Here is a 57,671-nt window from a genome sequence, read left to right as displayed (position 1 = left end):
CGATTTCATGGTAATACGTTTCCTCTAGAAAAGACTCGTAGGGCAAATTATCCTCATCATGCTTGTGGGGCGGATAACTGGACCAATTGCCGCTTTCTGTAAACACTTCGACGACTAGCAAACTGTTTGCAGTCTTGTCTGAATCAGGCAATATATTATGGACTAAGCGCTTGTTCTGTAATTGGCCCCTGTTTTCAATGCCGACGTCACTCGCTTTAATAAGTTTTGTCGGCAATTGTTTGTTTGAAGGCGCATAGCAAAGAGCGATGCACGCCTCACTTGTTCCAGTTACCGTAAATGAACGGCCATTCGAGAGATAGACACTGTCTGTCGGTTTCCGTTCAAATACGCTACTCCGTGTGCCAATATTGGAAAACACATGCTCTCCGTCCGTTACCGTGACTGTTCCCCTTACAACAACAATGCAACATTCATAGGAACCGAGCGTTTCTTCGTATATAGCGTTTGCCTGGATATCGACGAGCTTAAACGATACATACTTAAGGGGCGCCTTTTCTGCCTCCGTGTCATGAACAAGTGTAACCCCTTGTTTAAGCACCTTTGTTTTCGGTTTTTTTAGTAACTGTCCCACCGGCATGCCTCCCCCTTTACAAATTAGTCAAATGACGGCTTCGGATAACGGGCGGTCACGACTTTTTTGCGCGTATAAAAGTCTACGCTATCTTTTCCGTTTGCATGAAGCGTCCCATAAAACGACGATTTCCATCCTGAAAAAGGAAAAAATGCCATAGGTGCAGGAACACCAAGGTTAATGCCAAGCATTCCAGCATCAATGTTTTCACGAAAATAGCGAACGGCCGCAGCATTCGTTGTAAATAGGCAAGCTCCGTTTGCAAATTCAGAACGATTGGCTATTTGAATCCCCTCATCTAAATTTTTCACACGGATAATCGAAAGCACAGGGGCGAAAATTTCATCTTTCCAAATTGTCATATCCGTTGTCACATTTTCAAAAATCGTCGGCCCAATAAAATAACCATCGGCAGATACTCGGCTTCGGCCGTCGCATACAAGGGTCGCCCCTTCCTCCACTCCTTTTTCAATATAAGCAATGGTTCGGTTTTTGTTTTCTTCACGTATGACAGGGCCTAAAAACACACCGTCGTCTAAACCATTGCCCATTACGAGCGATTCAGCTTTTGCCTTTAATTTGGCTACAAACGCATCGGCAATTCCTTCCTCAACTGTTACAACAGCACAGGCCATGCACCGCTCCCCAGCAGAGCCAAAAGCAGCTCCGGCAATATTGGTGACGGCGTCGTCCAAATCGGCATCATTTAAGACAATTGTATGGTTTTTTGCTCCTGTCAACGCTTGAACGCGTTTTAAGTTTTCGCTTGCTTTTTTATAAACATACTCGCCAACAGGCTTAGAGCCGACAAACGATATCGCTTTTATGTCAGGGTGCTCTAGCATGCCATTGACGACATCATGGGCGCCATAGACAACATTGAAGACGCCATCTGGCACTCCAGCTTCAGTAAGTAAGTCGGCGAGTTTTTCAGTCAATAATGGCGTCCGCTCTGAAGGTTTTAATAGAAATGCATTTCCGAGTGCGATCGCCATTGGGAACATCCAACATGGCACCATCATCGGAAAATTGAATGGCGCGATTCCGCCGACGACGCCAATGGGGTAACGATAATTGCTTGCTTCTACGTCTGTCGCAATCATCGGTAATGAATCGCCCATCATTAAGCTCGGGGCACCTGCAGCAAATTCAACATTTTCAATGCCACGCTGCACTTCCCCCCGTGCTTCCGTCAAGTTTTTGCCGTTTTCAATTGTAATCAAACGCGCCAATTCTTCCTTATCACGCTGCAATAGTTGCTGATAATTGAATAAAATCCGTGCACGACGCGGCACAGCGACTTTCGACCATTTAGCAAAAGCGGTTTTTGCGGCTTCAACTGCGTACTCTACATCCGCCTTTGTTGAAAGGGGTACTTGGCAAATGACTTCTTTAGTCGCCGGATTCACTACATCTTCATAAAGGCTTGTGCTGCTTTCAATCCATTTACCATTAATATAATTTTTGACTTTACGGACCTCTACTGTTGTTTCGCCCATGTGTTAGCCTCCTAAAGTGAGTAAACCGCTTTCATTACCGGTTACTTTTTGATCATTTGTTGGTTATATATTAAAACCATATGCCATAAAAGGTCAACATATTTCCATTACTTTTTCAATAAATTTGGTTAAGTGTTGGTTATTTGTTGAATAACTTTGAAGGCTATGCTATTGTCTAGGTAGATAAAAAAAGGGGTTTTCACAATGAAGCTATTACGTATACAAGAAATGGAAGCATACATTCTAAAAAACGGCTCGGCCTCCCTTGATGAGCTGTGTGAGGAATTTAATGTATCAAAAAACACGATTCGAAGAGACATTAACAAACTAGTCGAAAACGGCGTGATCCGCAAAGTTTATGGTGGGGTCACCGCAGTAGAAAAAAGTTTAGTCTCATTTGAGAACCGAAAAGTGCGAAACCAAGCAGAAAAAACGAGAATTGCCCGTGAGGCAGCCAACTTCATCAAAGACGATGACTTAATCTTTATAGACTCGGGCACGACCACAAAATCGATTTTGTCGGCATTGGACCCGAATATCTCGATTACTGTGCTGACAAATAGCTTGGATGTCATTAATGCGGCTACAGGTTTTGAGCGAATCCATTTAATTGTCATCGGCAATTCTTACAAACACAAAACGCGCTCATTTGTCGGCATCGATGAAGCTGCGATTTTGCAAAAATACAACATCCACAAGGCGTTTATGTCGGCTACTGGTGTCAGCATTGCCCATGGCCTTACCAATGCAGACCAACTCGAATATGAAATTAAAAAGATCGCAGCCGAAAAAGCACGGGAGGTATTTTTGCTTGCCGACCAATCAAAATTTGGAAAATCAACGCTATTGACATATGCACCCTTCAACCGAATCGACCACTTAATTACATCAGCTCCACTCGATAAAGAGTACGAAGCCTATTGCCAAGACCATCATATCGAAGTCGTGGTCGCTGCTGAACACCATGTGGCGAACTGACTAGAGAGAAGTTTTTGTAACGTAAAAACCACTCTACAACCAAAAGGCGCGCAGCTTGAATTTCATTCATTCCAATCGAGGTGCCGTTTAAGTAGAGTGGTTTTTATTCATTTCACGCTGTACTATTAGGTTTTTATCGCTGATTCCCCTTATTGTTCCTGTTGCCGAGCGTTCTTTTCTTTTGCCGTATACACCAGTACCCATGCTACCAATGCCAAAATGGCCATTACGCCAAAGGCAAGCTTTAGCCCTGCTAGCGTTCCTTCTACATAGTCGATGTCGCTTCGGTTCGCGTTAAGGCTGACAAGTGTCGTCAATACCGTTAACCCTAGCGCTGCGCCAAACTGCCTGATCGTATTGGCAATCGCCGTTCCGTGTGCAAGTTCTGCTTGCTTTAGAGCGTTCATCGCTATCGCTGTCGCAGGGGTCATCGTGAAGCCAATTCCAACCATAAACGCACAAAAACAGACAACTAGCAGAGGAATGCCCGTTTGATCTCCCATAAACATAAAGACAGTGAATACCAATACTAGAATTCCATAACCACTTAAACCAAGAGCTCTCCCGCCGAATGAGTCAAACAGCTTGCCTGAGACAAATGAAGTCAACGCCAACAAGACCGTTCCCGGCAAGAGAATCATCCCCGATGAGAAAGCAGACCGGCCTTGGACATCTTGAATAAATAACGGCAACAACGTTTCCGTTGAAAGCAGCAAAATCGAGATTACAAAAGACAAAATTACACCGTGTACAAACAACGGAAGTTTAAATAAACGAAGTTCAAGCATCGGCGAGTCTAAACAAAGCTGCCGCCATATAAACATTGCTATTGCAAAAAAACCGGCACTAAGAGGCACGAGTACAATAGCAGAGGAAAACCCAGCGACGCTAATATTGCTTAAACCGAAAATTACGCCGGAGAAGCCAACCACAGTAAGGAATAGTGACAACAAATCAAATTTGACGCTTTTTTGTTCTGTTACGTTTTGCATAAAGACTGCAGCAAGAACGAAAATCGCGAGGGCGAGGGGCAAAACAAGCCAAAACAAAGAGCGCCACCCTAGCCAATCAACGATATAACCGGAAATCGGCGGACCGATAGCTGGCGCCACATTAATGACAAGTGCCATAAGCCCCATGGCATAGCCTCTTTTTTCAGCCGGGTAAACGTGCAAAAGAATCGTTTGCACCAGCGGTAGCATCATGCCAGCCCCGGTCGCTTGAACAACCCGTGCACTTACAAGTAAGACAAATGAGGGCGCTATCGCTGACAATACCGTGCCGACCACAAAGCATGCTAAGGCGGTCATTGTCAGCGCCCGTGCACTGAAACGGCTCATTAAATAGCCCATTGTTGGAATGAGCATCGTCGCCATCAACAAAAAGGACGTAGTCAGCCATTGCACTTGCGTCGCATTTATGGAAAATTCATCCATAATCGTCGGGAAGGCCGTAATTAATAAAAATTGATTAAATAAAAATAAGAACGAAGCAGCCAGAACGGTGATGACCATCATTTTCTTGCGCCAATGGGAATTTGTCGTTTCATTCATTTCTTGCTAAACCTCCTACCGATGAAGTGGTTCAACATCTATTCACTCTACGGTGGTTTTGTTGAAAATGCAACAAAAACAAAGGAAGGGAATACACGTGTACAAAGCACTTAAGGAAACATCCTATGAGGGGTTAGCATGTGAAAAAAGACAGCTCGACAGCCTTAACTCGCAGCTGACAAAAGCAATTGACAAATACCGCTTCACTTGCTATTATCAATTATGAATGACATTCAGTCATTAAAGGATGTGTACAAGTGGATAAAAAAGAACGCATTGTTGAAGCAGCGATTGTTGCCTTTAAAGAAAAAGGCGTCGAAAAAACGACGATTACTGACATTGTGAAACGGGCTGGGATTGCCCAAGGGACTTATTATTTGTACTTTCCTTCTAAACTGGCGGTCATGCCTAGCATTGCCGAAGTGTTCGTCAATAAGCTGATTGATCGGCTTCATAAGTCCGTCCGCAGTGACTCGATTGAAAGGCAAATTGAGGAAGTCGTTGAGGCCATTTTCTCGATTACGGAAGAGCATAATGAACTGGCCATTTTAATTTACTCCGGCTTGACTCAAACGGAGTATGTCAAGGAGTGGGAAATGATTTATGCACCATTATACGACTGGTTTGACGGCATGCTAGCCCGCGCCCTTGACAGGAAAGCCATTCGCGAGACAATCAATACTGCCTATACCGCCAAAATTATGGTCGGTGCGATTGAATCAACAGCAGAGCAGCTTTATTTGTACGACCAACATGATCAAGCGAGTGCACAAGCACATAAAAATGAACTCATTTCATTTATTAGCCATGCATTAGGAGCAAGCGGCCTGCACTAAGGCGCTTGCCTTTCTTCGGTTGCAAAAATGAATGAATGTCATTCACTAATTTAAAAGGAGTTTGTTCACAATGAAAAACGGTTGGTTCTATGTCGGCTTAACTTGCCTATTTGAACTTTTTTGGGTATTTGGCTTTAATGTTGCAACTGTTTGGTGGCATTGGGCAATCATTGTCGCTATTATTCTTATCGATTTTCATTTTCTTTCTAAGGCATGTGAAACGCTCCCGACTGGAACAGTCTATGCTGTATTTGCTGCCATCGGCACAGTCGGGACTGCCCTAATGGATATTTTTATATTTGGTGGCGCCTTTAGTATCGCCAAAGGGTTGTTTATGGCACTTCTTGTTATCGGCGTGGTTTTATTAAAATTGGCCGACAACCATACAGACGAAACGAAATCCAATCAGAAAGGAGCGGCTTGACGATGGGATGGTTCTTTGTTGTGTTGGCAGCACTGTTTGAAGTTGTCGGCGTGATTGGTTTAAAAAAATACAGCCAACAGAAAACAGTGCTCCATACGATCTTGTTTCTCGGCGGCTTCGGTGCGTCGTTTCTGTTTTTGTACACTTCGTTTAATTATTTGCAGCTAAGCATTGCTTACTCCGTTTGGATTGGACTTGGAACGGTTGCTGCTGTTTTGGTAAACATGATGTTCTTTGGAGAATCAAGGAATTGGCTGCGCTTGTTTAGCTTAGCCATCATTGTCATAGGTGTTACTGGCTTAAAAGCCATTTCCTAATCTTGTTTAAACGTTTGATTAAATCAAAATGAAAGAAAATGCTTGTTGACGAGGTAAACGATACGAGGTTGTTTGCCTACAACCTAAGACGGCTTGCCTTGCAATGCCGTCTTTTTTTGCTGTTCGATATTTACTTGATGAAAAAATCTGTATACGCTATAAAGACGACATCCATTTTTTAAGGAGAAACCAAAAACCATGTTTGAAATAAATCTCCCATCAAAAATATCGGGAAACCGCCTGCTCCTTCCTGAAATCAATGTAGCAGTCCAACCTGGGCAACCTGTTGCGATTCAAGGAGAAGCCGAGTTTTTGCAAACGTTCTTGTCCCAGTTTATGAATCCATTTACTGGCTCAACCAACCAGTTTAGATTAGAAGGCAAGCCTTTTGATCCTCATTCTAACGCCTTTATGTTTCACCAATCCGATGGCTTGTATAAGCGCTTAACGCCACGGGAAGTGATCCGCTTTTGGCTGAAGCTCTACAAAAGCGAAGAAAATGACAAACGTCTTTTAGCAGTATGCGAATTGAGTGAGGTAGCCGACAAACGGGTCCGTTCGCTCCCTTTGTCTGAAAGGAGGCGTTTGCATTTTTGCCGCTGCCTGATCATGCCAAGCCAAGTATGCGTATTCGACCAGCCCACTTTGCACGTCGATCGCCAAACCAAGCATGTATTTCATACAATTTTGGACATGCTATCCGACAAATGCATGGTCATCACCACTACATCTCTAGAAGAAGCAATCCAGCTAGGGACTGCGTTTCGCATGACGGAGCACAGCTTCTATCAAGTCGAACAGACAAGCCATGAACAGGATGTCAGCGAAGCACCTAAAGGCGACACCCCGCTGAAACTAGCAAAAATTTCAGCTAAAATGGACGATAAAATCATTCTGTTCGACCCGTTGGAGATCGATTATATGGAAAGCCAAGATGGGCAAACGATCTTGCATGTAAATAGTGAAACCTTTTTTACTTCTATCCCCTTAAAAGACTTGGAACAGCGTTTAGCTCCTTTTGGCTTTTTCCGCTGTCATCGATCTTATTTAGTGAATTTACAGCGTGTGCGCGAAATCATTGTCTGGAGCAAAAACAGCTACAGCCTCAGTTTGGATGATCAAACAACAAACACGATTCCATTGTCGAAAGGCAATTATGCCGCATTAAAAGAACTGCTGCAAATGTAGGGAGGACAAAATGAACGTTGATTCGTTTAAAGCGTTGCTTTACAAAGATATAAAGGACTTGCGTTATAATGGCCAACTGCTTGTGCTTATCTTTTTTCCATTGATGTTTGTCATAGCTTTTTTTCTCCTTCAAAGTAACGTGCCGTTAAATATCTTGCTCATGATTACGTTGTTGCTGCTTCCTATCCATATTCAAGGGAATTTGCTTGCTGAAGAGAAAGAACAACGTACTTGGCGTGTATTAAAACAAATGGGAATTCATTTTTACCACTTAACGATTGCAAAAGCGTTCATCACCATATCCGTCACATTGCTGACAATCGTGGTCACCACTTTGCTCCAAGGGCAAACCATCTTCTATACTGCAATGGCAAGCCTTTTTACAGTTCCCTGTATCGTCATTATGATTTGTGCTGGGACATTGCTTGGTACTTATGCGAACAACACCGTTGAAGTAAATTTATTTGGGACACCAATCGTCATCTTTTTTATTGCCCTGGAAATAATCACCCGTTTCCTGTCGAACATAGGGCTACATTCCCTTGCCAACTTGATGCCAAACATTCTTTTCATTAGCGGAATTGATTTGATTGAATCTGGCCAAATTGCAGCTGCATTTACTTCTTACTTCTTGTTATTAGTCATATGGGCCGTTGTGGCCGTTATCGCAACCCGTTTACTCATAAAGCGAAAGGCCTTTACAGTGTGAACCTTTCCATAAAGTAGTAAGGCACTACATGTTTGCTCCATTCATGCTGGCTATAGCTACATTCACCATGATTTCCCCTCTTTTCACCCTTGTTTTAAGGCATGTGTATCCCCATTCCGATACAATGAGCGAAGAAACAATCACTTAAAAAAGGGGAAATGACAATGTTGCAAGATCTAATGAAATTTATTATCGAGGCAGACACCATATATCAATATATAGGCGTTTTTATTGTGTCGTTAATTCCTTTTTTTGAATCGTATGTGGCCATTCCGATTGGCATTGTATTAAACTTTCCGGTTATTCCCGTTGTCCTTCTCTCGATCGTTGGAAACCTCCTATCTGTGTATGTCTTTATTTGGCTAGTTGATAAACTGCGCAGAACAAAGAAAAGCACGAAAAACGAGGGGAGTAGACGAAAAAGAGCGCTACGTTTCTTTCAACGTTACGGAGTTCCAGGCGTCTCCTTTGCTGGACCGATAATTTGCTTCCATGTTGGTGCTGCGATTGCCCTCGGAGCTGGCACAAGCAGGCAGTACGTCACACTTTGGCAAACGATCGCCATTGTTGTATGGTCGGTCGCACTTGGCATCGCCTTCGCCTTTGGTGTCAATTTATTTGACTATTTCCCGAGCCTGAACGTCTTTTCATAAAAGAAGTTTCTTTTGTTTTTCGTTATTTTTTGGCCAAGCGCCTTTTGTAGAATGGTCTATAAAGGCGCTCCGGCTAATGTTTTTAGTTGTTTGTGTTTATTTCCCCCACTTGACCAACCTTTTTTGACGTAATTAATTGACGCTTCTCTACCATATAGGCATGTATACATAAGATAAATGTGATTATGCTTGCAAAAACAACCAATACGATTACTCCACTTATAAAGTCAATGCGGCCATTGTTAAATCGCTCAGCTAAAAAACCAGTAGCAACGTCTCCACCAAGAAAGTATGTGAAGGGGCTTAAGTGTAGGAATGGGTGCAAAGAGCTTATAAATTCATGTGTCATAGGAAAACCAACTGTAATCAGAATAGCAATCATCAAAGTCGCCATCTTGTTTTTTGTTAAAACAGCAGCGAAGGCTACGATCAGAACCAAATTAAAAATAGCAAGCACTTGAAGGATAAATGTCTTCATCATGACATTCCATAAAGGCATTGTTTCAAAGATTGGGCTCCCATTATTAACAATAGGATAGTGGAAAGAACCAGTTCCATTAAAAATACTTGCTAAGAAAAAACTGAAAACCAGAATAACGAAATAGAATGCGACAGTCACTCCAGCCATAAACGATAATTTCTTCATTAACAGGCTCGTAAACTTTTTAGGGAGTAAAACGTCAATGTTTATCCCCCCTCTGAATGAACGAAAAAATGCCTCTGACAGAATAAGTGATGCGATCAACATAAATAATGTCGGGAAAAGGCTTTCCATTACTCGATACGTAAACGTCGCCCCAAATTTTTCAAAATGCAATGTATCTGGTTCTGCGTTTAATTCAATTAAGCGATTATTCACATTGCGTGTCATCATAAACTGATCAATCGCTTCTTCTGGAAATAATTCTCCATTCGTCTCTTTATGTATATCCAAATTTCGATCGATCATTTTGTTAAAATAGACTAAGGCCTCTGAGAAATCGTTTTGATCAATAGCCTCTAAAATATGTTGACCCCAAGAGATGTTTTCTTCGACCTCGATTATAGCTTCTTCAAACATGATCCGGTTCTCTTCCGAGATATGAGGATTTTCTAATTCTTCCTGATAGAATGCAAGCGTTTCTTGATCATGATGTAAGTAACTTTGCATGTCTGCTCTAAAATCACTTCCGTCGATTGCATTTACGATATAGAGACCAACTACCCCTAAAAAAAGAATCGTTGTCGCTACGATTACAGCCTTGCTTCGGTAGATTTGTTTAAACAATAAGTAACTATAGCTCATCGATTTTCTCCTTTTTGACTTGCCTCTCTCATAACTAAAGAGCCGTTGCCTAACTCATAAATGTAATCACAAACTTTATAAATACGATCATCTTGATGTGATGAGAAGAGAATTGCTTTATTCTTGCCTTTCTCTCGTGCTAACAACTTTTCAAACTTTTCAATGCTATTTGTATCTAATCCAATTGTCGGTTCGTCCATTAACCAGTATTCTGCGCCACTAACCTCATACAGACCTAATAATACCCGCTGTTTCATGCCAAGCGAATACGTTTTGATAGGGATTTTAATATATTGATTCATTTCCCAATAATCTACCACATCATCTATACATGCATTTTTATTAGACCATTCTCTTTGAATGAATGTTAAATAATCAAAGCCTGTCAAGTTAGGATCAAACCATTCTGAACTTTCATAGTAAAACAGTTTCCGTTTTAATTCTGGCAAAGAATAGATTTCATGATTAGAAATGTAATAAATCGATCCTTTTGTTTCGCTGCGGATTCCTGCTATTGTCCGCAACAATGTCGTTTTTCCAGAACCATTTCGTGCTGATAACCCATAAATAAAACCTCTTTTCAGCTCAGCATTGCCATTATAGAGAAGTTTTTCTCTAGTCACTAAATCTAAATCCTCTATCTTTATCATTTTTCTCACTCTCCATAACACTATTCATACACATCTTTTTTAAGGGCCGTCAAGCATTGCAATATGAACAATTTTGTAGCTCTTATCTGTTTCGTAAGCCATAAAAACTCAGCTACTACAACATAAAAATCAAAGTTCACTCAACACTAGAGGAACTAGACTAGACTCTAATTTTGTCAATCTACTACTGTAAAATCCTATATTTTTTCCTTTAATTTTCAAAAAATTATTTTAAATAAATAGAAACTACAGTATTATATTATCATAGAACAAGAAGAATTGGAGCTTTCTTACTTTTTTACTTGTTCTAAAAAAATAAAAAGGGGTATGGTAAATGAGAAGCTTTCTAAGAAAAATGTTGACAGCTTTTGTAGTAGTTGGGCTTGTAACTGGCGGAACATTCGCTTTTACAGATGGGGAGGCTTCAGCTAAAAGAGTAGAAGACTATAGAGAGTATAAAAAAAATAAGATAACTGGCAAGGAAAGTAACAGTAAATGGTTTTATAAAACTGTTCCAAATAACTATAAACTTCAGAGGATTGCAAACGTAAAACAAAGCAGTGGTATCATTAATGATACATGGAGAGCTTACTGGATTTGGGGATTATGACTTAAATCAACAAAAGAAAAATCGACAAACACAGCCTTATATCCTCTCGTTTTATCAAAAAGGAGCCCCCTCATGGAGCTCCTCCTTTTTACTCGTTTGCAGAGTGAATGCTTTGCTCTGCAGCTGGACGCTTTATTGCTTTGTCTGCTTGACTGGCGTTTTTCATTGCTTCCGCTCGATTTTCTTTCATCTCAACAACAGTCTTCGTTTTCAGGCGGGCTGCGCCGCTCGTGTCCTTTGTCGCTAGCCGTTGCTGCGTTTGTTGCCTTTGTTTGGCTTCGGCAATGCTTGTTTTATATTGGGGCAGCCATTTTTCTTGGGCAATGAGCATGTCGTCGACAAGCTGCCAAATTTCAGGTGGGGTGCATACGGCCCCAGTGAGTGGGTCCATCATAAATGCTTGCCGCAAGAGCTGGTCATCTCCAGCTACGGCTGCCTCTACCGCAAGGCGTTGGACATTAATGCTCACGTTGCAAACGGAGGCGCAACCAATGGGCAAGTCACCTATGACGGGCATATTGATGCCGTTTCTATCGACGTAGCCAGGGGCTTCAATAATGCAATCAGAGGGCAAATTGGAGATGACGTTTTGGTTGACCACATTAAAATGCCCTCTGTAGATACGCCCTGTTTCTAACGCTTCAACAATATAGGAACCATGTTCTTGGCCGCGCTCGCTTTCAGCAAAAACGAAAGCCGGCTCGTTCATCCAATTAGGAAAGTCTTCTTTAAACCAGTTGCGCCCTTCTTTGCAAACGCGCAAATAGCCACCGGTTTCGCCGTTAATCCACGTGCCGAGGTCAATCCAATCGCCAATTTCCTCTTGCCGTTTTCGGTACCAAGGTACATATTCGCTTAAATGGCCGTTCGATTCTGTGCTGTAATAGCCAAAACGCTTGAGCATATCGATGCGTACTTTTTCTGTTTTGCTGTATTCAGGGTGGTTTTCAAACGCTTCGAGCAACTTGCCCGTTAAATCTTCGCCGTCATGTTTGATTTGAATGTACCAGGTTTGGTGATTGATACCGGCGCAGACAATGTCGACTTCTTCTGGCTGAAGCCCAAACACGTCGGCAATTTGGCGATGGCCGCCTTGAACGCCGTGGCATAGCCCAACTGTGTTGACACCGCCGTAGTGGTTGCACGCCCATGTGAGCATCGCCATTGGATTGGCGTAATTTAATAGGAGGCAGTCTTGTTCAGCAACGTCACGGATGTCTTCGCAAATGGCGAGCATTTCGTTGATGCCTCGTTGGCCGTACATAATCCCTCCTGCTGAAAGGGTATCGCCTACACATTGGTCGATCCCGTAACGGAGCGGAATATCGATGTCTTGCTCAAATGCTTCGAGTCCACCAACACGGACAACGTTAAAAATATAACGCGCCCCTGTTAACGCTTCTCTCCGGTCAAGGGTGGCGTGGATTTGAATAGGAAGGCCGTTTTCATTAATATCACGTTGGCATAACTGTGTCACCATGTTCAAATTTTCCTGATTGATGTCTGTGAAAGCGACTTCGATTGTGGAAAAGGCAGGAACAGACAGCAAATCCCGCAATAACATGCGGGTAAAGCCGATGCTGCCTGCGCCAATAAAGGCAACTTTAAATGGCATTTGTTTCATCCTTTCTTTAATAAGTGACCTTGTTATCCACGGCGCTTATTGACGACGTCGAATGCGACAGCAGCCAATAGCACAAGCCCTTTAATAGCCTGTTGCCAATCGATGCCAAGTCCGAGAATCGACATGCCGTTGTTCATCACACCCATGACGAGGCCGCCGACGACAGCGCCAATGATCGTCCCGACGCCGCCATAAGCAGAAGCACCGCCAATAAAGGCAGCCGCTATCGCATCGAGTTCGAATAAATTCCCTGCCCGTGGGGTGGCAGCATTTAGCCTAGCGGCAAAAATGAGGCCTGACAGCGCTGCAAGTATCCCCATGTTGACAAACACAGCAAACGTCACCCGTTTTGTTTTAATCCCAGACAATGCGGCGGCTTTTTCATTCCCGCCAACCGCATAAATGTGACGGCCAAACACCGTTTTTTTCGTGACGAAGGCGTAAAAGGCAATTAAGGCGACAAGCAAGATAAGAATGTTTGGAATGCCGCGGTAACTGGCTAATACAAAGGTAAACACTAGAATAACTGCTGCGATTGCTACTAATTTAACGGTAAACCAGGCCGGAGTAACAACTGGCAAATCATGATGAAGTTGTTTCTTTCTCCCCTTAATTTGGATCGCGATCAAAACAGCTGTTAGCACGACTCCAAGGAACATCGAAAAAAGATGAATCGACTCGCCATTAAACAAATCAGGCAAAAACCCTGAGCTTAGTTGTTGAAAAGTTGGCGGATAGGAAGCAATGGACTGCCCTTCAAGCATGATTAACGTAATTCCTCTAAAAATGAGCATGCCTGCTAATGTCACAATGAAGGCAGGAATTTGTACATATGCGACCCAAAACCCTTGCCAAGCGCCAACGAGAGCGCCGGCGATGAGGCAGATGAGAACAGCTAACACTGGGTGGACATTTAACTCAATCATTAAAATCGCTGACAGCGCACCGATAAAAGCAGCGACAGAGCCAACGGATAAATCAATATGGCCTGTAATGATAATCATGACCATTCCAATCGCCAAAATTAAAATATAGCTGTTTTGTAAAATGATATTTGTAATATTTAACGGCTGCAGCAAAATGCCATCTGTTAACAGCTGGAATAAAAGCATAATAAACAGCAACGCACAAGTCATGCTATATTGGCGCATGTTGTTTTGGACAATATTAAGAAATGCTTTCATGGTGATCCTCCATTTCCATTGTCATTCGCCTCATCAGACGCTCTTGGGAAAGGTCTTTCTTTTCTAGTTCTCCTGTGATGCGCCCTTTATTCATTGTATAAACACGGTCGGCCATGCCAAGTAGTTCTGGCAGTTCAGAAGAAATCAATAGAATTGCTTTTCCTTTAGCAGCAAGCTCGCGAATGAGCGTATAAATCTCATATTTTGCGCCGACGTCAATTCCACGCGTCGGTTCGTCTAAGATTAATACATCGGGGTCGGATAAAATCCATTTGCTTAACACAACTTTTTGTTGGTTGCCGCCACTGAGCTTGCCTGTTTCTTGCAAAATGGAATGCGCTTTAATTTGCAATTTCTTCATAAACGATTCTGCTACTTGTGTCTCTTTCATTTGATCGATGATTTGATTTTTGGAGACGGCAGGCAAGTTGGCCAGTGTGATGTTTTCTTTTATATCATTCATCAACACGAGCCCATAGGATTTTCGGTCTTCGGTCGCGTAGGCGAGGCCGTGATCGATTGCTGCCCGTACAGAAGGGATCGAGATGGCTTTGCCATCTTTTTTGATCGTGCCCGTTATGTTTGTGCCATACGATCTGCCAAATAAACTCATCGCCAGTTCTGTGCGACCGGCGCCCATTAAGCCAGCAATGCCAACAATCTCGCCTTTTTTCACGTGCAAATTGACATCATGGATGATTTGCCGATCCCTTTGCACTGGATGAAACACATTCCAATTTTCGATTGAAAACACGATATCGCCGATCTCACTTTGCCCTTCTGGATAGCGGTTTGTTAAATCCCTGCCGACCATCCCTCGAATGATGCGGTCTTCGCTCACATCTTCCGTATGCAAATCAAGTGTTTCAATTGTTTTGCCATCCCGTAAGATCGTAACCGAATCAGCAATTGCCTTAATTTCATTCAACTTATGGGAAATGATAATAGACGTCACGCCTTGTTCCTTTAATTCCGCTAACAGCTTGAGCAAGTTTTCGCTGTCGCTTTCGTTTAGTGAAGCCGTCGGTTCATCTAATATGAGCAATTTTACGTTTTTAGCGAGCGCTTTGGCGATTTCCACCAGTTGTTGTTTGCCAACACCGATATGTTTAATCAGCGTCTGGGGTGATTCTGCCAATTTCACTTTTTTAAGGAGTTCTTGCGCTTTCGTTGCGGTTTCGGCCCAATCGATAATGCCGCGTTGTTTTTGTTCATTTCCTAAAAAGATATTTTCGGCGATGCTAAGCTCTGGGATGAGAGCAAGTTCTTGATGAATGATGACAATTCGTTTCTCTTCGCTTTGTTTCAAGTCTTTAAAACGGCAAACATCGCCTTCAAACAAAATGTCCCCTTCGTACGTACCGTATCCGTAAACACCGCTTAGCACTTTCATTAACGTCGACTTTCCTGCGCCATTTTCCCCGCAAAGCGCATGGATTTCGCCTCGTTTCACTTTCAAATTGACATTGCTTAATGCCTTTACACCAGAAAACGTCTTGGTAATGTTTTTCATTTCCAGCAAAATATCGGCCATTTGCTTCACCTCTTTTTTAGAGCAAGCGGCTATTAGCAAGCCGCTGTTATTGATCAAGCTGTGACGCCTCATAGTAGCCGCTGTCAACCAGCACTTCCTCGTAGTTGTCTTGATCTACAACGACGGGCTCTTCTAAGAATGCAGGAACGACTTTCGCATTATTGTCGTACGTGTTTGTGTCATTGACTTCCGGTTCTTCCCCTTGAAGCACAGCTTCGGTCATCTCTACCGCCTTTTTAGCAAGCAGCCGCGTATCTTTAAAGACAGTCATTGCCTGTTCCCCTTTGATGACAGCATTGACTGCTGGAAGATCTGCATCTTGTCCCGTTATAATCGGCATAGTATCGACGGTATAGCCCGAATTTTTTAAAGAGGCGATAATGCCGATGCTTAACAAGTCAGCTGGCGCTAAAACCGCATGGAGCTCTTCACCCCCTCCATAATTAGAGCTGAGCAAATTGTCCATCCTGCTTTGCGCTTTGGCGCCGTCCCAGCCTAGAATGGCAATCTGGTTGAAATCCGTCTGCCCACTTGGGACCACTAGCTTGCCTTGATCGATATAAGGCTGAAGAACAGACATTGCCCCTTTAAAAAAGAACGTCGCATTGTTGTCATCTGGAGAACCTGCGAATAACTCAATATTAAAAGGCCCCTCTTCTTCTTCGAGATCTAAAGCTTCTACAATGTACTCTCCTTGGAGCACGCCGACTTTATAATTATCAAACGTGGCATAGTAATCGACGTACTCAGAATTCATGATTAAGCGGTCATACGAAATCACTGGGATGTTTTCAGCATTGGCGCTTTCGAGTACACTTGTTAGCGTTTCTCCGTCAATGGAAGCAATGACAAGGGCATCGACGCCTCGAGTGATCATATTTTCAATTTGTGAGAATTGGTTTTCGACAATATCTTCCGCATATTGCAAATCGGTGTCGTACCCTAACTCCTCAAAGTAGGCAACCATTTGGTTGCCATCCGCAATCCAACGTTCAGACGACTGGGTCGGCATCGCGATTCCGATCGTTCCTTTGCTGCCTTCCTCTCCAGAGCTTTGCTGGATGCAGCCAGCTGTCATGAAAAGAAGGCTGGCTACAGCGCCAAATCTAATTGCTTTTTGCATGACGTGCCTCCTACGCAATTTGATAACGCTTTCAATGTAATGGAGCTTGTTTCTCAAAATGCATATGCCTTTGGCTTGCTTTTCATACGCCTTTATTCCGCTGATGAAAAAGCAAGAAGCCGTACCTTTGTCAGCCCCTTACCTTTCTATGATGGTTGCTTAATAAGCGCGCCGGTTCCAAAAAAGTTCCTTTCTCACCTGGCCAACATTTGACTGATCATCGATAACGATACATTCGATCCCCATAAGGCTAGCCCAATCAGCCAATTGTTCTTTGGAAATCTCATAAGAAAACACGGTATGATGGGCACCACCAGCATAAATCCATGCTTCTGTCGCTTCCGAAAAAGAAGGCAGAGGCTTCCACAGCACGCTTGCTACCGGCAGCTTCGGCATGTCATGTGGGTTTTCAACTGCTTCGACCTCATTGGCGACTAAGCGAAAGCGGGAGCCCATATCAATAAGGGCTGCATTTAATGCACGGCCTGCTTTGCCTTTGAATACAAGCCGCGCTGGGTCCTCCCTATTCCCCATTGACAGCGGAGCAACTACAATTTCTGGTTTTTGGGCACTGATTGTCGGACAGACTTCGAGCATGTGGGAGCCTAAAATCATTTCCTGCCCAGGTTCCAAATGGTTTGTATAATCTTCCATGAAGGATGTCCCTACGTTGCCTGCCAGCACTTTTAGCACACGCAATAAGGCAGCTGTTTTCCAATCGCCTTCTCCAGCAAACCCGTACCCTTTTGCCATGAGACGTTGCACGGCTAGGCCAGGCAGTTGCTTCATGCCATGCAAGTCTTCAAACGTAGTCGAAAAAGCGCGGAAATCGCCTTGCTGCAAAAACCGCTCGATCCCTATCTCGATTCGAGCTTGCTCTTCAACGGCTGCTATATTTGCGTCTCGATGAAACGTATAAAGGCTCCGGTACTCATCCATTAGCGCATTGACCTCTTCTGTCGATACGCTATTGATGACTTCAACTAAATCGCCAATGCCAAAACCAGACACAGACCAGCCAAGCTTGATTTGCGCTTCGACTTTATCCCCTTCTGTCACCGCTACTTCGCGCATATTGTCTCCAAAACGAGCGATTTTCAGCTGTTTGCTCTCTTGATAGGCATTGACCGTTTTCATCCAGTCGCCTATCCGTTTCATAACGCGGGCATCTTGCCAATGGCCTGCTACAACTTTCCGGTCAATGTTCATTCTTGATACCATAAAGCCAAATTCACGATCCCCATGGGCTGACTGGTTCAAATTCATAAAATCCATGTCAATGTCGCCCCACGGAATGTCGCGGTTATATTGAGTATGAAAGTGGAGCATTGGCTTGTTTAACTCGTTTAGTCCAGCGATCCACATTTTTGCTGGCGAAAATGTATGCATCCATGTAATGATGCCAGCACAGTTGTTGTCGCCATTGGCTGCGCGAAACAACTCAAGTATACGCTCAGGCGAGGAAGCCACTGGCTTGAGAACAAGCTCCTCTGGCAACTTTTCCTTAAGGCGCTCCACCATCGCTTTGGAATGAGCTGCTACTTCATCCAGAGCTTCCTGTCCATAGAGCGGTTGGCTTCCAGTTATAAACCAAAATTGGTATTTTCCTTGTTTATGCATGCACGGCTCCTCCTTTTGCTCTGCTACGCAACTGCTTGAGTGTTTTCATCACATCGTTTTCGCCCCTGCCAAAGTAGTCATGGAGTTTGCTATATTCCTCGTATAGAGCCTGATATAAACGGACATTTTCATGATTTGGTTTAAAGGAGCGCGCTTTCGTGTGTGCCATTTTTTCGGCGGCAGCGAATATCGTCTCATACCCGCCAGCTTCATCGCCTGCAGCAACACTTGCATACATGGCGGCCCCAAGAGCAGGCGTTTGTTTTGAAGCAGCCACTTTGATTTCAAGATTTGTGACATCGGCGTAAATTTGCATGAGCAACTCATTTTTTTGTGGCAGCCCTCCACACGCATATAGAACGTTCACCTCTACGCCGCTGTCCCTGAAAGCGTCAATAATTTTTTTCGTGCCAAATGCGGTCGCTTCCAGCAATGTCCGATACAATTCTTCTGCTTTTGTTTGCAAGGTGTATCCTAAAATAAGCCCTGTCAAATTTGCATCGACAAGCGTTGAACGGTTTCCGTTCCACCAATCAAGAGCGAGCAAACCGGTTTCGCCAGGACGGTAAGCGGCCGCCTTTTCTTCTAGCAACGAATGAAGTGGTTTTCCTGCTTGTTCCGCTTCTTGCTTCAAGTCAGCGGGAATGCCATGTTTCATCAGCCATGCAAATATATCGCCAACTGCAGACTGCCCTGCCTCATAGCCAAAGTATCCTGGCACAATGCCGTCTTCTACTACGCCGCACATCCCTTCGACTTCTCTTTCCTCTTTAGCTAAGACAAGATGGCAAATCGATGTGCCCATGACCATAACCATTTTCCCTGGTGTGACAACGCCTGCTGCTGGGACGGCCACATGAGCATCGACATTCCCTACCGCAACAGCCGTTCCAGGCTTAAGGCCAAGCGTCTCCGCCATTTCTGCTGTTAATCCACCGGCACGTTGGCCTGGGGCAAGGATATCACCGCGGAGTTTCGTCGTTGTCAGCTGGGCAAGGCCTGGATCTAGCGCGGCAAAAAAGGAGTCGTCTGGATAGCCCTCGCGTTTATGCCACATCGCCTTATACCCTGCTGTACAACTGTTGCGTACAATTGTGCCAGTGAGCTGTGCTACCACCCAATCCGTTGCTTCTAAGAAAGCATCTGCTTTCTCGAACATGTCGGGGTCTTCATTAAAAATTTGCCAAATTTTCGACACCATCCACTCGGATGAATATTTGCCTCCGTACCGAGCTAAAAAGGCCTCTTTTCGTTCCTCAGCAATGCGGTTGATTTCATCGGCCTCATCTTGGGCGGCATGGTGCTTCCACAACTTCACCCAACTGTGGGGCCTGCCCGCGAGTTGGGGGTCGAAACATAGGGGATCCCCATGCTTGTCAATCGGAAGCATGGTACAGGCGGTAAAGTCAATGCCAATGCCAATCACTTGAGAAGCGCTTATGTCTGCGATTTCTACAACCTTTGGCACCGATAAACGCAGTACATCTAAATAGTCGCCAGGATGTTGCAATGCCCACTCTGGCTCTAGCGAACGCCCGCTGTCTGGCAAGCATTGATCGATAACGCCATGTGCGTAAGGGGTTACATGTTCAGCCACTTCGGCGCCATTTTCTAAATCAACCAAGACTGCCCTCCCCGACTCAGTCCCATAATCAATTCCAATCGTGTAGCGCTTCATCCTTTTGTATCTCCCCTTTCCTGCCCGTAATAAGCATGTTCTCCGTGCTTTCGCAAATAATGGCGATCAAGAAGCTGTTGCGAAATGCGTTCGGCATTTGCGTTAAGCCCGATTGTATGAGCTGCCATTTGCGCCACCTCTTCGAGCACAACCGCGTGGTAGACCGCTTCTTTCGGCGAGCGCCCCCATGTAAACGGGGCATGGCCGTGGACGAGAACAGCTGGTGTCTCAAGTGGGTCTTGAAGACGGAATGTCTCGGCAATCACATGGCCCGTCTCTTTCTCATAAGCGCCATTGATTTCTTCTGGCGTCATTTTCCGCGTACATGGCACTTCCCCGTAAAAATAGTCCGCATGAGTGGTCCCAAAGGGAGGAAGGGACATGCCCGCCTGTGCCCAACTTGTTGCCCACCGAGAATGGGTGTGGACAATCCCTTGTATATCTGGAAAGGTTCGATATAGAACGAGATGTGTCTCAAGATCCGATGAGGGGTTGAGCTTCCCTTCAACAAGTTCACCATCAAGGGTAACGACAACGATATCTTCTACATGCATCTCGTCGTAGTCTAATCCGCTTGGTTTAATGGCAACAAGGTTGTTTTCACGGTCAATGCCACTGGCATTTCCCCACGTGAATGTGACAAGCCCGTGTTTCGGCAAACTTTGATTTGCTTCCCATACGTGGCGCTTAAGAACGTCCAACATGAGCATCACCTTCTTTTTTCATTGTTGTGCCTTCACGATAAAGACGCAAAAGCGTATAACGGTCTCTCAGCAAATAGGCGTGCTGTAAGCTTTCCTCAACAAGTTCTGGAGCAATCGGTACGAGAGCTTCGTTCCACCCTGCCTGCTCAAGCAGCGCTTTTACATCGTCAGGGTCTGGCAATGCTTCAACAAGAGCAATCACTTGCTTCGCTTCTTCGTCGCCCAAAAACCGATGTACGTCTGGAAGCACAGTGTTCTTATAAAAGCGGTTGATGATTTGCGTCGATAAGCCAACTTTTGCGCCGTGCAGCAACTGCTTTTTCCCTAGTCTAAGCGCTTCCATTTCCCAGTAATGGGAAAGATGGTGCTCGGCACCTGAAGCAGGATGGGAATAACCAAACAAGGCCATTGCTAAACCGGATGTAAGCAAGCTTTCCATCAGTACCTGCACGCCCGCAGACGTCCTCTTGCCAATGTCTGCGACTTTATCGACACAAGCAGAAAGAGCCTCCTCTGTTAAATCAGCTACCAACTCGGAATAGGCCTCACTTTTTAGAAGAGAGCCAATTTTCCAATCGAATAATGACGTATACTTGCCGACCATATCGCCAAATCCAGCAGCAATCAAAGCAGGAGGTGCGTGTTGCAAAACAACCGTGTCGGCAAATAAAGCAATTGGCGCGACAAGTTGATATGTTTTTTTCGAGCCTTGCACGACAATCGGCGCACCGAGAGAAGTGAAGCCATCCACAGATGGGGCAGTCGGTATCGACACAAACGGTTTGTTCGTTTTGCCACTTACAAAGCGGACGATGTCATGAATCGTTCCCGCGCCGACAGCGACAAGCAACTTCGTCGATTGCTCTACTTTTAGCATGACGCTAATAAGGGACGCTTCGTCGGCGATGATATCGCCATTGCTGTTTGGTTCTAACAGATGCCAGTCTGCTTTTACGCCTTTTTGGCATAAGTGGTCGTGCAAATCGCGTCCTGCGGCTTTGTACGTATGGGAATCAGCAACAAGGACAACGCCTGATTCGGCTTGCTTGGCTATGAAAGCAGCCGCTTCGCGCAAAGCCCCTTCCGCCACGACAATTTGCTCGAGTGGCAAAGGATACAAATCCTCTTTTGAGGCGCGAATCCGTGCTTTTAATGCTGAGATATTCATAAGTACCCCCTTAAGTCATCAATGCTATTTAAAACGTAATCCGGCTGTCGCTTTGGCGGAAGCAGCTCCACTGCTTCTTTACGGGTATTACCTGTTAGCACAAGGGCGGTTTTCATTCCTTGCATTCGCCCAAGCCCGATATCCGATTCAAGGCTGTCGCCGACGATCAAGCATTTTTCTGCTGGCGCCTGCACATAAGTTAGGGCTGCCTCCGCCATAAAGCAAGAGGGCTTGCCAATGACAAGCTCGGTTTTGCGCCCTGTCGCCGCTTCAATGGCGCCAATAAATCCGGCAACATCAATAGCTTGGCCTGCTTCGTCTGGATAGGTTTTGTCGGCATTGGTGGCGATCATTCGGGCGCCCGCGGAACTTGCTTTAAAAGCAGCATTCAACTCTTCGTACGTAATCTTATCGTGAAGCGTCACAACGACAAAGTCAGCCTCCTCTGGCGTCTGGGCGATTTTAACCCCTGTATACAGCAATTCTTGGGCAAGCCCTCGATTCCCAAGTGGCCAGACTGCAGCTTTCGGATAATGTTGCTTTAAAAAGGAGGCAGTTACAGTTGAAGACAGTATCAATGATTCAGGGGCTGCCATAATCCCATGGCGCTCCAGCTTCTCAAGCCCTTCCTTCCTAGATACATTGCCGCGGTTGCTTAAATAGGCAATTCGCTTGCCAGCTTCTTGTAAGGAAGCAATCGTCTCTTTTGCGCCTCGTATGAGGCGGTCGCCTTGAAAAACGGTTCCATCTAAATCAAGGAGCACTGCTTCCGTGTCTGCTAGCATATGAAATCCTCACCTTCGCCTTTTTCCTTTATCTATTTTTATTACTTCGCCTCCCTTACCTCAGCATTCTAAAACCTGTGGTTGTCGGCAAATATTGATTTAATCTTAACGTGGCTCATAATTAAAGCGCTTCCAATAAAGTCACTTATGCTTCTGCTGATTGTATAATATCCTCACTTTTTCTTCTTAAATTGTCATTATATTGATGCCTTTTACGGTACTCGCTTGGTGTGCACTTTACATGTTTTTTAAAGGTCGTGCTGAAGTATTGCTGGGAGTTCATACCGATATAATGGGGGATGTCCGTAATGCTAATATCCGTCTGCTTTAGCATCGCTTTTGCCTTATTGATTCGATAAGAAATGAGGAATTCATGAATCGACTTGCCGGTGAACGCTTTAAATACACGCTGCAAATACCCAGGATGCAAATGGACGGAATTGGCAATATCAGCGACGCTCACTTCGCGGTCATAATTTTGGTGGATGTAAGCGAGGGCCCGTTTCACATAAGCTTGCTGGTCCGGCTCGGCCACTTTCGCTTCAGCCAATTCTGCTATCCGAATTAAATATTCGCTTAAAAGCAGCTGAACCATAAAATCAGTTTGTTCGCTTTTTTTGTCCACTTCTAAAATTAATCTTCGTAAACATTGGTACGTATCGTCGGTGTCATGCAAAAGCAACTGCGATGCTTGCTTGTTAACCATGTTCCCTAATGCTCGGTTCTCTTTGCATAATTTATAAAAAGGCGGAAATGCCGTGCAGCCTTGCTCAAAGGAAAACTCAACATTAAACATCCGGCAACGTTCGCTAACGATTAAGCGGTGCCGTGTACCGGCATCCAAGAAAATAATTTGTCCTTTTTTTAACTGGTAGCTCCCTTCATCGGTTTCAACTTTGCAGCTGCCTGAGAGAACATGCATGCATTCAGCTGCTTCATGTGAATGGAATTTCATTTCAAACTGGCGCCATTCTTTGTAATAATAAAACTTTACGACAGGGTAGTAAGGTTCCTTTTGCAACTTAGGGTCAAATACACTCATTCGTATTTCTCCTTTGCCTGTGTAGGGGACACTCCCCTACACATTCGGTCTCATTCGTAATACAAGCGAAAAACAATATCCTGGTCATAATTGCCAAACGAAGAGCCAAACAGTGTCACGCCGCCAATATGGACGCCTTCTTCGCCTACAGCTACCCGGAATGTCCATACTTTTTCCCTTATTGAGACATCAGCCAATTTAACGTCTGATAGCTGCTTGCCGTCAATAAACGTACCAGCTTCTGTAATCCGAATGACTTTAAGAAGGCCATATTGGTTGATGCCCCGTGGCCACCAAGCAGGTGTGTACTTCCCTTTTTGATCGCCAAAATCACCGGGGCTGCGCCAATAGCCAAGGCTTACTCCGTTAAAGGTAAACGACACATCAGAGGGCCAATTGTCGTTTGTAAAAGGGGCTTCTGATGATAATTCCATTGAAATCTCCAATTCCTTTGGCGTTTCGCCCCCATGAATAAAATTGGAAAGTTTATACTCAACAAACCCTTTATAAAACCAAAGGATTCTCGCGTTCACACGCATCGGGTCAAGAAAATAACGAGGCTCATCAAATTCGCCTACAATCGTTTCTGGCGTGGCCAAGCCACATGTAGGTTCTACATAAAAGTCAGTGAAATGGCCAACAGACACATGGCTCTCATGAAAAGCGCGAGTCGGGCCGTTTTCCTTATTAGGAAAAGCGATCTGGGCGTGTCTTACTCGGAGCGAACACATTTTTTGCACGCCTGCCTTGCCCCTTACATGCGTCGTGTCGATGAGCCCGGCCTTTTCTAATTTCTGCACATGTTTTGTCATAATTGCGCTACTTACTTGCTGCGACTCGGCCAGTTCCTTAATGTTCATAGACCGCTCCGCCAACAACTGTAGGACATTTAAACGAATCCGGCTTGCCAATGCTTCATAAACCGGCAAAGACTGTTTTGTTAAGTCTAAATCTAGTTCCATCGCGCCACCTATTTTTTTCCGTTCATACTCGAACCGATTTCCTCCATTTAAGAAACGGCCTTTAAGCAGGAGAAACCAACTCTCTCACCAGTATAATGAACTCGCTTTCTACCTACAAGTCCGTGAAGACGCCACACTTGCCTTGTATAAGCCCTGCTAGACTGAAAACGAACCGATCATCGAGCTGGATGAGGCAACAGCCTCGCCCGCTGGAATGCTTTTAGGCTAAAATGGGTGGTAATCCAAGCGAATAAGCTTCCAGCAAAACAAAATCCAGCAGGAGGCACCAACACGAACAATAAAGCAGCTAGACAGAGGAAGACCGACATGAACACTGCATACCGTATCGAAGCAATCGCCAAGAGGGCAACATTCTTTAAAAATGGGATGAGCGCCCCGTCAAATACGACTAATGCCGGGCCAATAAACAAGGCGCCTAACCCATATACGAACAAACAGAGCATCAACAACGCTGCAGCCGCTGCCGCTCCTGGAAAATCGAGATTGAAGACAATTAAATAGTCAACCACCAGTATGGCGCCTACAAGGGCAACAGTAAAACCAACAATGTTCGCCCGCCAAAACGCGCCTTTCCATTCTTGAAAAAATGTCCTTACTAGCGGAACATCGCTCTCTTTCAAACACCATCTTTTCATAACCGCAAACATCGCGTACATTGCGGGAAAAAAACCGACAATCACTCCTCCTAACAAGGAGAACACAAGCCATAAGCCGTTTAAAGCCGCTAAGCGTACCAACCAATCACAAAGACGGAGTGCATAACCGCGAAGGCCACTTTCATCCATTAGCCCATCCTCCTTTTTATAAGTCTTATGGCTGCGAGCCATTATCCCTTAATGCCTGAAAAGCTGACGCCTTTGACAATCTGTTTCTCAAACACGAGAAAAGCAATAATGACAGGGATTGAAGCAATCGCGTTGACGGTCATCGGCAAAATGTACGTCTCTGAATAATTAGAATTAAACATCGGAATGCCAACAGGCAATGTATAGAGCGATTCGGAAATAATCGCTAGAAATGGCCATAGGAAATTGTTCCATGAGCCTATAAACGTCAATATGCCGACAGCAGCAACTGCTGATTTGCCAAGAGGGAGCACAACGTTCCAATACAAACGGAAATCATTGCAGCCATCAAGTTTTGCGCTTTCAATTAATTCATTCGGCACGCCGTCAAAAAAGCTTTTTAATATGATGACGCCTAAAGGGGCGGCAATCCCAGGCAAGATAAGCCCTGCATACGTGTCAAGCAGCCCCATTGAGCCAATAATTTCATAGAGCGGGATAATCATCGCTTCACCTGGCACCATCAAACCGGCTAAAAAGAACAAATAAAGCGCTTTGCGATAACGAAAACGCATTTTCGAGAAGGCAAATGCCGCCATAGACGTCAAAAGGAGCGTGAGTATGGTTGTCAGAAACCCAACAATAAAACTGTTCCAAATCCATAAAAACACATCGCTGCCGACGATAATGTCGACATAGTTGCCAATTGTATACGGAGGGGCAAACCAGTCTAACGGCGATGAAGCAGCCGTCCCTTCTGGTTTTAAGGAAACAAAGAACATCCAAATAATTGGAAATAAAAACAACAGCGCCGATATAAAAGCAACAGCCACTTTTACAGGACGAAACGGATCGCGTTTATTTTCAAGACTCGTTTGACTCATAAAAGCCGTCCCTCCTTGCCGCCTAAACGGAGCTGAATGACCGATAAGACGAGGAGCACCATAAACAGCAAATACGACATAGCCGCTGCATAGCCAAGGTCATAGCGTTCAAAGCCCATTTCGTAAATGTACAAAATGATCGGCCGTGTTGACGTTCCTGGACCGCCATCCGTTATCAACAATATTTGCGCAAACACTTTGAATGAAGCAAGGATTTGCAAGAGAAAAATCAATCTCGAAATCGGCAATAGTTGCGGCAATGTGATGCGCCAAAACATTTGTTGCCTTGTCGCTCCGTCGACTTCGGCTGCTTCATAGAGCTCATCGGGGATCCCTTGCAACGCCGTCAAGTAGAGAATCATATTAAAGCCGACTGTCCACCAAAGAGTCACAGCAATAATGCTGACCCAGGCAAGAGATGGTGTCGCCAACCAAAATGGCTCTTTATCTAGCCCAAACGCTTGTAAAATGTTATTGACGACCCCTGTATAAGGCTGCAGCATAAAAATAGCGACAAACGAAATGACCGATACACTTAAAATGCTTGGAAGAAAGAAAGATCCCCTAAAAAACGTTTTAAGCTTCGTATTTAAGTTGGCCATTAGCGCAAGCACCAACGCTAGAATAACCATTGTCGGCGTAGACAAGACAACAAACAATGTCGTGTTGCCAAATGCTTCCCAAAAATTAGGGTCCTTCAGTACATTGGCGTAATGGGCAAGCCCGACAAAATCTTGTTGTTCAATTAATGTCCAGTTAAAAAGGCTCATTTGCATTCCTTTAAAAATGGGGTAAACCGTAAACAGTACGTATGCTACAAAAAAAGCAATTAAAAATGGAACAGGGCGCAAGTCGTCTCGCCATGTCAACTTTTTCACTTATTTCCCCTCCTTCATATGAGTCAGAATTATTGGCGCGTGGTGACACGTAATGCATCGATCATCTGATCAATGCCTTCTTCAGGGGTCAGGCGATTGCTCATAATTTCATCAAGCGCCCGCACCATATCCGTCTCAGCAGGGTTTTGGTAAATTGTCTTATCGGTAAAAACGACTTTTGATGCGACTTCAGCATATTCAGAGCGAAAAGGCTGTTGTTGGAACGCCGGCGAAGCGACAACGTCCGTTCTAGCCGGGATATGGCCTGCTTTCGCCCAATCGGCGCCACGATCGCTAACATAAGCAATGAATTCGGCAATTGCTTGTTGTCTCTCTGCTGTTTGCTCCTCTTTGATCGGGATGATCAACGTATGGGAGTCTCCTTGTGCGGCTTCGACTTCAAAAGATTGAGGCAATGGGACGGCGGTAAAGTTCATGTCGCTCCCTTCCCAAATTCCAGTCGCCCACACGCCTGTCATTAAACCGACAGCATTTCCAGCCTGGAACGTTTCATAAAAATCGCCAATGTGCATCGGGATCACATCCCCGAAGAAGCTATGAATATAGGTAGCTGCTTCGAGCGCAATTTCCCGATCAAGCGTAATTTCTGGTTCCCGCAAGTCATCGGAAAAAATCGGCGTGCCTCCCATTTGAAAATAAACCGTCCACCACCAGCGGTACACATCGACCCCGCCCGTTGAAATGGAAAGCGGCGTTTTATCAGGAAGCGCTTCTTTTGCTTGTTGAAAAAAGGCTTTAAAGCCTTCAGGCGACTCATCTAGTTTAAGGTTGCCGTCTTCATCCAACAGCCCAGCTTCTTCCGCTAAGTCGTTGTTAATGTAAAGGATGAACGGGTGTGTGTCGATTGGCACTGCATAAGCAGCGTCTTCCACTTCAACCGCTTCACGGATGTTGTCTGGAAATAACTCAAAATCAAATTCAGTCTCCGCCATAATCGGTTCAACAGGTTCTAACAACCCTTGATTCATAAGTTGAGGAAGCGTTGCCGCGTGAGAGACAGCAACATCTGGCCCTCTATCGGCTGCTACGCTTGTGACCACTTTTGTATAATAGTCATCCCAATCTTGCAAAATCATATCAATGTACACTTCATCTTGACTATTGTTATAGTCATCGACGATTGCTTCCATATACGACAAATCGCCGCCTGAAAAAAACACCCAATAATCGAGCTTCATCCTGCCATCACCAGTTGTTCCTGTTGTCTGGGCACAGGCGCCAAGAAGGAGTGCCGCGCTTGCTAAGACAGCGAACTTGCCAAAAACATGCTTCATATTGACCGGCTCCTTTCTAAAACGGCATTATTTCGAAAACGCTTTCATATTTATTGTCTAGAAAGCCGCCTAGCTGCACGCAAGCGGCCTTATGCCTTACTGGTGTTTCAAGCGAATTACATGCCATGATGCTCGAGGCAAACGGGCTTCTAGTTTGCCATCCTGCAATGTCGACTGTCCTTGATCGTGTGGTTTAACAGGCTGATATGCTTTTGTGTTAACCGCTTTTAAATCATTGTGCTCTAGAACGGTATGAGCAACGATTTGATAATGTTCAAAACCGCGCACGTCGATTTCAAGATCGAGGCCATCATGCAAATGGCGGTTTAGCGCAAAAATGGTCAACGTCTTCTCCTCTTCATTATGGACGACAGCGCTATCAAGCTGCGGCACGTCTGTATACTTATTCGTATCATAGGCTGGCGTCTGTACAACTGGCTGAAGAGAAGTGCCTCTTCCGTAAAGAGAAACATGCATAAATGGGTAAAAAATCGTTTGCCGCCAAGACGGCCCGCCTGTTTCTGTCATGATTGGAGCGATGACGTTTACAAGTTGCGCCATACAGGCGATTTTGACGCGGTCAGCTCGCCGTAAGAAACTCATTAGCATTGACCCGACTAACAGCGCGTCTTCAAAATTGTAGACGTCCTCAAGCTGTGGTGGCGCTACCGTCCAAGGCTCAATCGCTTTGTCTGCTTCCCTGGAATGGTACCAAACATTCCATTCATCAAAACTTAAATACATCGTTTTCTTGCTGCGCTTTTTTGCCTTTATATAATCACAAGTGGCAATCACGGTAGCAATAAAACGATCCATTTCCAACGTCTTTGCTAAGTAGCTAGCTGAGTCGTTTGAGGTATTTCCATAATATTGGTGCAATGAAATATAATCGACTTCATCATACGTATAATCAAGCGTTGTCGCTTCCCACTCGGGAAATGTCGGCATATCGATGTTGGAACTGCCGCACGCCACCAGTTCAATCGTCGGATCTACCAGCTTCATTGCTTTTGCCGTCTCTACAGCAAGCCTGCCGTATTCATCAGCAGTCTTATGACCAATTTGCCACGGGCCATCCATTTCATTGCCTAAGCACCATGTTTTGATGCGGTGTGGTTGTTTCACTCCATGGCTGACTCGCAAATCGCTATAATAACTACCGCCCGGATGATTGCAGTATTCTACTAGATTTCTGGCAGCGTCTGGCCCCCTTGTGCCTAGATTAACAGCCATCATTACTTCTGTGTTGGCGCGTTTGGCCCACTCAGCAAATTCATTTGTGCCGACTTTGTTTGGTTCTAGCACTCGCCAAGCCAATTCCAGCTTTTTCGGCCTCTCTTCAATTGGCCCAACCCCATCCTCCCAATTGTATCCAGAAACCATGTTTCCTCCAGGATAACGGACTATTGGGACATTTAGCTCTTTTACAAGGTCAATGACATCTTGGCGAAACCCATCTTCTCCAGCATCGTGATGCCCAGGTTCATAAATACCGCCATAAACAGCTCTGCCTAGATGCTCAATAAAAGAGCCGTAAATTCGTTCGTCGACTTTGCCAATCTGAAATAGCGGATCAATAGACATCTTCCCTTTTTTCAATTGATTCATATGCGCCTCCTTGTAAGCGATTGCAATTATAGTTAATAAAAAAGTTAATCAAAAACATTTATATTACTTTACGTGAATTATACGCCCGCCTTTTCCACCCGTCAACGCGAAATTTTAAACAGAACGAAACAAAGAACCCAGTACTGGATTCTTTGTTCGTAAACATGCAAGCAAACATTTCCCTATTTAAGCCCCGTTGTCGCAATGCCCTCTACCAAATGTTTTTGGAAAAACAAGAAGATGATAAACTGAGGCAAAAGAGATAAAGTCGACATTGCCAAAAGCGGCCCCCACGACGTGCCCCCTTCTGCATCCATAAAGTTCCGGAGCCCTAGGGAGACGGTTTGAATGTCAGCACTATTTAAATAAATTAGCGGAGCGAGAAAGTCATCCCACGCCCACATAAAGGCAAAAATGGCGACCGTCACAAGCGCAGGTTTAATTAAAGGCAGAATGATCCGCCAAAAAATCCCAAACGTCGAGCATCCGTCAATGATAGCTGCCTCATCTAGCTCTCGTGGAATGCCGCGGATAAATTGGATGAGCAGAAAAATGAAAAAAGGCGTGCCCCCTAAAAAAGCGGGAACGATTAGCGGGTAAAACGTATTGACCCAGCCGATGTTATGGAACATGATGTATTGAGGTATTAAGGTAATTTGCACAGGCAACATCACTGTGCCGAGCAAACACGCAAATAAAATTTTTTTAAAGCGAAACTGCAGGCGTGCAAAGCCGTAGGCGACAATGCTCGAAGACAGAATCGCACCTATAACAGACAAAGTCGTAATAAAAATAGAGTTAGAAAAATAGACGTCAAATCCAGTCCGCCCAAACCCTTCCCAGCCTTTTGCATAGTTTTCCCACATAAATTCGCCAGGCCATAATGAAGCGGCGTTGCCGAAGATCTCTGTTTGCGGCTTTAAAGAACTTGCCACCATCCATAAGATTGGATACAACATGACAAAACCGAATAAAATGACAAACGTATAATAAATCGCATCCGCCGTTTTGGTTCGCTTCTTCATTTGCTTCCCCCCTCATAATGCACCCAATATTTGGACGTCGCAAACAAAATAAGCGTAATCACGCCAATGATGACAAGCAAAATCCATGCCATTGCCGACGCATAGCCCATCCGTAAATGCTCAAATGCCGTTTCATATAAATAGACCGCGTAAAAATTAGTCGCATCCATCGGCCCACCATTTGTAATTAAAAACGCTTGTGTAAATGTCATAAACGCTCCAATGGTTTGCATGATTAAATTAAAGAAAATGACCGGCGTCAACATCGGCAACGTGATTCGAAAAAAACGAGTCAATGTAGACGCACCATCAACGCTTGCCGCTTCATAAAGCTCCTGGGGAATTTGTCGTAGCCCTGCCAAAAAAATAATGAGCGGTGAACCAAATTGCCAAACGACAAGCACAATTAAAATTGATAGCGCGTACGAAGGATCGCCGAGCCAGTTGATGCCATCAAGGCCAACGGAGGCAAACAGCGTATTGATTGCACCTTCGCGGCCAAATAGCTGGCGCCACACAACGGCAATCGCCACACTCCCCCCAATAATGGAGGGAATGTAATAAATCGTCGTAAACAGCCCTGTCCCTTTTCTTCCTGTATTAAAGAGCAGCGCCAGCAATAGGGCAAAAATCAGTTTTAGAGGCGTAGAGACAAACACGAATATAAGTGTGACTTTTAAAGACTGGACAAAACGCGGGTCATTGAACAACACGTTTTTGTAATTGTCGAGCCCTGTCCAAACTGCAGGCGAAAGCATGTCATAATTGGTAAACGAAAAATAAAGGGACGCTAGCATCGGCCCTATGACTAATCCTAAAAAACCAATTAGCCACGGGGAAATGATCAAGTAGGCAACGAAATCGTTTTGCAGCGATTTCATTGGTTTTCCTTTAAAAGAAGGTTGAACGGTGCTTTGCGTAGGTCTCATCTTGGCCTCCTGTTCCGATGCTTACTTTAAAATTGATTCTGCTTGCTGGCGAAACTGTTCGGCTCCATCTTCCGGTGTGGTTTGCCCGTATTTTAACGACTCCACAACCCGCAAGAAGGCGGCACGCACTTCACTTTCACCAGGCGGAGGCAGTGGATCGGCTGGCGCCGAGTTCTCAGCGACATATTCTAAGTACGCAAACGTTTTTTCGACTTCTGGCGAAACTTTCCCCTCAAGATGGGAACGGATTTCAGCTGAAATCGGCACGCCCCGCTCAGCTTGGAGGATTTCATTTGCCTCAGGATCATTTGTAATAAAGTCAATAAACAGCGCGGCATTTTTTGCTTGGTTCGTATGCTCGCTAATGGAGAATGACATGCTTGGCCTTATCCAGTTGCCTTCCGTTCCCCCCTCCATTTCTGGAAGCGGTTTCAAATCCAACTCCGCTTCTGTCAACGCTTGTTGCCCAATAATCTGGTTGCTCGCAATCAACAGCATGCTTGTCGTGCCGTCTGCAATCGTTGAATCCCCGCCTTGGATGTATTCCATCGTTAATTCATGGGGCGGCGCTGCTTCCTCTTCGATCATCCCTTGGATAAATTGAAAATAAGAAACGAGCGTTTCATCAGAGTAGCCAAGCCCGTCGCCTGTTTCATTAAATACGCTTTCGCCATTTTGCCTTGCATAGGCGAAAAACAAATCAAATTCAGTGTTGTTAAAGTCATAGCCATAAAAGCCATCGCCAAGTGCGCTTTTTAATTCCAGCATCGCCGCTTTCATATCATCGTACGTATAGCCTTCGTCTAGCTCAATGCCTTGTTCGGCAAACACTTCGGCGTTGAAAAGCATGCCGAGTGCATTGGAGCCGAGTGAAATTCCATATACGGCATCGTCGATCGTATTGACATCTTGGTAGACATCATCCACATTGGACAAATCAATCGAGCCGTCCTCAATGAGAGGAGCCAAATCTTTTAATAAATTTCTGGAAATGTACTCGTTCATTTTGGTGAAGTCTAATTGGACGACATCGGGCAAGTTGCTTCCTGCTGCTTGTGTCGTTAGCCGTTCCCAATAGTTGTCCCAGCTCGTGTACTCTGGCTCTACCGATATATCAGGATATTTTTCTTCAAAAAGATCGATCACTTCAAGTGTCATTGTATGGCGCTCCTGTCCGCCCCACCACGCAACCCTTAGAACATCGTCGCCGCCGGCGGTAGAACCGTTATCTTCCCCTCCAGTTCCCACTTGGCAACCTGCCATCGCCAACAGGGCCAATGTTGAGTAAAGAACCGTGCTCCGCTTGTTTTTCACAACAACTCCTCCTTTTATTCTGTGCTCACGTCCTTCAACAGACGCGGCTTTCGCAAATGCGCGGCTTATCATTTTCTTATTTTTAGCCTTGCCCCCACTGCTGCTTGGCTGTTTCGGCATGGCGAATTAGCTGTTCTTTCGCTTCTTTCGAAACATGGCGTTCGTTTGCCCTATTATGCAAATGGCGCTTATACTTGTCGATAAACAAGAGTGCTTGCTTCGTCCGTCCTGCTTCGTTGTGGTGCTTTGCCTGCTTCAGGGATTGGGTAAGCTGGACAACGAGTGGGCCTTGGACTTCGCCCGCCACGATAAACGCTTCTGTCGCTTTTTCCAAAAAGGCGAATCGGCCTTCCTCGTGTTCATTGAACAATGGCACATACGCCCAATCAATATCCGAAGCAAAGTAGAAGCTCGGATAAGAAGGTTGGTTGTAAGTGACATTTTGCCAAGCAATCCCCGTTCGGTATTGGGGATCATGCATCAATGTGTACAGTTTTCGGTCTGTTCGTTCTGTGTTCATATAAATACGAATCGCAGAGCTATCTTCTGTGCGGACGAGAAGCTCTTCCCGCCAATCGCCAAATATGTCAGCAACAAGGGACGGATTGCCTTTCGTTCCGTTGTTTGTCCGTGTCCCTTCCGCAGTCAACAAACGCCCTCGTTGCCAATCATCAATCGTCGGTATGTCGTCAAGCGCGCCATTAACAATTTGTGTGGTCATGTCAGGGGACCATTTAATATTCATGTTTGTGCCTGGCTGCTCGATGCCTAAACGCTTGCCTGACGCACTGTATAAGCCGACGGCCCACGTTTCCAGGCCGCGCTCGCCAGGGATGACATCGCCAACCATGCCGCGGCCAGTGTCTCGGCCGCTATACTCTCCGTAAAGGACATCGCCTGTGCGCGCATCGCGTAACGCGAAACCATACGGCGCATACTGGGCCCCTTCAAAAACCATAAACGATTCCAACCCTGGCCTGTCTGGATCAATATCGGCAACATGAAGGGCATCGCCATGGCCTAATCGAGCCATTTCACCTGGTGCTGCACTTTCGGGAGGCAATTCAGCAAACGAGCTATACAGGAGCGTTCCGTCATCGTCAATCGTTGCGGCCCCATAAACAATCTCGTGTTTGCCATCCCCGTCAACATCGGCAACACTTAATGAATGCGCCCCTTGTGTGGTGAGGGTGGCGTATTCCTCATTGGTTCCGTCTACGCCATGGGGCGAATCATGAAAGGGGTTTTCCATCGGTGTCCAGCCGCTGTCAACAAACCAATTCTCGTGCAGTTGTTCGCCGTCCCAATCATAGGCAACAAGTGTTGTCCTTGTGTAATAGCCTCTCGCAAAAATAGCAGAAGGCTTTTCACCATCCAAGTATGCAACCCCTGCTAAAAAGCGATCGACACGATTGCCTGGCTCAATCCGGTTCATCGCATAGTCGCCCCACATCAGGCCATCGTCTTCTCGCCCTGGTTTATAATGGATTGTTTGTAATTCCTGTCCTGTCTCGCCTGCAAACACGGTTAAATACTCAGGGCCTTCGACGATAAAACCTTCAAAATCCCGCAATTGGTTGTTCGCACTTCTCGAAGGGGCGTATTCATCGATAAAATAATCGGCTAACGCCTCCGCATCTCCGCGGCTTAAAGGATAGTCATACAGCGGTTCGATCCCGAAAGCCTCTTCAAGCGTCTCTGCCCAATGGCCGTTTTTTACTTCTTCATGTTCATGCCAACCGATAAACATCTCGACCAGATGGGCATAATAATCATCGGCACTCATCCGGTAATCGTCTTCATGGCTGTACCCTGCTTCCACGTCTTCCTGTGGCATCGTAATATACGTTTCTGATTCAACTTTGCCATCCTCTGTAAAGGTAATCACCTTTGTCCCTGGTGCCGTTTTGAACATCAGTTCCGCTTTGCCATCCCCATCAAAATCATAAACAAGCAGTTGCGTGTAATGGGCGCCGGAACGAATGTTTTTGCCAATGTCTATCCGGTATAGCAACTCGCCAGTCAATGTATAGGCATCAATATAGGTGTGTCCGGTGTAGCCTTTTTGCGACACGTCTTTCGAATTTGTCGGTTCCCATTTCACAAAAAACTCATACTGGCCATCGCCATTGACGTCGCCGACGCTCATATCATTAGCATGGTACGTGTACGCTTCTCCTGCAGGCGTTACCCCGTCCTCCGGCTTTTGCAACGGCAAGTCATAATAGCCGTTTTCCCATGGACGAACAACGTCACTCGCCTCTTCCTCACCATCATTGACAGCGCTTACATAATAACTAGATGATGACGTTCCCTGCTCATCCAAATAGTTGGTGCTGTCGGTTACCGTTTCAAGAAGTTTCCCATCACGATAAACGTTAAAAATGGTACCGATCAATCCATGGTCAGAATAGCCAACCGCTTCTTCCTTCAACAGCCGCCAACTTAAAAAAACGCCTTCTCCTGTATCAACCGCTACTAAGCCACGGTCAAGCGCTTCCAATTGCACGTCGAACTGCTTTTCCACAGGGGATTTTACAGCGGAAGAGCGCCTTCCTTCATCGCCGTTTTTGATAGGAGCGACTTTAAAAAAGTGGTTGACATGAGTCGAACCGTTAAACACAAATGCCTGTTCTTCCGTCTCGGCGATTTCTTCATATTCCATCAAATCTGTGTCTTTATCGGCCCAATAGACTTTGTAGGAATCTGCCTCTTTTAGCTTGTTCCATTCCAACGTCACGGAGTCATCCGTCACTTCCGTGATCACAACATTTAAGTAATCTGGTTGCCCATTTGCTACTGCTTGTTCGCTTTTTAACAAAGGCAAACACAATGCAACACAGACAAGTGCTACAGCCATTTTCCGAAAGCAAACAGCCATCCATCCTCCTCCTTTCGGTAGAAAAAAACCTTATTTATCCATTAGAATAACGAACTGCTATCTATCGGTCTTATTAAATACGGTTCCTCGCTCTCAGTTTCCGAACTTAGCTTTTTGGGGCGCAAAAAAAGACAGTGGTCATGCTAAGCCACTATCTGATTGTGATACACTAAGCTTTATTAAAGAAGATTCAAGAAAAAGCTTTATTCAAAACAGACAAAGGTGACCTATAAAATGTAGACAGAAGTATAAGAGCAAAAAAGAACGAAGCATTCCCATTTTAGGTGAAAAAAATTAAAGTAGTGATGGGATTGACGGAAAATTAGAGGAAAGCTTAAAAAATGATATAGAGGGTTACTTTAACATAAACTTGAAGTCCTTTATTAACCCATATATGGTTATGAACGACGAGGATTATTAAAGGTAGGGACTAATGTGTCAGGAATTGGTTGAAATGCAAGGGGGATCGGCCGATGGTACGAATCATCCACCTGAGCCGCTAACTCAAGGGTGGATGATTTTTTGTGGTTGTGAAACGACATCCATGCAACGATCAGAAGCCCAACTCAACATGAATGACCTTATAGAGTATCTAGAGAATGGTTTGCTGACGTTCGTAAAATCCAGGTAATGATACGGTGAATATTAAAATTGTTTCTATTATCTTGACAGAGGATCGCTAATGTCTCGCCACTAACATCTTTGACGGTAGTAATATCATTGTTGTCTCTACGAAACACTGTTTGCAGAAAATTACTTCTAATAAGTTCTGCCTAGACCCCCCTTACCTCCCTTCCTTCATCTGAAATTTAAAATGGCATTGCCCTTCTTTTAAGACGTATTGGTCATGGACGACGTCAAAATTTTTATTGTAACCCTTCGCAATAGAGGGGTCGATCATTCTACAGTAGAGAATTCCATATTCACCTGTCCCATCATCAGCCCACTGTTGTCCTAATGGACACTTTGTAAACGTCTGTTCAATTTCCTCTTTTTTATAGATACTTTCGAATTCAAATAGTTCACTACGTCCCATATCGTAATGGGATAAATAATTCTCCACTGTATTTTCGAATCCATTCGACCTAGCTCGTTGCGCGATTCCTTGTCCGCGTTTCTTACCAAATTGTTCAACCGCAGACATGATAACTGCCTCCCCTTTTTCCCCGTATTCATCAACAACTTGTTTCGCAATTTGTGCGAACATCTTGGCAAAGCGGGCAAACGGGGTTAGACTTGCATATTTTTCTTGTACCTCTAAAACTGGTGGAAGATACTCAAAGAAATGATGGTTTTGACCTTCTGAGGTTGCTTGTATAGCAATTAATTCAGCATCCTTCAAACCAAAAGCTATTAACCCTTTTTTTATTAGGTTGTATCCTTCATCAGGATAAGCTTCTAATATGGCTACGTGCAGCTCATTAAACATTTTTGCTGTTATAATTTCCATTGATAAATTCTTCACCATAATCAACTCTCTTTTTATTCCTATTGATTTAATTGGGATTAATTATATAATTGGTGAAAACAATTAGTCAAATGAATCTTTCAGCTTATAAGTATGAATTAAATTCATAAGGAGGAGCCAAATGCCTACATTAGCTCAATATAAAGCGTTTCGAACATTAATTGAGACAGGAAGCTTCACTGAAACAGGAATAAAGTTAAACCTCACCCAATCGTCAATCAGTCATGCCATTTCTAAGTTAGAGGACGAATTTGAGTTAACATTAATTATAAGAAATCGATCAAATATAAATCTAACTAATGAAGGAAAGCTCGTATATGAGCAGATTGTAAATATTCTGCAACAGCATGAACAATTGCTTACAACCATTTCCACTTCTAAAAATATAATTTCAGGCGTTTTGCGTATAGGCACTCTCCCAAGTGTTTCTCTGATTCTTTTGCCTAAGGTGTTAGCTTATGTTGAGGAGCACTACCCACAGCTAGATATACAGTTATTCGAAGGAAACTATGACCAGGTAGAAGAATGGCTTGAGACAGATCAAATAGATGTAGGTTTTTTAGTAAGGCCTCATGCTAGTGGCTTTGTATTTGAACAAACCTTTAAAGATAATTTAGTCTGTATCCTATCGAAAGATCACCCACTTGCTGAGGAAGTTGACCTAAATATTAATCAACTAAAAAATGAAAGATGGATTATGCCTAACAAACAAATTGATCGTGATGTGGCACGCATACTATCTGAAAACAATATAAAACCAAATATCGTTTATGAGATCGCTGTAGATCAAGTAATATTAGCAATGGTTAGCGAAAATTTGGGTATATCAATTACTCCTAGTTCATTATTAATTCATTCACCTAACAACCTTATCCAAAAAAATTTCAGCACTCCATATATACGAGAGGTAGGCATCGCTTATAAGCATAGAGTTCACTCCTCCCCTATTACTTTAAAGTTTATCGATATAGTTAAGCAGATTGCATCATCCAATATTAACAACTGCCTAAAATAAAGAAGAATTCATTCGTTCGTAAAGTATAAATCGTAGGTAGTATCAAACTAGATTGAAGCTACTTACTAAGAACGTAAATTATAATGACACCATTGAAAAACCATGACTTTGGCACGATTACAAGATGTTGATTAAGTCACAAGCGCTACTCTTTTTATGATAGGATATCAGCGAGTTATGGCCGTTGGTGCGTTTCAGAAGGCTTTTATTCAAATATAAAAACGGCAAGATAGGTTCAAAGAAGTTATTGCAAATGTATTCCTTCAAATATGTTGATATAAGGAGAGGTATGAAAAAATGATCAGATTCATAAAAGGAAGACGGCTTCTTATAAATGAAAAAGAAAAATACAAACGTTCATTAAATCTTCAGAAAGCGTTACCTAATTGCTTCATTTTTTCATATTAGACTAAATCTGAAGCAACTTAATCAGACATTCATGCAGAAGGCAATTATTCAAAAAGCGTCACTGAAAGGAGAATTTGATTGAAGAGAATTTTGCTTATTGAGGATGATGCAGCGATAGCTCGATATTTAGAACTAGAGCTAAAACATGAAGGATTTGAGTTGATTATAGAAAACGATGGAGAAGACGGATTAGCTAAGGCGCTATTAGAAAAGTTTGACGTGATTCTTTTGGATGTGATGCTTCCTAAAATTAGTGGGATCGAAGTTCTACGCAGACTTCGGAAGTCGAAAGAAACCACCCCTGTTATATTACTTACTGCAAAGGGAGAGGTATCTGATAAAGTTACAGGGTTGGATAGTGGAGCGAATGATTATATGACAAAACCCTTTTTTATAGAAGAATTACTTGCTCGTATTAGGGTAATCTTTCGCGAAAAAACGACAAACAATAGCCTTCATTGGGGAGAACTGACAATGAACCCTGATACGTATCAAGTAATCGTTAAGGGACAAGAATTAGGCCTTACTAAGAAGGAATATGAACTGCTTTATTATTTATTGGTAAATCGTAATATTGCATTATCGCGCGAAAATATTATTGAGAATGTGTGGGGATATGAGTATTACGGCGATACAAATATTGTAGATGTGTTCATAAAGAATATCAGACGAAAGCTGGAAGATGTTATGGACGTTAGGATGATACAAACGATTAGAGGAATTGGATATGTCATTAAAGATAACTAATCTCTGGGAAAGGCTAAATAAACGCTTTAAATTTTCGATTGGATTAAAATCGATTTTAACCAATTTAGGGCTTTTCACCATTTTATTTACTGTGATCGGATTTGTACTTGTTTTTGCATTTTCAAGACTCCTAATTGCAGGGGCTTCCCTAACATTAGAAGACCATGAAAGAGTGATTAGGAGTATGGTTTCTAAAGGGGAAATCGATCAAATCGACGCCTATTCATCTAATACGAATATAACCGTTTTGTTAGTTGAAAGCGAGCCAGCAAAGACAACAGGGATATCAAGTGACATTAATCGTATGAAGATTACAAACAAGTTTAACGTGGATCTAAATGGAAAGAGCACTGTGATTACTATTTCAAAATCACTTGAACAAGAGTGGGAGATTGTTAGGTCGATTATATTTGTTCTCATATTTGTATTCATTATAATGGGCATTTTTGTTTTAGTGATTAGTGGTTGGACGATTAAAACGATGTTGCGTCCTATACAAGAGATGGTCAAGTTCATTAGAACAGGCAGTTTAAATGTAAGATTGGATGTTAAAACATCTCATGATGAATTACGTGAATTGGCAGAAACGTTTAATGAGTTAATGGATAAAATATGGGACACCTATCGTCAACAAGACCGTTTTGTTTCCGATGCCTCCCATGAACTTCGAACACCGCTATTAGTCATTCAAGGATATGCTGATTTGTTAGAACGATGGGGAGGAGAAGATATTGCTATCCGGCAAGAAGCCATCTCTTCTATAAAAAAAGAGGCATCGTATATAAATAAATTGGTTGAAAGGCTCCTGCTGCTAGCAAAGTCAGGACAACAAATGATGGAGGTAAGAACCATTCATTTGCCTGAATTGATTGAAGAAGTCATACGAGATTCAGTGGTGATGAATACAGGCCATACATTTATATTTGAAAAGAAACAGGAAGTTCTTGTGGATGGCGATTTTGCACTTATTAAGCAAGTCATCAGAATTGTTTTAGATAACAGTATAAAATATACACCTTCTTCAGGTACAATTTCTTTTAATTGTGAAGTCGAGGGAAACTATGCGTTGATTTCTATTCAAGACAATGGGATTGGCATTTCTAAAGAGGACTTACCAAATATATTTGAACGATTCTATAAGGCAGATAAATCTCGCAGCAGAGTTTCCGGAAGTACAGGATTAGGTTTATCCATTGCTCAATATATTGTTCAAATGCATGGCGGTATGATAAGTGCACATAGTGAAGGATTAGAAAAAGGATCGAAAGTACTAATTCGATTGCCTCTGAAAAGAACGGTAACATCGTGACATGTAGATATACGCAGATTAAACGATGGCTAGTGAGTAGCTGGCATGTATCAACTTATAAAGAGCATGGGGGTATAAAATGAATGGAATTAAAAAATGAACCTTTCTCTAAAAAATCAAGACTACTATACCTAGATCATATAAAAGTATTTTTAATCTTATTAGTCGTAGCTCATCACGCTGGTCAAGCATATGGACCTATTGATGATTGGCCACTTGCAAGTTCAGAAAAATCAGCAATTTTAGGTCCTTTCTTTGATGTTAATGGCGCTTTCTTTATGGGGTTATTTTTTCTAATATCTGCTTATTTTATTCCTGCTTCGATCGATAAAAGAGGCGTTTACTCCTTTATAAAAAGTAGATTCATCCGGTTAGGTATTCCTTTTATCGTTGTGGTCATTGTACTATTTGGCCCAATCACCTATTTTGTCGATGGAGTTAGTGGATCGTTCTGGGAATATATGATTTTTGATTATATTGGAACACTTGATTTTGAAATTGGTCATCTTTGGTTTATCGCATTATTATTCTTTCTTTCTGTCTGCTACGCCTTAGTACGAGTTATAATGAAGATACCAAATCCTACAAAAAGCAGATCATTAGGACATAAACAATTATTTTTATTTTCATTATCATTAATAATTGCTAATATGCTTATTCGGATTTGGTTTCCTGTAGGAGAATGGGTGAATATTTCACCTTTTATGCCGGTAGAAGTTGGACGTTTGCCACAGTATATTAGTTTTTTTGCCTTTGGCATTCTTGCTTATCGTTCTAATTGGTTAGAAAATATTCCAATTAAAACAGGCGTGATCTGGTTCATAATAGGAATTATAGCAGCAGCCATGCACTATTTAAATGTTTTAACAGGTTTACGGTCTGTCTATATATGGCTAGTTTTAGAAGGGTTTATTGGCGTTGGCTTGATAATAGGAATACTAGTGATAGGCAGGGAATTTGCGAATAAACGCGGAAAATTACTTGCTTTTATGGCAGAAAACGCTTTTGCCGTTTATATTATTCACATTTTTGTAGTTTATATATTGCAAGGGGCTATGGAAGAAATCCCTTCTGGAGCGTTAACAAAGTTTTTCATAGTAAGTATCTTAGCTAGTTTATTGAGCTTCCTATTTAGTCATCTAATTCGAAAGATACCAACTATGAAAAAAGTTTTGTGATGAAGGTTACGATGAAAAAGAAACAGTAGTAATAAAGATCGTGTAAATAGGCGGTTGCTGCAACGTTCTGGATTTACGCGTTAATCTAATATGAGCCATTTCAACATAATGTTGAAAGTGGCTCCTTTTCTTTTTCGAAAACCGATTTTACACACTAATAGGACTTATCGATCCCGCCCCAAAAGAGATCTGTGCAAGTAGTTCCTCGTTATCTTTTCATGACCTCGATCGTTACTTGATTCCTGTTGTTGCAATCCCTTGGACCAAGTATTTTTGGAAGAATAGAAACACGATAAATTGGGGAACGAGAGACAGCGTTGCCATCGCCAGAAGCGGTCCCCAGGACGAAGCGCTAGTAGAATCCAGAAAACTGGCAAGCCCTAGTCCTACCGTATAGAGTGATGGGTCATTCAAATAAATCAACCCACCAAAAAAGTCATCCCAACTCCATAGGAATGCAAAGATCGTAACGGTGACAAGCACCGGTTTGCACAAAGGCATAATAATCCGCCAGAAGATGCCCAAGGTAGAGCACCCATCAATGACAGCCGCTTCATCTAGTTCTCTCGGGATGCCACGGATGAACTGGACCATTAAGAAGATGAAAAACGGCGTGCCGCCTACAAAGGCAGGGACGATTAACGGCAAAAACGTATTGACCCAGCCAAAGTAGTTAAACAGAATATATTGGGGAATGAGCGTGATTTGCATGGGAAGCATCAGCGTTCCAATTAGACAAGCAAACAATATATTCTTAAGCGGGAATTTCAACCGTGCAAACCCGAACGCGACAAATGAAGATGAAATCAAGGCACCGATAATGTTCATGCTTGATACAAAGAGTGAGTTGCGGAAAATTTGGTCAAAGCCAACGCTGCCAAATCCTTTCCAACCTTCTACGTAATTGTCCCAATGAAAAGCAGACGGCAGCAAAGAAGCTGCCTGCTGGAAGATTTCTGCAGGTGGCTTTACGGAGCTGCTGATCATCCAAAGCACAGGGTAAAGCATAAAAAACCCAAACAGCAGAACAGTAAAGTGATATAGAAACGTTTTAAACCTCCTTTTTGTTTGCACCTGCTCACCCTTTCTCTGATTCATAAAACACCCATTTTTTCGAGCTATAGAAAAGCAATCCTGTGACAATCGCAATCACAATGAGCAACGTCCAGGCCATCGCAGAAGCATAGCCCATTTCATAATTGGTAAACGCTCGTTCATAAAGATACAAAGCGTAAAACAGCGTGCGGTCAAGAGGGCCGCCTTGTGTTGTCACAAATGCTTGTGTAAAGACGAGAAATGCACCAATCATTTGCATAATCAAATTAAAGAAAATGACAGGCGTCAACAATGGAATCGTGATGGATAAAAATTTGCGAAACTTCCCTGCGCCATCAACGGACGCTGCTTCATATAAATCTTCAGGAATTTGCCTAAGCCCTGCCAAAAAGATGATCATAGGAGAACCAAATTGCCAAATAACAAGCAAGATCAACACCATTAAGGCATGGTCGGGGCTAGCAATCCAACTTTTTCCTTCTACGCCGAAAAACAACAAAATATCGTTAATGGCTCCTTGTCCGCCGAATAACTGGCGCCACATCACAGCTACAGCAACACTGCCGCCGATAATGGAAGGAATATAAAATAGCGTCGTATAAAACCCTGCCCCTTTGCGTTTATTGTTAAACAGCATCGCAATCAACAAGGCAAACGCTAGTTTGATTGGCGTTGACACAAACACGAATACAAGCGTGACCGTGATTGAAGTACGGAACCTCGGATCATTGGTAAACATCGTGATATAATTGTCCAAACCAACCCAATTAGGGCTCGTCAACATATCAAAATCAGTGAATGAGTAATAAAGCGACGCGATCATCGGGCCAATGACAAAGCCTAAAAACCCGACTAGCCATGGAGAAATAAAGGCAAATCCGACTAAATACTGTTTCCAAACACGCCATTTCGCGCTTGTTTTTCGATTCGGCGGATACTCGGCTCTTATCGTTTCTGATGGTTTCATTCGTCTCTCCTTTATCATCCACTGGCTAATTGCTTAAAATGATCTCCACTTCTCCCCGGAAACGCTCGGCAAATTCCTCGGCGCTTAGCAACTCATACTCGAATTCTTCTATCATTCGCGCATATAAATCCAAAATCTGACCTGTACCTGCTGGGTCTGGTGGATGGATCGGCGCAGCCCTCTGTTCAACTAATTGAACATAATCAAATTGCAGTTGTGTATTTTCGCTGACATGATCATAAAGGTGATCTCGAACCTTTTCAGAAATCGGCACGCCCCGTTCAGCGTTTAAAATTTCATTGGCTTCTATACTATTGACAAAAAAATTGATGAATCGCGCAGCCTCTTCGCTCTTGTCCCCTTGGCTTGTAGCAGAAAATAGCAATGACGGTTTGATAAAAGAGGCTTCTGATCCACCTTCCATTGCTGGCAAAGTTGTCATCTGAAGCTTACGGCCAGCAGCTTCATTGAGTGCGACAATTTGATTGCTGTGAGGGGAAAACGTTGAAGCGCGTCCGTGGACAATTAATTCATCTTGGATGCCTTGCACCTCGGCTTTGACATCAGGAGGCGCAGCCACCCCACTGTCAAGCAAGTCTTTATACATGTTCAAGAAGTCAATCAAGTATTTGTCGTCGTCGTAGCCAAGCCCGGTGTTGTCTTCGTTATACAACCACAAATCATGTTGGCGCAAATAATGCTTAAAAAAATTTAAACTATCGCCGAAACCGTACGCATACATGCCATCCAAGTTTTCGTGAATTGTTTTGACTGCCTCTATATAATCATCCCACGTATAACCAGGCTCTAGTTCCGGAACGCCTGCTTCGGCGAAAATCTCAGCATCATAAGCGATGGACATCGCATTGGAACCAAGGTTAATTCCATACAACCCTTCGTTTACAATGCCGCCTTCTAAATAAATGTCATCCACATCACTAAAATCGAGCGTTCCATCTTCCACGTAGGGGGTTAGATCAACAAGCAAATCACGGGAGACATATTCGTTGATGTACTGTAAATCCATTTGAATGACGTCTGGCAAGTTTCTGCCCGCTGCTTGCGTCGACATCCGTTCCCAATAGCCGTCCCAGCCAGTGAACTCCGTCGTTATAGCGATATCCGGATTTTCAGCTTCAAACAGTTTAATCGCTTCGATTGTACGGTCATGCCGTGCTTGCGAGCCCCACCATGCGACTCTCAACTCGGTTTGGCCGCTTTTTAAGTCCGCTTTCTCGCCGCCCTCTCCTTCGGCTACTTCCGTTTCCGACGATGAGCATGCTGTGAGCGCCACGACACTCACTAAACACATTCCAGCTACTCCTTGCCATCCTTTCATTTTGTCGCCTCCCTTTTTTATAAAATAAAGCGCTTTCATTTAGTTCTAGTTTAAAAACTCTTTTTGTGGGTGAATAGATGACAAAAGGGAAATAATTTGCACAAAAGACCATTTAAAAGAAATATGGGACGCTTTTACTCTTTTTGGTTAATAAATTCAGTTGGACTGGCGTGGAAAAAACGCTTAAATTGCCTTGTAAAATAATGGACATGGCTGTAACCGACTTGATCAGCAATTTCATAAATATACAGCTCCCCTTCAAGCAGCAACTGTTTCGCCTTTTCCATCCGAACGCGGGTAAGATAGGACTTAAACGATTCGCCGACTGCTTTTTGAAACACAATCCCGAGGTATTTCCTCGATAAACCCACCTCTTCCGCAATATCTTTGAGGACAAGATCTTCGTTATAATGGGCATGAACATAGTCGATCGTCATTTGGACAGCGCGGCGATGCCTCGCGTTGCCTTCTGAAATCGAGGCGATGCACGCTTGATCTACTTGCGACTCGATCCATGCTTCGAAGTCTTTGATCGTCAACAATTGGTCTGGTGCCACTTCCACTCTATTGGCACAGACATGTTGGCCGGTTCTATTTCGTACCGCATCACGGATCAATGCTTGCAAGCTGTTTGCATGGAAATGAAGCAATGAAGGCCGCTCCAGTTCTTTCGCATCATGTAAATAAGACACGACCGCTCTTGCTGCTTGTTGTGCTTTACTCCAATCGTTGTCGCGTACAGCTGTTGCCAATGTTTCATAAAGGGGTAACGACTCGCCGGTTATTTCAAAAGGGCGGTCAAGCAATGGCGCAACCGCATTTAAGCGGATTTCCAACTGTTTGCTTTTGATCTCCTCTTCCGCCTCTGCTGTTAAGCGATTGACGATTTTCTCGAACACAGTGAAAATCGTCATTTTTGAAGCCGGTTTGCTTAAATAGTCATCTACACGTAAGCGCAGCGCTTGTCGTGCGTATTCAAAATCATCGAAGCCACTTAAAATGACAACCTTTCCAGCAAATCCTTCATCCCTCACCGTTTTAACCATTGCCAACCCTTCCAACACAGGCATATAAATATCGGTTACCACAATGTTCGGCTGATTGGTTTGAATCAGCTTAATCCCCTCTTCGCCGTCATACGCTTCTCCAACAAAGGTCATGTTAAACCTCTTCCAGGGAATGATGCCTTTTAGCCCTTCAATTACTTGCTCGTCGTCGTCGATAATAACCGTTTTCCACATATTTGTTTACTCCTCCCCAATCGCTTGTTTGCTTTTGCGGAATTTCAATCAATACTGTCGTCCCTGCCCCTATGGCACTGTAAACAGTGATCGTCCCTTCCTCACCAAAAAACGCTCGTAAACGCTCTGCGACGTTTTGCAAACCATAACCATTTTTCCGGGGAATCGGCTCCTTTTGATCAAACCCTACGCCGTCATCTTTTACTTGTAGCTGAAGCGCCTGTTTGTATGGACGAATGGAAATGTCAATCATCCCACGTTGGCGGCGATGAAATCCATGAACAATCGCGTTTTCAACAATCGGCTGCAATGTAAACTTCGGCACATAGTAATGGTGGAGTTCAGATGGGACATCGATCTCAAATGAAATATCGACGCTTTTTGTACATTGCTGGATTTGCATATAGTAGCGGATATGGTCCAGTTCATCGGCAATCGGTATGAAACTTTTCCCTTTCGAGAGGCCAATCCGTAGCATTTTTCCCATCAATTCAATTACTTCACTGATTTCATCTTGTCCCTTGGCAATCGCCATCCAATTTAATTGGTCGAGTGTATTGTACAAAAAATGTGGGTTAATGTTTGCCTGTAATGCCGTTATATCAGCTTCATTTTTGCGGCGGTGCTCTTCCTCTAAAGATTGGTGCAATGCATGAATTTCCTTCGTCATTTCCGTAAACCCTTCAAATAAATCGCCAAATTCATTTTGATAGCCAATTGGCACATTCACTTTTTGTGATTTGCCAAATTGCACAAACCCTTGGCGTAACTGGAGAATTGGCTTTGAAAACGCCGTAGACAGAAACAAAGCAAACAGGAGCGCCCCTGCGATCGCTACTAGGCTAATTGCTATAAGCACAGCTGTAATTCGTTTCCCCCCTTTCGTTAGCTCTCCCCATGGCGTTACCTCGACAAGAAACCAATCAGCACGCTCTAACGCTGACCATACAGCTAGCCCCTGGTCAAGCTCTCTTTTTCCACCTTGGTTAAAAGAATGTTCAGCTACGATTCTTCCTACTTCTTCGTCTGTTTCATGAGCGGCCATAATCGCCTCTCCATTTTTGCCAACTAACATTCGCTGATTTGCATGATGATCCCTATCCACAAACAAGGCTTCAAAATCACGGGTGCGGACGTTCAGTACTAACATAGCTTTTAACGTTCCTTTTGCCGAATACAGTTTGCACATGTAAGAGACGACCTTTTCCTCTTCTGTTAAATGTTTGTCGTGCTCTCCTAGCCAAACTTCATTGGCCTCATTTACTTCTTTGTTTTTTGGATGGCTGTGCATATCAATCTTAGAAAGAAAACGGATCGGATATTGGCTATCAAAAGTTGGGGGATTATCCATGTATATATCAATGGAATCAATCATTGATGAACTTAATACAACTTGATGCAAATACTTGTGGAGGTTGTTTCGTTGTCGATTATAAGAAAAGTGTTCGTGTCGGTTATTGATAAAGGCTTGCAAATCAGCATTTCTTGAAATAACAACTGCTGTTTCTTCCAACACCTTCATCTGGTTATCCAATTCATTCCGGTATAAGTGCAAAAGCTCCTTTTGGTGAGCCGACGTCGAGGCAATTGTTTCCGACACAACCATGCGATAACTTACGCCAATTACGACAAAAAACAGGAAAATAATAAACAGCGCAATGCTTAAAAACAGAATGGTTTTGACCTTTGCCTTTTTAAACATAGCAACCACCTTATCGCACAGCCAAGTCAAGGCTATATTTGTCGGCAACATTCATCAGACTGATAGAAAACGCTTGTCAGGCGAGGGAATACGCGAACGAACATGGGTTCATCTGTAAAGGCCTGGAAGCGTTTATTTACAGTCACAGCACCCGCGATGGACGCGAGTGCTGCCTGCTACGTTTTCAGCGTTTCTTTAATCGGAGTAAAACCATGTTGCTGTGGGTTTTCATAGCGTTCAAGCAATGCATCAGCTAAACCTGGCACGACCCGGTAGCCGTCAACTTGCTTGACATTAGCAAACTCGTGAATAGGATGTTGTTTTAATTGCTCAATGATTTGCACATGGGCAAATGCTGTTTCGTACGTACAAGGGACCGTTTTGTTTGGGTCAATAACTGCTTCAATACAGTCGTCCAACTTCGCAAATGAATCATCGTGAGTAACGCCAAGCCTGCCATATACTTTTGTAGAACCATCTTTAAAATAAGCGATGACGTGGCCCGTTTTATTGTTGCACCTATATTCGATTGTCGCTTTTTCAAATTCCAACGCAAACATCGGACCGGCCTCTTCCTCCGTAGCGTGTGAGGCTACAAACAATAGCGCTGCTCCTTCGTCTGTTTTCGCTCGCAATATGCATGTGTCAAATGTTTCAATTGGATTGGCCCGATACAATTCAGCGTCGATGTCAATGACGTTGGCGCAAGTATCGATTTTGTCGCCTAGCACATACAACAAATGATGAAGAAAATGGGCTGCGGCATTGTTGGCAATGCTATCAAAAATCGCCTGCCCTTGCTGGGAGAAGCGTTTTCCTGCCCAATCGGAACGTTGGTAGTACGCGGTGTTTCGCGGCCAAAACACCAATGTCTTTAGCGACTTGGCACGACCAAACATGCCGGCCATTCGGTCACGCTTTAACGCATGAACGGTTTTGCTAAATGACCAATTAAAACCAATCGCTGCCCATCTTTGCGCCTCTCTTACTGCTTTTTCCCACAAAGGAAAATCATTTTCCATAGCGGAAAGGGGCTTTTCACACAAGACATGGCTGCCATTCGTTAACGCTTCCAGAGCGTGGACTGTATGAAAATGAATTGGTGTAGCGATAACAGCCAAATCAGCATGATGTTCTTTATAAAACGAGCGTAGTGAATGGTAGACCGGTACACCACGCTCTCGTAAATCGGGCAAATACGGGCTACGTTCCGGCGCATTGTCAACAACCCCTGCAAGCAGTGCTTGTTTGTGGGTTAACAGCTTTTTTACATATCCACTGCCATAACCATTAATGCCAGCCACTACTACTGAAACCAAATCCGCCATTTTAAGCCTCCTCGTTCGCACTCTTGCCAACAACGCGATTAGACGTGGGCATCAAACCGCTCAATGATCTTCGCCATTGCTTCATCACCGGAAAGGTTCCAAAGCGACTGGTTCATAATTTCGACTTCAATCGGTCCCTTATATCCTGCTTGTTCTACTAACCGGCGCATGTTCTTTAAGTCGATTACCCCATCGCCCATAAGGGACCTGCCTTTAAACATGTCTGTAATAGGAACGTTCCAGTCGGAAACATGGAACCCAAGTATATGTTGGCCTGCCCGTTCGATTTGTTGATCTAGCTCAGGGTCCCACCAAACGTGGAACGCATCAACGATTACACCGACTTGGTTTGTGCCGATCGTTTCCGCTACATCATTGGCTTGCCTTAGTGTATTTATAACAGAACGGTCAGCTGCGTACATCGGATGAAGAGGCTCGATTCCAAGTTTAATCCCGCATTGTTCTGCATAAGGAACAATCGCCTCGATCCCTGCTTGTACATGCTTTCTTGCTTCCACTAAATCTTTGCCGGCAGCTGGGCCACATACAAGGACAAGCACATTCGCGCCAAGTTCAGCGGCTTCGTCAATGGCACGCCGATTGTCTTCAATCCGCTGGAGCCGCTCTTGTTGGCTAGCAGCAGGAAACATGCCGCCGCGGCATAAGCTGGAAAGGGAAAGGCCAGCATCACGAATATGCTCTTTCGCTTCCTTTAAGCCGTACTCATGCAGTTTATGACGCCAAACAGCCAGCCAGCCCACGCCGTGGCGGGCGCAGCCTTCAATCGCTTCTGGCAACGTCCATTGTTCAGTCGTAATCTGGTTTAAACTGAAACGCTCGATTCCAGGAGCACCGCTCATACGCGCACCTCCTGGCTAATACCAGCCGCTTCAAGCGTTAGCACCATCCGTTTAATCGCTCTCTCAGGCTCAACGAGCAAGCCTGCTTGGTCGGCTAGCATAAATAGCTTTGCCAAATGAACAGCAGACCTCGCTCCTTCTGCGCCTCCAATCATTCGAAAATGGTTTTGGTGCCCATTTAAGTAGGCCATAAAGACAATCCCTGTTTTGTAGGCGTAGGTCGGTGCTTCAAAAATATGGCGGGCAAGTGGGACAGTTGGCGCCAAGATCCGGTTATAGGTTTCGAGATCGCCGCGGTCAAGCGCTTGGAAAGCTTCAGCAGCTGCCGGCGCAATTGCGTCAAAAATGCCTAATAGCGCATCGCTATAAAAGCCGTTTTCCCCAGCAATCAGTTCAGGATAGTGAAAATCATCGCCTGTATACATTCTTACCTGTTGAGGAAGAAGACTGCGCATAGCCACTTCTTTGCTTTTATCAAGCAGCGATAGCTTGATCCCGTCTATTTTGTGCTTGTGTTCATGAATAATCTCCAGACAAACATCCATCGCCCCGTCAATGGATCGATCTCCCCAATAACCAGCTAGATTCGGATCAAACATGTCGCCAAGCCAATGGAGAATCACCGGTTCCTTCACTTGGCGAAGCAGGCGGCTATACACGCTCCGGTAATCATCTCGTGACCGTGCTGCTTTCGCAAGGGCGCGGCTTGCCATGAGAATCACACGACTGCCTTGCGCTTCGACAAACTCCATTTGTTGTTCATAAGCGGAAATGATCGCATCAAGCCCATATATCTCTTTGTCACTCAAGTGATCCGTCCCCACACCTGAAGCGATGTCACCGCCGACTGCTTTTGCGTCCTTTGCCGAATAAGCAATCAACTGTTTGGCCGCTTCCCATGTTAAGCCCATCCCTCTTTGCGCTGTATCCATTGCTTCAGCAACACCGAAGCCGAGTTGCCATAGGTGGTGGCGGTAAGAAAGGGTCGCTTCCCAGTCAACTTTGCCGCCCAACACTGGCGGTACAGGCGATAACGGATCGGCGACGACATGAGCCGCTGAGTAGGCACGCCGTGCGGAAAAAGCAGCCGTCTTCAGACATGCAGGCTCAGCATTCTGGAGCGTATAAACGATTTTGTTTCTGTCTTCAGTTGGCAATGTAATCGTGTAAGCCATCGTTTTTGCCCCCTTAAATATGCTTTGCCGGAACAGTTGCCGCCAGTTTAGGCACGTCAACCCACTTCCGCTCACGCCATGCTTGTAAACCTAAGTCTGATAACTGTGTCCCTTTGGCTCCTTCAAGCAAGTCCCAAGGAAATGGACTGTCTGTATAAACATGTTTCAAAAACAGTTCCCACTGTGCCTTAAAGCCATTCTCGTAAGGCTCATTGTCAGGCACTTGCTGCCAGAGTTCCTGGAAAGCGATCGGGTTTGGTATATCTGGATTCCATGTCGGCCGAGGCGTCATGACACGGTGTTGGATTTTGCAATCGCGCAATCCCGCGACTGCACTTCCATATTTTCCGTCAACGTGGATCGTCAATAAATCATCACGGTCGACACGTGTCACCCATGAGGAATTCGCTTGGACAACAATCCCATTTTCCAATTCAAAAATTGCATAGGCTGCATCATCGGCAGTCGCCTTGTATGGTTGGCCATCCTCATCCACGCGTTTGCGAATATGAGTCGCTCCTAGGCAAGAAAGAGATTGAATTTCGCCAAACAAGTTGTCGATTACATACCGCCAATGCGCAAACATATCGACAATAATGCCGCCGCCATCTTCTTCTCGATAATTCCAGCTTGGCCGCTGCCCTTCCTGCCAATCGCCTTCAAATACCCAATAACCAAAATCAAGTTTCACCGAATAAATGTCACCAAAAAAATGACTGTCAATCAATCGTTTTAGCTTTAACAAACCAGGCAAAAACAGTTTATCTTGGACAACGCCGTTCTTCACTCCTGCTTTATTGGCAAGCTCAGCTAATTCAAGGGCTTCGTCTAAGCTTGTCGCCGTTGGTTTTTCGCAATAAATATGCTTGCCTGCTGAAATGGCTTGCTTAATTGCGGCAGCGCGGCGGCTCGTTGTTTGTGCATCAAAATAGATGACATTGTATTCGTCTGCCAGCGCCTGCTCTAAGTCCGTTTCGATCCGGTTTAGTCCGTATTTGCTCGCAAGCGCTTCAAGTTTTGCTTCGTTTCTTCCTACTAATACCGGGTCAGGCATAAGCGTCTCCCCATTAGGAAGCGCAACCCCTCCCTGTTCACGGATTGCTAAAATCGACCGGATTAAATGCTGGTTTGTGCCCATTCTCCCGGTGACGCCATTCATAATAATGCCAATTGGATGCGTAGCCATTCTTATATGCCCCTTTCATCTAAGTTCGCTTTTAATTGAATGAAAGCGATTTTGTCGACTTTATCGCCAACCTCTTGCTCTCAGTTTAGTGAAAGCGCATCCAATTCGTCTTATCACTCCCCGTTTTTCGTTCTCAGTTTCCGAACTAAATCAGCTAGGGTCATTAGGGGCCTCTATGAAGCGACTTTTTGGCTATTATTTTGAAACATTGCGGTGATGATACTGGCTTAATTGAGTATGTTTATAGACTAAAGGACTAACGCCAACTTGCTTTTTAAAAACGCGATAAAAGGTAGGCAACGATTCAAAGCCAACTTCGAAACAAATCGAAACCATATCAAGGTCAGTTTCTATTAGTAATTTCTTTACGCGGTTTAAACGGACTTCGGTTAGATACCGCATCGGCGTCGTATCATATGCGTCTTTAAAGATTTGCTGCATATAGCGGGAGCTTACCCCCATTTTGGCAGCTAATTCTTCAGCGCGGCTTAACTGGTAGTAATTATTTTCGATATACTCTTTAAGGGCAGCCGCACGCCACTCATTTGTGTTTTGGTAGGTAAATCCTTTTTTCGTCCGCTTTAATAGCAGCAACAACTCTCCAAGCAAAAGCGACAAGCCGATTTTTTCGCGGTCCCTATACTGGAGTTGTTCGTAAAGCATACGCCTTAGCAATTGGCGGACTTCACTCCCTTTAAACAAATTGAGGCGGAGCACTTCTGAACGGGCAAACACGTCAGCTATAAGCGTGTGCCTGTACTCCACAGGCAGTTGCTTTTCATCAAACTCTAGCACGAGCATAGTCATTTTTGATTGCGCGGCAATCGAGTGGTGTGTCAAAGGGCGAATGATGAGCAAATTGTCAGAAGCGAGCGCATGCTGTTGTTTCCCTAACTCGCACTCCCCTTTTCCGTCGAGGACATAGAGAAGCTGGTGTGTATAATGAAAATGGCTATGAATGTAATTTTTCTCTTTATGCTTGTTTTCATATAAATAAACCGCTCCCTTTGGCTTTTGCTTTCCAGTCCTCACAAGGCTCAACTCCTTTCTTAGGGCGATTTACTCTCCTGCCATGTTACTCGTATAGGTTCGATTTTGCTGACTGTAATCCTCTTTTTGCTGAAACGCCCTTCTATGCCTTAGCCTCGCTGTTAAGTCCAGTTAAGCGCTTTTCCCATAACGTTCATGTTGGATTTCTTCCAATGACCGGTTCCTTGTCTCTGGCGCCATGATAACGCCGATGACTAGGCTAATGACCAAGAAAGCAATCATGATCATTCCTGATGTTTGAAAGCCGATTGTCGAAATCATTGCCGGAACGACAAGGGAAATCAACCCTACGCCAATTCGTACGACGCAAAACATCAATCCTTGGGCTTGGGCACGGTATTTTGTATGGAACAACTCGCTCGCAAACAGCGCATAGAACGCCTGGGCACCGAAGCCTGCAGCCAATCCCCAGATCGTTACAAACAAGGCAAGCTCGGTCATGCCCATACCGCCAAAAGTCAGAATGAGCCAGGCAATGATGCCCAAAACCCCTCCCGTCCCAAACAAAAGCTTACGGTTCACTTTATCGCCAAGCTTAATAAACACCGCATAAGTAGCAATCACCGTAAATGTCCAAAGGACGCCTTGCAGCAAATTGGCTTGTGCTGCTGACAAACCGCCTACCGTTTCATAAATATATGGCATAAAATATCCCATTGTCCCAGCGACAAGGTTCCAGAAAAAGTAGATGCCAATGAGAAAGATAAGCGCTTTCAAATTTGCTTTGATCGTAAACAAATCTTTTAACGAGCCTTTCACAGCAGCCTGGCCAGATTGAGTCAGCCGTGCTTTTTCTTGCTCTTTTTCCCATATTTGCGATTCATTGATTTGCTGTTGCAATATCCAAGTGATGATCGCCACCACAAACAATTGCGCAAAGATCAAACGGCTGCCTAGTAAACCGAGGGGAGCAAGCGCTACCGACAAAAAAAGCGTAATAGCAGGCCCAATCGACCAAGCGAACTGGGACCAACCGACTCTGGCAGCTCGTTCGTTAGGCGGCGCCTCTTCGGCAATATACGTCCAAGCTGCTGGAATTAACGCGCCAACAGCAATGCCAACGATGACATAGCCGGCAAGCAGCATAGGAAAGGAAAAAGCAAAGACAATGAGAAGCATGCCTGCCATATATAGCAACAAATCATATTTGTAAATAAATTTCCTGCCATAGCGGTCGACTAAAGCACCGCCAATCAGAGCCCCGATTGCTGCTCCAAAGCCATTAGCACTCAAGGCGCCTAGCAATCCTACCCACATGTCGGTCAACTGCAAATACTCGACCCATAATGTTAGCCCACCGGCGCCCGCAACAATAGCGCCTGCTTCTAAATAATTGGACATCGCTACCGTAATCGTGGCTTTCATCCCTTTATTTTGCCGCACCATCCTTACCACTCCCTTATGCTAAATAAAAAACTTCTTTTAAATCATGGGAAACTGGACTTAGATCATCATTTGTTTCCATTAGCGGCGCCATATACGCCCACCATTTTTGGCATATCTCTGTTTTGGCGACTTCGCTAAAACTGTCTTCGTCTTCAACAAGCAAATAGGCAAACAGCTGGCCAGTCTCCTCTAACAGAAAAATCGAATAATGGTGGACACCATGGGCTTTTAGCATTTCCGCCATTTCTGGCCAAAGCTTATCGTGGCGTTGTTTGTAATCATCGTACTTATCTTTGTAAACCTTCATTACTGTAGCTTTGCGAATCATGCTCGTTCACTCCTCTTACTTTGATCGTCTTTTCATACAAATTTCCTCCCCGCATTTTTAACGGAGAGGAAACCACCCTTATCTTGGAAAAGCTGCTGGTACGCCGCCATCTACAGTTAACATACAGCCCGTCGTCTTTTCTGACTTGGACGAAGCAAAGAATAAAACTGCCTCGGCAATATCTGCGGGAAAAATATGGACGCCAAGCGTTGTCCGTTTTTTGTAATGGTCTTCAAGTTCATCAGCTGCAATTCCGTACGCAGCTGCTCTTTCTTCACGCCAAGCCGAATCCCAAATCGCTGAACCTTGCAAGACGGCGTCAGGGAGAACCGTATTAACGCGGATTCCGTAGGTGCCCCCTTCAGCGGCAATGCAGCGGGCGAGATGGGCTTCCATCGCTTTGGCTGCGCTGTAGGCTGATGCGTTTTTTCCTGCGTAAACCGAATTTTTCGAGCCGATAAACACCATGCTACCGCCTGTGCCTTGCTCTTTCATTTGCGCAAAGGCTTGGCGGGCGACGAGAAAGTAGCCTGTCGCAAGCACATCGAGATTGAGCTGCCATTCCTGTAAAGTCGTCTCATCAAAAGGGCTTGATGTGGCAAGGCCGGCATTGTTGACAACAATGTCAACGCCCCCGTATGTCCGGGCTACGTCGGCAAAAGCTTGCTTGACTGCTTGTTCATCTGTGACATCCATTTTTAGTGCAAGTGCCCGGCCAGCACCGAATTGCCCATTTATTTCTGCCGCTACTTCTTCTGCCCTTTCAAGATTGAGGTCAGCCAACACGACGTGTGCGCCTTGCGCAGCGAATTGCCGGGACGTTTCGCTGCCGATGCCCCCTGCTCCCCCTGTCACAAACGCCACTTTGCGCGAGAACGTTGCTTCTTTTGGAGCAAGCGATAGTTTGTAAAGCTCCAATGGCCAATATTCAATTTCATACGATTCGGCTTCATTTAGTGAAACAAACGAGCCTAATGCATTCGTTCCACGCATGACCGCAATCGCTCGTTCATAAAGAGCGCGGCTCACTTTTGCGTTTTCAACCGCCTTGCCGCTGCTAATCAGGCCGATGCCTGGGATGAGCAACACGCGCGGCGACGGTTCAAACATCGTGTCGCCTTCACGGCGGTTGCGCTCAAAGTAGCGAATGTATTCCTCTTTGTATGCGGCTATTCCGTTAAGCACCGCTTGCTTCAAGCCTACTTCGTCACTTGCATCAGGCACCCAATCGATAAACAAAGGCAATCGCTTCGTATGGACAAGATGGTCAGGGCAGGCAGCGCCAATTTGCGATAGCTCCTTTGCCTCTTTGCTGTTGACAAATTCAAGGATAGGATCGCTATCATCATAGGTCACAATCATGTTCCGCCCATTATGGGCCACTGCCCCCCGTAGCGCCGGCATGATGTTGGCCAGCAATGCTTGGCGCTCTTCTTTTTTTAGCCCTGCTGTCGCAGCTCCGCCAAAAGGCGCGTTTTTGCCTCGCTTTTTCTCGATAAATTGCTCTGCTTCATTAATCACAGAAATCGTGCGGTCATAACTTTCTTTAGCTGTTTCTCCCCAGACGACAAGGCCATGTTTTTCCATTAG

The 57,671-nt window shown here is 44.3% G+C and carries 51 protein-coding genes (2 of these 51 only partly in view); 12 read left to right on the top strand and 39 right to left on the bottom strand.

Going from position 1 to position 57,671, the window contains the following annotated elements; genetic code table 11:
* On the bottom strand, positions 1–592 hold the 5' portion of the coding sequence (gene iolB, locus V5G21_RS11450; RefSeq protein ID WP_011245284.1) for a 5-deoxy-glucuronate isomerase. It extends 224 nt beyond the left edge of the window; only the first 592 of its 816 coding nucleotides appear in the window; it begins with the start codon at positions 590–592; the stop codon falls past the left edge of the window.
* Positions 593–615: 23 nt separating this feature from the next.
* Positions 616–2,091 (bottom strand): methylmalonate-semialdehyde dehydrogenase, encoded by a 1,476-nt coding sequence (gene iolA / locus V5G21_RS11445; protein WP_011245283.1) that lies wholly within the window; start codon positions 2,089–2,091, stop codon positions 616–618.
* Positions 2,092–2,295: 204 nt separating this feature from the next.
* Between iolA and V5G21_RS11440 the strand changes: the two genes are divergently transcribed.
* The gene (locus V5G21_RS11440) at positions 2,296–3,069 is read left to right on the top strand and encodes a DeoR/GlpR family DNA-binding transcription regulator (protein WP_011245282.1); all 774 of its coding nucleotides are present in this window, start codon (positions 2,296–2,298) and stop codon (positions 3,067–3,069) included.
* 149 nt (positions 3,070–3,218) lie between these two features.
* Here the strand turns inward: V5G21_RS11440 and V5G21_RS11435 are convergent, their stop codons facing one another.
* A complete protein-coding gene (locus tag V5G21_RS11435) occupies positions 3,219–4,622 on the bottom strand; it encodes a DHA2 family efflux MFS transporter permease subunit (protein ID WP_035205405.1) in 1,404 nt (467 codons plus the stop codon).
* A gap of 257 nt (positions 4,623–4,879) precedes the next feature.
* On the opposite strand from V5G21_RS11435, the gene V5G21_RS11430 reads away from it, so the two are divergent.
* From V5G21_RS11430 to V5G21_RS11405, 6 genes are all read left to right on the top strand, one after another.
* Positions 4,880–5,458 (top strand): TetR family transcriptional regulator, encoded by a 579-nt coding sequence (locus V5G21_RS11430; protein WP_011245280.1) that lies wholly within the window; start codon positions 4,880–4,882, stop codon positions 5,456–5,458.
* A 70-nt stretch (positions 5,459–5,528) separates the two neighbouring features.
* Positions 5,529–5,882: a DMT family transporter gene (locus tag V5G21_RS11425; protein WP_011245279.1), complete on the top strand. Its 354-nt coding sequence runs from the start codon at positions 5,529–5,531 to the stop codon at positions 5,880–5,882.
* A gap of 2 nt (positions 5,883–5,884) precedes the next feature.
* Positions 5,885–6,199 (top strand): DMT family transporter, encoded by a 315-nt coding sequence (locus tag V5G21_RS11420; protein ID WP_035205408.1) that lies wholly within the window; start codon positions 5,885–5,887, stop codon positions 6,197–6,199.
* Positions 6,200–6,397: 198 nt separating this feature from the next.
* Positions 6,398–7,387, top strand: a complete 990-nt coding sequence (locus tag V5G21_RS11415) for a LytTR family transcriptional regulator DNA-binding domain-containing protein (protein WP_035205410.1) — start codon at positions 6,398–6,400, stop codon at positions 7,385–7,387.
* 10 nt (positions 7,388–7,397) lie between these two features.
* Positions 7,398–8,096 (top strand): hypothetical protein, encoded by a 699-nt coding sequence (locus tag V5G21_RS11410; protein ID WP_095294747.1) that lies wholly within the window; start codon positions 7,398–7,400, stop codon positions 8,094–8,096.
* A gap of 164 nt (positions 8,097–8,260) precedes the next feature.
* A complete protein-coding gene (locus V5G21_RS11405) occupies positions 8,261–8,749 on the top strand; it encodes a small multi-drug export protein (RefSeq protein WP_338464736.1) in 489 nt (162 codons plus the stop codon).
* Between the two features lie 82 nt (positions 8,750–8,831).
* On the opposite strand, the gene V5G21_RS11400 is transcribed toward V5G21_RS11405, so the two are convergent.
* Together V5G21_RS11400 and V5G21_RS11395 are read right to left on the bottom strand one after the other, a co-directional pair.
* Positions 8,832–10,034 (bottom strand): hypothetical protein, encoded by a 1,203-nt coding sequence (locus V5G21_RS11400; protein ID WP_338464735.1) that lies wholly within the window; start codon positions 10,032–10,034, stop codon positions 8,832–8,834.
* Entirely contained in the window at positions 10,031–10,684 is a 654-nt protein-coding gene (locus V5G21_RS11395; RefSeq protein WP_095255372.1) for an ABC transporter ATP-binding protein, read from the bottom strand. The genes V5G21_RS11400 and V5G21_RS11395 overlap by 4 nt, the downstream gene beginning before the upstream one ends.
* Positions 10,685–11,018: 334 nt before the next feature.
* Here V5G21_RS11395 and V5G21_RS11390 point away from each other — a divergent pair, with 334 nt between their 5' ends.
* On the top strand, positions 11,019–11,294 hold the full coding sequence (locus V5G21_RS11390; RefSeq protein WP_338464733.1) for a hypothetical protein: 276 nt from the start codon (positions 11,019–11,021) through the stop codon (positions 11,292–11,294).
* Positions 11,295–11,382: 88 nt separating this feature from the next.
* On the opposite strand, the gene V5G21_RS11385 is transcribed toward V5G21_RS11390, so the two are convergent.
* The 21 genes from V5G21_RS11385 to V5G21_RS11285 all read right to left on the bottom strand — a co-directional run bounded on the left by V5G21_RS11385 (position 11,383) and on the right by V5G21_RS11285 (position 37,806).
* On the bottom strand, positions 11,383–12,909 hold the full coding sequence (locus V5G21_RS11385) for an alpha-glucosidase/alpha-galactosidase (protein ID WP_011245273.1): 1,527 nt from the start codon (positions 12,907–12,909) through the stop codon (positions 11,383–11,385).
* Positions 12,910–12,941: 32 nt separating this feature from the next.
* Positions 12,942–14,102 carry a multiple monosaccharide ABC transporter permease gene (gene mmsB / locus V5G21_RS11380; protein WP_011245272.1) on the bottom strand — a complete coding sequence of 387 codons (1,161 nt, stop codon included), beginning with the start codon at positions 14,100–14,102 and terminating at the stop codon, positions 12,942–12,944.
* Positions 14,086–15,636: a multiple monosaccharide ABC transporter ATP-binding protein gene (mmsA, locus tag V5G21_RS11375; protein WP_035205418.1), complete on the bottom strand. Its 1,551-nt coding sequence runs from the start codon at positions 15,634–15,636 to the stop codon at positions 14,086–14,088. Before mmsA ends, mmsB begins: the two co-directional genes overlap by 17 nt.
* Positions 15,637–15,682: 46 nt before the next feature.
* A complete protein-coding gene (gene chvE, locus V5G21_RS11370; protein ID WP_244153325.1) occupies positions 15,683–16,714 on the bottom strand; it encodes a multiple monosaccharide ABC transporter substrate-binding protein in 1,032 nt (343 codons plus the stop codon).
* 204 nt (positions 16,715–16,918) lie between these two features.
* Entirely contained in the window at positions 16,919–18,379 is a 1,461-nt protein-coding gene (gene araA, locus V5G21_RS11365; protein WP_011245269.1) for an L-arabinose isomerase, read from the bottom strand.
* Positions 18,372–20,057 (bottom strand): ribulokinase, encoded by a 1,686-nt coding sequence (locus V5G21_RS11360; RefSeq protein ID WP_095327131.1) that lies wholly within the window; start codon positions 20,055–20,057, stop codon positions 18,372–18,374. The genes araA and V5G21_RS11360 overlap by 8 nt, the downstream gene beginning before the upstream one ends.
* Positions 20,054–20,761 (bottom strand): L-ribulose-5-phosphate 4-epimerase, encoded by a 708-nt coding sequence (locus V5G21_RS11355; protein ID WP_035205424.1) that lies wholly within the window; start codon positions 20,759–20,761, stop codon positions 20,054–20,056. The genes V5G21_RS11360 and V5G21_RS11355 overlap by 4 nt, the downstream gene beginning before the upstream one ends.
* Complete coding sequence (locus V5G21_RS11350) at positions 20,745–21,929, bottom strand: sn-glycerol-1-phosphate dehydrogenase (protein ID WP_095255375.1); 1,185 nt, start codon at positions 21,927–21,929, stop codon at positions 20,745–20,747. The genes V5G21_RS11355 and V5G21_RS11350 overlap by 17 nt, the downstream gene beginning before the upstream one ends.
* Positions 21,926–22,714 (bottom strand): HAD-IIA family hydrolase, encoded by a 789-nt coding sequence (locus tag V5G21_RS11345; protein WP_095237063.1) that lies wholly within the window; start codon positions 22,712–22,714, stop codon positions 21,926–21,928. The genes V5G21_RS11350 and V5G21_RS11345 overlap by 4 nt, the downstream gene beginning before the upstream one ends.
* Positions 22,715–22,859: 145 nt before the next feature.
* Positions 22,860–23,756: a helix-turn-helix domain-containing protein gene (locus V5G21_RS11340; protein ID WP_035205428.1), complete on the bottom strand. Its 897-nt coding sequence runs from the start codon at positions 23,754–23,756 to the stop codon at positions 22,860–22,862.
* A 50-nt stretch (positions 23,757–23,806) separates the two neighbouring features.
* Entirely contained in the window at positions 23,807–24,718 is a 912-nt protein-coding gene (locus tag V5G21_RS11335; RefSeq protein ID WP_011245263.1) for an ArsR/SmtB family transcription factor, read from the bottom strand.
* 176 nt (positions 24,719–24,894) lie between these two features.
* Positions 24,895–25,524: a YesL family protein gene (locus tag V5G21_RS11330; protein ID WP_179289843.1), complete on the bottom strand. Its 630-nt coding sequence runs from the start codon at positions 25,522–25,524 to the stop codon at positions 24,895–24,897.
* 41 nt (positions 25,525–25,565) lie between these two features.
* Positions 25,566–26,408 carry a carbohydrate ABC transporter permease gene (locus V5G21_RS11325; RefSeq protein ID WP_073305443.1) on the bottom strand — a complete coding sequence of 281 codons (843 nt, stop codon included), beginning with the start codon at positions 26,406–26,408 and terminating at the stop codon, positions 25,566–25,568.
* The gene (locus tag V5G21_RS11320; RefSeq protein ID WP_011245260.1) at positions 26,405–27,286 is read right to left on the bottom strand and encodes a carbohydrate ABC transporter permease; all 882 of its coding nucleotides are present in this window, start codon (positions 27,284–27,286) and stop codon (positions 26,405–26,407) included. Before V5G21_RS11320 ends, V5G21_RS11325 begins: the two co-directional genes overlap by 4 nt.
* A 29-nt stretch (positions 27,287–27,315) precedes the next feature.
* Positions 27,316–28,581 (bottom strand): extracellular solute-binding protein, encoded by a 1,266-nt coding sequence (locus V5G21_RS11315; RefSeq protein WP_095255379.1) that lies wholly within the window; start codon positions 28,579–28,581, stop codon positions 27,316–27,318.
* 96 nt (positions 28,582–28,677) lie between these two features.
* Positions 28,678–30,189 (bottom strand): alpha-N-arabinofuranosidase, encoded by a 1,512-nt coding sequence (locus V5G21_RS11310; protein ID WP_063608147.1) that lies wholly within the window; start codon positions 30,187–30,189, stop codon positions 28,678–28,680.
* 182 nt (positions 30,190–30,371) lie between these two features.
* Positions 30,372–31,214, bottom strand: a complete 843-nt coding sequence (locus tag V5G21_RS11305) for a carbohydrate ABC transporter permease (RefSeq protein ID WP_011245257.1) — start codon at positions 31,212–31,214, stop codon at positions 30,372–30,374.
* On the bottom strand, positions 31,211–32,143 hold the full coding sequence (locus V5G21_RS11300) for a carbohydrate ABC transporter permease (RefSeq protein ID WP_035205441.1): 933 nt from the start codon (positions 32,141–32,143) through the stop codon (positions 31,211–31,213). Before V5G21_RS11300 ends, V5G21_RS11305 begins: the two co-directional genes overlap by 4 nt.
* 21 nt (positions 32,144–32,164) lie before the next feature.
* Complete coding sequence (locus V5G21_RS11295; protein ID WP_257008509.1) at positions 32,165–33,457, bottom strand: ABC transporter substrate-binding protein; 1,293 nt, start codon at positions 33,455–33,457, stop codon at positions 32,165–32,167.
* 82 nt (positions 33,458–33,539) lie between these two features.
* Complete coding sequence (locus tag V5G21_RS11290) at positions 33,540–36,338, bottom strand: FIMAH domain-containing protein (protein ID WP_338464726.1); 2,799 nt, start codon at positions 36,336–36,338, stop codon at positions 33,540–33,542.
* Between the two features lie 784 nt (positions 36,339–37,122).
* On the bottom strand, positions 37,123–37,806 hold the full coding sequence (locus tag V5G21_RS11285) for an L-2-amino-thiazoline-4-carboxylic acid hydrolase (protein ID WP_063608141.1): 684 nt from the start codon (positions 37,804–37,806) through the stop codon (positions 37,123–37,125).
* Between the two features lie 121 nt (positions 37,807–37,927).
* On the opposite strand from V5G21_RS11285, the gene V5G21_RS11280 reads away from it, so the two are divergent.
* The 4 genes from V5G21_RS11280 (at position 37,928) to V5G21_RS11265 (ending at position 42,463) form a co-directional block, all read left to right on the top strand.
* A complete protein-coding gene (locus tag V5G21_RS11280; protein ID WP_073305433.1) occupies positions 37,928–38,821 on the top strand; it encodes a LysR family transcriptional regulator in 894 nt (297 codons plus the stop codon).
* Positions 38,822–39,307: 486 nt separating this feature from the next.
* On the top strand, positions 39,308–39,976 hold the full coding sequence (locus V5G21_RS11275) for a response regulator transcription factor (RefSeq protein ID WP_035205451.1): 669 nt from the start codon (positions 39,308–39,310) through the stop codon (positions 39,974–39,976).
* Complete coding sequence (locus V5G21_RS11270) at positions 39,957–41,285, top strand: HAMP domain-containing sensor histidine kinase (protein WP_338464722.1); 1,329 nt, start codon at positions 39,957–39,959, stop codon at positions 41,283–41,285. The genes V5G21_RS11275 and V5G21_RS11270 overlap by 20 nt, the downstream gene beginning before the upstream one ends.
* 83 nt (positions 41,286–41,368) lie before the next feature.
* The gene (locus V5G21_RS11265; protein ID WP_063608135.1) at positions 41,369–42,463 is read left to right on the top strand and encodes an acyltransferase family protein; all 1,095 of its coding nucleotides are present in this window, start codon (positions 41,369–41,371) and stop codon (positions 42,461–42,463) included.
* Between the two features lie 231 nt (positions 42,464–42,694).
* Here the strand turns inward: V5G21_RS11265 and V5G21_RS11260 are convergent, their stop codons facing one another.
* The 13 genes from V5G21_RS11260 to V5G21_RS11200 all read right to left on the bottom strand — a co-directional run.
* Positions 42,695–43,537 (bottom strand): carbohydrate ABC transporter permease, encoded by an 843-nt coding sequence (locus V5G21_RS11260; RefSeq protein ID WP_011245248.1) that lies wholly within the window; start codon positions 43,535–43,537, stop codon positions 42,695–42,697.
* Between the two features lie 4 nt (positions 43,538–43,541).
* A complete protein-coding gene (locus V5G21_RS11255; RefSeq protein WP_338464721.1) occupies positions 43,542–44,486 on the bottom strand; it encodes a sugar ABC transporter permease in 945 nt (314 codons plus the stop codon).
* Positions 44,487–44,511: 25 nt separating this feature from the next.
* Positions 44,512–45,825: an ABC transporter substrate-binding protein gene (locus tag V5G21_RS11250; protein WP_011245246.1), complete on the bottom strand. Its 1,314-nt coding sequence runs from the start codon at positions 45,823–45,825 to the stop codon at positions 44,512–44,514.
* A gap of 134 nt (positions 45,826–45,959) precedes the next feature.
* Complete coding sequence (locus tag V5G21_RS11245; protein ID WP_338464719.1) at positions 45,960–47,066, bottom strand: helix-turn-helix domain-containing protein; 1,107 nt, start codon at positions 47,064–47,066, stop codon at positions 45,960–45,962.
* On the bottom strand, positions 47,023–48,768 hold the full coding sequence (locus tag V5G21_RS11240) for a sensor histidine kinase (RefSeq protein ID WP_179291422.1): 1,746 nt from the start codon (positions 48,766–48,768) through the stop codon (positions 47,023–47,025). The genes V5G21_RS11245 and V5G21_RS11240 overlap by 44 nt, the downstream gene beginning before the upstream one ends.
* 176 nt (positions 48,769–48,944) lie before the next feature.
* Complete coding sequence (locus V5G21_RS11235; RefSeq protein WP_051881265.1) at positions 48,945–50,096, bottom strand: Gfo/Idh/MocA family protein; 1,152 nt, start codon at positions 50,094–50,096, stop codon at positions 48,945–48,947.
* Positions 50,097–50,134: 38 nt separating this feature from the next.
* Positions 50,135–50,956: a sugar phosphate isomerase/epimerase family protein gene (locus V5G21_RS11230; protein WP_011245242.1), complete on the bottom strand. Its 822-nt coding sequence runs from the start codon at positions 50,954–50,956 to the stop codon at positions 50,135–50,137.
* Positions 50,953–52,131: a dihydrodipicolinate synthase family protein gene (locus tag V5G21_RS11225; protein ID WP_011245241.1), complete on the bottom strand. Its 1,179-nt coding sequence runs from the start codon at positions 52,129–52,131 to the stop codon at positions 50,953–50,955. The genes V5G21_RS11230 and V5G21_RS11225 overlap by 4 nt, the downstream gene beginning before the upstream one ends.
* Before the next feature lie 13 nt (positions 52,132–52,144).
* Positions 52,145–53,317, bottom strand: a complete 1,173-nt coding sequence (locus V5G21_RS11220) for a Gfo/Idh/MocA family oxidoreductase (protein WP_338464717.1) — start codon at positions 53,315–53,317, stop codon at positions 52,145–52,147.
* 195 nt (positions 53,318–53,512) lie between these two features.
* Complete coding sequence (locus tag V5G21_RS11215) at positions 53,513–54,349, bottom strand: helix-turn-helix transcriptional regulator (protein ID WP_095255384.1); 837 nt, start codon at positions 54,347–54,349, stop codon at positions 53,513–53,515.
* Between the two features lie 129 nt (positions 54,350–54,478).
* Positions 54,479–55,753: an MFS transporter gene (locus tag V5G21_RS11210; RefSeq protein WP_011245238.1), complete on the bottom strand. Its 1,275-nt coding sequence runs from the start codon at positions 55,751–55,753 to the stop codon at positions 54,479–54,481.
* A 13-nt stretch (positions 55,754–55,766) separates the two neighbouring features.
* Positions 55,767–56,081 (bottom strand): L-rhamnose mutarotase, encoded by a 315-nt coding sequence (gene rhaM / locus V5G21_RS11205; RefSeq protein WP_011245237.1) that lies wholly within the window; start codon positions 56,079–56,081, stop codon positions 55,767–55,769.
* Positions 56,082–56,159: 78 nt separating this feature from the next.
* Positions 56,160–57,671, bottom strand: the 3' portion of a protein-coding gene (locus V5G21_RS11200; RefSeq protein ID WP_073305410.1) for a bifunctional aldolase/short-chain dehydrogenase. Its footprint extends 561 nt past the window's final position; only the last 1,512 of its 2,073 coding nucleotides appear in the window; the start codon falls outside the window, past its right edge; its stop codon occupies positions 56,160–56,162.

It is taken from the genome of Shouchella rhizosphaerae (assembly GCF_036700015.1).
In the GTDB taxonomy this organism is placed as follows: domain Bacteria; phylum Bacillota; class Bacilli; order Bacillales; family Bacillaceae_D; genus Shouchella; species Shouchella rhizosphaerae.
Note: the sequence above shows the minus strand (reverse complement) of the source record. Positions and strands in the feature narration are given on the sequence as shown.

Excerpts from the sequence above, each read along its gene's own strand:
- V5G21_RS11225 (WP_011245241.1), bottom strand. The coding sequence starts at position 52,131 with ATGGCTTACACGATTACATTGCCAACTGAAGACAGAAACAAAATCGTT.
- V5G21_RS11315 (WP_095255379.1), bottom strand. The coding sequence starts at position 28,581 with ATGAAGCATGTTTTTGGCAAGTTCGCTGTCTTAGCAAGCGCGGCACTC.
- chvE (WP_244153325.1), bottom strand. The coding sequence starts at position 16,714 with ATGACAGCTGGCTGCATCCAGCAAAGCTCTGGAGAGGAAGGCAGCAAA.
- V5G21_RS11305 (WP_011245257.1), bottom strand. The coding sequence starts at position 31,214 with ATGAAGAAGCGAACCAAAACGGCGGATGCGATTTATTATACGTTTGTC.
- V5G21_RS11330 (WP_179289843.1), bottom strand. The coding sequence starts at position 25,524 with ATGGATGAAAGTGGCCTTCGCGGTTATGCACTCCGTCTTTGTGATTGG.
- V5G21_RS11235 (WP_051881265.1), bottom strand. The coding sequence starts at position 50,096 with ATGGCGGATTTGGTTTCAGTAGTAGTGGCTGGCATTAATGGTTATGGC.
- V5G21_RS11410 (WP_095294747.1), top strand. The coding sequence starts at position 7,398 with ATGAACGTTGATTCGTTTAAAGCGTTGCTTTACAAAGATATAAAGGAC.
- V5G21_RS11435 (WP_035205405.1), bottom strand. The coding sequence starts at position 4,622 with ATGAATGAAACGACAAATTCCCATTGGCGCAAGAAAATGATGGTCATC.
- V5G21_RS11310 (WP_063608147.1), bottom strand. The coding sequence starts at position 30,189 with ATGAATCAATTGAAAAAAGGGAAGATGTCTATTGATCCGCTATTTCAG.
- V5G21_RS11415 (WP_035205410.1), top strand. The coding sequence starts at position 6,398 with ATGTTTGAAATAAATCTCCCATCAAAAATATCGGGAAACCGCCTGCTC.
- V5G21_RS11405 (WP_338464736.1), top strand. The coding sequence starts at position 8,261 with ATGTTGCAAGATCTAATGAAATTTATTATCGAGGCAGACACCATATAT.
- V5G21_RS11245 (WP_338464719.1), bottom strand. The coding sequence starts at position 47,066 with ATGTGGAAAACGGTTATTATCGACGACGACGAGCAAGTAATTGAAGGG.
- V5G21_RS11400 (WP_338464735.1), bottom strand. The coding sequence starts at position 10,034 with ATGAGCTATAGTTACTTATTGTTTAAACAAATCTACCGAAGCAAGGCT.
- V5G21_RS11285 (WP_063608141.1), bottom strand. The coding sequence starts at position 37,806 with ATGGTGAAGAATTTATCAATGGAAATTATAACAGCAAAAATGTTTAAT.
- V5G21_RS11355 (WP_035205424.1), bottom strand. The coding sequence starts at position 20,761 with ATGTTGGACGTTCTTAAGCGCCACGTATGGGAAGCAAATCAAAGTTTG.
- mmsA (WP_035205418.1), bottom strand. The coding sequence starts at position 15,636 with ATGGCCGATATTTTGCTGGAAATGAAAAACATTACCAAGACGTTTTCT.
- V5G21_RS11240 (WP_179291422.1), bottom strand. The coding sequence starts at position 48,768 with ATGTTTAAAAAGGCAAAGGTCAAAACCATTCTGTTTTTAAGCATTGCG.
- V5G21_RS11255 (WP_338464721.1), bottom strand. The coding sequence starts at position 44,486 with ATGAAACCATCAGAAACGATAAGAGCCGAGTATCCGCCGAATCGAAAA.
- V5G21_RS11300 (WP_035205441.1), bottom strand. The coding sequence starts at position 32,143 with ATGAGACCTACGCAAAGCACCGTTCAACCTTCTTTTAAAGGAAAACCA.
- V5G21_RS11280 (WP_073305433.1), top strand. The coding sequence starts at position 37,928 with ATGCCTACATTAGCTCAATATAAAGCGTTTCGAACATTAATTGAGACA.
- V5G21_RS11250 (WP_011245246.1), bottom strand. The coding sequence starts at position 45,825 with ATGAAAGGATGGCAAGGAGTAGCTGGAATGTGTTTAGTGAGTGTCGTG.
- V5G21_RS11385 (WP_011245273.1), bottom strand. The coding sequence starts at position 12,909 with ATGCCATTTAAAGTTGCCTTTATTGGCGCAGGCAGCATCGGCTTTACC.
- rhaM (WP_011245237.1), bottom strand. The coding sequence starts at position 56,081 with ATGATTCGCAAAGCTACAGTAATGAAGGTTTACAAAGATAAGTACGAT.
- mmsB (WP_011245272.1), bottom strand. The coding sequence starts at position 14,102 with ATGAAAGCATTTCTTAATATTGTCCAAAACAACATGCGCCAATATAGC.
- araA (WP_011245269.1), bottom strand. The coding sequence starts at position 18,379 with ATGCATAAACAAGGAAAATACCAATTTTGGTTTATAACTGGAAGCCAA.
- V5G21_RS11425 (WP_011245279.1), top strand. The coding sequence starts at position 5,529 with ATGAAAAACGGTTGGTTCTATGTCGGCTTAACTTGCCTATTTGAACTT.
- V5G21_RS11440 (WP_011245282.1), top strand. The coding sequence starts at position 2,296 with ATGAAGCTATTACGTATACAAGAAATGGAAGCATACATTCTAAAAAAC.
- V5G21_RS11335 (WP_011245263.1), bottom strand. The coding sequence starts at position 24,718 with ATGGAACTAGATTTAGACTTAACAAAACAGTCTTTGCCGGTTTATGAA.
- V5G21_RS11340 (WP_035205428.1), bottom strand. The coding sequence starts at position 23,756 with ATGAGTGTATTTGACCCTAAGTTGCAAAAGGAACCTTACTACCCTGTC.
- V5G21_RS11210 (WP_011245238.1), bottom strand. The coding sequence starts at position 55,753 with ATGGTGCGGCAAAATAAAGGGATGAAAGCCACGATTACGGTAGCGATG.
- V5G21_RS11325 (WP_073305443.1), bottom strand. The coding sequence starts at position 26,408 with ATGAGTCAAACGAGTCTTGAAAATAAACGCGATCCGTTTCGTCCTGTA.
- V5G21_RS11420 (WP_035205408.1), top strand. The coding sequence starts at position 5,885 with ATGGGATGGTTCTTTGTTGTGTTGGCAGCACTGTTTGAAGTTGTCGGC.
- V5G21_RS11265 (WP_063608135.1), top strand. The coding sequence starts at position 41,369 with ATGGAATTAAAAAATGAACCTTTCTCTAAAAAATCAAGACTACTATAC.
- V5G21_RS11270 (WP_338464722.1), top strand. The coding sequence starts at position 39,957 with ATGTCATTAAAGATAACTAATCTCTGGGAAAGGCTAAATAAACGCTTT.
- V5G21_RS11290 (WP_338464726.1), bottom strand. The coding sequence starts at position 36,338 with ATGGCTGTTTGCTTTCGGAAAATGGCTGTAGCACTTGTCTGTGTTGCA.
- V5G21_RS11395 (WP_095255372.1), bottom strand. The coding sequence starts at position 10,684 with ATGATAAAGATAGAGGATTTAGATTTAGTGACTAGAGAAAAACTTCTC.
- V5G21_RS11350 (WP_095255375.1), bottom strand. The coding sequence starts at position 21,929 with ATGAATATCTCAGCATTAAAAGCACGGATTCGCGCCTCAAAAGAGGAT.
- V5G21_RS11220 (WP_338464717.1), bottom strand. The coding sequence starts at position 53,317 with ATGGCTACGCATCCAATTGGCATTATTATGAATGGCGTCACCGGGAGA.
- V5G21_RS11230 (WP_011245242.1), bottom strand. The coding sequence starts at position 50,956 with ATGAGCGGTGCTCCTGGAATCGAGCGTTTCAGTTTAAACCAGATTACG.
- V5G21_RS11390 (WP_338464733.1), top strand. The coding sequence starts at position 11,019 with ATGAGAAGCTTTCTAAGAAAAATGTTGACAGCTTTTGTAGTAGTTGGG.
- iolA (WP_011245283.1), bottom strand. The coding sequence starts at position 2,091 with ATGGGCGAAACAACAGTAGAGGTCCGTAAAGTCAAAAATTATATTAAT.
- V5G21_RS11360 (WP_095327131.1), bottom strand. The coding sequence starts at position 20,057 with ATGAAGCGCTACACGATTGGAATTGATTATGGGACTGAGTCGGGGAGG.
- V5G21_RS11345 (WP_095237063.1), bottom strand. The coding sequence starts at position 22,714 with ATGCTAGCAGACACGGAAGCAGTGCTCCTTGATTTAGATGGAACCGTT.